Annotated in this window: 54 protein-coding genes (2 of these 54 cut by a window edge); 39 read left to right on the top strand and 15 right to left on the bottom strand. The window is 44.4% G+C overall.

Annotated features, from left to right (window positions below; all coding sequences use genetic code 11):
- A protein-coding gene (locus V6M43_RS13625; protein WP_332736130.1) for a hypothetical protein crosses the window boundary here: on the top strand, positions 1–496 show its 3' portion. Its footprint begins 155 nt before the window's first position; the window shows 496 of its 651 coding nt (coding positions 156–651); its start codon lies off the left edge, out of view; the stop codon is at positions 494–496.
- A gap of 62 nt (positions 497–558) precedes the next feature.
- The gene (locus V6M43_RS13620; RefSeq protein ID WP_332736128.1) at positions 559–1488 is read left to right on the top strand and encodes an NmrA family NAD(P)-binding protein; all 930 of its coding nucleotides are present in this window, start codon (positions 559–561) and stop codon (positions 1486–1488) included.
- Here the strand turns inward: V6M43_RS13620 and V6M43_RS13615 are convergent.
- Positions 1439–2137 carry a GNAT family N-acetyltransferase gene (locus V6M43_RS13615; RefSeq protein ID WP_332736126.1) on the bottom strand — a complete coding sequence of 233 codons (699 nt, stop codon included), beginning with the start codon at positions 2135–2137 and terminating at the stop codon, positions 1439–1441. The genes V6M43_RS13620 and V6M43_RS13615 overlap by 50 nt on opposite strands.
- A 103-nt stretch (positions 2138–2240) precedes the next feature.
- Here V6M43_RS13615 and V6M43_RS13610 point away from each other — a divergent pair, with 103 nt between their 5' ends.
- Positions 2241–3314, top strand: a complete 1074-nt coding sequence (locus V6M43_RS13610; RefSeq protein ID WP_332736124.1) for a serine hydrolase domain-containing protein — start codon at positions 2241–2243, stop codon at positions 3312–3314.
- Positions 3315–3370: 56 nt separating this feature from the next.
- Here V6M43_RS13610 and katG read toward each other — a convergent pair whose 3' ends face one another.
- Together katG and V6M43_RS13600 are read right to left on the bottom strand one after the other, a co-directional pair.
- Positions 3371–5617: a catalase/peroxidase HPI gene (gene katG / locus V6M43_RS13605; protein WP_332736122.1), complete on the bottom strand. Its 2247-nt coding sequence runs from the start codon at positions 5615–5617 to the stop codon at positions 3371–3373.
- A 113-nt stretch (positions 5618–5730) separates the two neighbouring features.
- Positions 5731–6060 carry a hypothetical protein gene (locus V6M43_RS13600; protein ID WP_332736121.1) on the bottom strand — a complete coding sequence of 110 codons (330 nt, stop codon included), beginning with the start codon at positions 6058–6060 and terminating at the stop codon, positions 5731–5733.
- 95 nt (positions 6061–6155) lie between these two features.
- Between V6M43_RS13600 and V6M43_RS13595 the strand changes: the two genes are divergently transcribed.
- Entirely contained in the window at positions 6156–6563 is a 408-nt protein-coding gene (locus V6M43_RS13595) for a DUF1801 domain-containing protein (protein WP_332736119.1), read from the top strand.
- 67 nt (positions 6564–6630) lie between these two features.
- A complete protein-coding gene (locus tag V6M43_RS13590) occupies positions 6631–7194 on the top strand; it encodes a DUF4256 domain-containing protein (RefSeq protein ID WP_332736117.1) in 564 nt (187 codons plus the stop codon).
- Positions 7195–7197: 3 nt separating this feature from the next.
- On the opposite strand, the gene V6M43_RS13585 is transcribed toward V6M43_RS13590, so the two are convergent.
- Positions 7198–7935 carry an oxygenase MpaB family protein gene (locus tag V6M43_RS13585; protein WP_332736115.1) on the bottom strand — a complete coding sequence of 246 codons (738 nt, stop codon included), beginning with the start codon at positions 7933–7935 and terminating at the stop codon, positions 7198–7200.
- A gap of 161 nt (positions 7936–8096) precedes the next feature.
- On the opposite strand from V6M43_RS13585, the gene V6M43_RS13580 reads away from it, so the two are divergent.
- The 8 genes from V6M43_RS13580 to V6M43_RS13545 all read left to right on the top strand — a co-directional run bounded on the left by V6M43_RS13580 (position 8097) and on the right by V6M43_RS13545 (position 12468).
- A complete protein-coding gene (locus tag V6M43_RS13580; RefSeq protein WP_332736113.1) occupies positions 8097–8384 on the top strand; it encodes a hypothetical protein in 288 nt (95 codons plus the stop codon).
- A 141-nt stretch (positions 8385–8525) separates the two neighbouring features.
- Positions 8526–8966 (top strand): hypothetical protein, encoded by a 441-nt coding sequence (locus tag V6M43_RS13575; RefSeq protein WP_332736111.1) that lies wholly within the window; start codon positions 8526–8528, stop codon positions 8964–8966.
- Between the two features lie 6 nt (positions 8967–8972).
- Positions 8973–9575 (top strand): methyltransferase family protein, encoded by a 603-nt coding sequence (locus V6M43_RS13570; protein ID WP_332736109.1) that lies wholly within the window; start codon positions 8973–8975, stop codon positions 9573–9575.
- 9 nt (positions 9576–9584) lie between these two features.
- Positions 9585–10373, top strand: a complete 789-nt coding sequence (locus tag V6M43_RS13565; RefSeq protein WP_332736107.1) for a class I SAM-dependent methyltransferase — start codon at positions 9585–9587, stop codon at positions 10371–10373.
- A gap of 14 nt (positions 10374–10387) precedes the next feature.
- Entirely contained in the window at positions 10388–11065 is a 678-nt protein-coding gene (locus V6M43_RS13560) for a hypothetical protein (protein ID WP_332736105.1), read from the top strand.
- A gap of 120 nt (positions 11066–11185) precedes the next feature.
- Positions 11186–11656, top strand: coding sequence for a hypothetical protein (locus tag V6M43_RS13555; protein ID WP_332736103.1), 471 nt, complete (start codon positions 11186–11188; stop codon positions 11654–11656).
- Positions 11657–11673: 17 nt separating this feature from the next.
- Positions 11674–12147: a hypothetical protein gene (locus tag V6M43_RS13550; protein WP_332736101.1), complete on the top strand. Its 474-nt coding sequence runs from the start codon at positions 11674–11676 to the stop codon at positions 12145–12147.
- Between the two features lie 48 nt (positions 12148–12195).
- Complete coding sequence (locus tag V6M43_RS13545; protein ID WP_039130483.1) at positions 12196–12468, top strand: DUF4242 domain-containing protein; 273 nt, start codon at positions 12196–12198, stop codon at positions 12466–12468.
- A gap of 5 nt (positions 12469–12473) precedes the next feature.
- Here V6M43_RS13545 and V6M43_RS13540 read toward each other — a convergent pair whose 3' ends face one another.
- On the bottom strand, positions 12474–13217 hold the full coding sequence (locus tag V6M43_RS13540) for a ParA family protein (protein WP_332736099.1): 744 nt from the start codon (positions 13215–13217) through the stop codon (positions 12474–12476).
- 14 nt (positions 13218–13231) lie between these two features.
- Positions 13232–15268 carry an excinuclease ABC subunit UvrB gene (gene uvrB, locus V6M43_RS13535; RefSeq protein ID WP_332736097.1) on the bottom strand — a complete coding sequence of 679 codons (2037 nt, stop codon included), beginning with the start codon at positions 15266–15268 and terminating at the stop codon, positions 13232–13234.
- Between the two features lie 71 nt (positions 15269–15339).
- On the opposite strand from uvrB, the gene V6M43_RS13530 reads away from it, so the two are divergent.
- Positions 15340–15681, top strand: a complete 342-nt coding sequence (locus V6M43_RS13530; RefSeq protein WP_332736095.1) for a DUF3817 domain-containing protein — start codon at positions 15340–15342, stop codon at positions 15679–15681.
- A gap of 6 nt (positions 15682–15687) precedes the next feature.
- Here the strand turns inward: V6M43_RS13530 and V6M43_RS13525 are convergent, their stop codons facing one another.
- Positions 15688–16146 (bottom strand): methylglyoxal synthase, encoded by a 459-nt coding sequence (locus V6M43_RS13525; RefSeq protein WP_039130493.1) that lies wholly within the window; start codon positions 16144–16146, stop codon positions 15688–15690.
- A gap of 102 nt (positions 16147–16248) precedes the next feature.
- Here V6M43_RS13525 and V6M43_RS13520 point away from each other — a divergent pair, with 102 nt between their 5' ends.
- From V6M43_RS13520 to V6M43_RS13505, 4 genes are all read left to right on the top strand, one after another.
- Positions 16249–16878 carry a T9SS type A sorting domain-containing protein gene (locus V6M43_RS13520; protein ID WP_332736092.1) on the top strand — a complete coding sequence of 210 codons (630 nt, stop codon included), beginning with the start codon at positions 16249–16251 and terminating at the stop codon, positions 16876–16878.
- A gap of 479 nt (positions 16879–17357) precedes the next feature.
- Entirely contained in the window at positions 17358–18569 is a 1212-nt protein-coding gene (locus V6M43_RS13515) for an ROK family protein (RefSeq protein ID WP_332736090.1), read from the top strand.
- Between the two features lie 46 nt (positions 18570–18615).
- Complete coding sequence (locus V6M43_RS13510; RefSeq protein ID WP_332736088.1) at positions 18616–21741, top strand: SusC/RagA family TonB-linked outer membrane protein; 3126 nt, start codon at positions 18616–18618, stop codon at positions 21739–21741.
- A 30-nt stretch (positions 21742–21771) separates the two neighbouring features.
- Positions 21772–23682, top strand: a complete 1911-nt coding sequence (locus V6M43_RS13505; protein ID WP_332736086.1) for a SusD/RagB family nutrient-binding outer membrane lipoprotein — start codon at positions 21772–21774, stop codon at positions 23680–23682.
- A 42-nt stretch (positions 23683–23724) separates the two neighbouring features.
- Here V6M43_RS13505 and V6M43_RS13500 read toward each other — a convergent pair whose 3' ends face one another.
- Positions 23725–24018: a hypothetical protein gene (locus tag V6M43_RS13500; protein ID WP_332736084.1), complete on the bottom strand. Its 294-nt coding sequence runs from the start codon at positions 24016–24018 to the stop codon at positions 23725–23727.
- Between the two features lie 121 nt (positions 24019–24139).
- On the opposite strand from V6M43_RS13500, the gene V6M43_RS13495 reads away from it, so the two are divergent.
- Genes V6M43_RS13495 through V6M43_RS13480 form a run of 4 tightly spaced genes read left to right on the top strand, consistent with a single transcriptional unit; the run spans position 24140 to position 26971 of the window.
- The gene (locus V6M43_RS13495; RefSeq protein WP_332736082.1) at positions 24140–24580 is read left to right on the top strand and encodes a thioredoxin family protein; all 441 of its coding nucleotides are present in this window, start codon (positions 24140–24142) and stop codon (positions 24578–24580) included.
- Entirely contained in the window at positions 24567–25523 is a 957-nt protein-coding gene (locus V6M43_RS13490; protein ID WP_332736080.1) for an FAD:protein FMN transferase, read from the top strand. The genes V6M43_RS13495 and V6M43_RS13490 overlap by 14 nt, the downstream gene beginning before the upstream one ends.
- Complete coding sequence (locus tag V6M43_RS13485; protein WP_332736078.1) at positions 25520–25741, top strand: DUF4266 domain-containing protein; 222 nt, start codon at positions 25520–25522, stop codon at positions 25739–25741. Before V6M43_RS13490 ends, V6M43_RS13485 begins: the two co-directional genes overlap by 4 nt.
- Positions 25742–25774: 33 nt before the next feature.
- Positions 25775–26971 carry a DUF3570 domain-containing protein gene (locus V6M43_RS13480; RefSeq protein WP_332736076.1) on the top strand — a complete coding sequence of 399 codons (1197 nt, stop codon included), beginning with the start codon at positions 25775–25777 and terminating at the stop codon, positions 26969–26971.
- A gap of 42 nt (positions 26972–27013) precedes the next feature.
- On the opposite strand, the gene mqnC is transcribed toward V6M43_RS13480, so the two are convergent.
- On the bottom strand, positions 27014–28138 hold the full coding sequence (gene mqnC / locus V6M43_RS13475) for a cyclic dehypoxanthinyl futalosine synthase (protein ID WP_332736075.1): 1125 nt from the start codon (positions 28136–28138) through the stop codon (positions 27014–27016).
- Positions 28139–28213: 75 nt separating this feature from the next.
- On the opposite strand from mqnC, the gene V6M43_RS13470 reads away from it, so the two are divergent.
- The 7 genes from V6M43_RS13470 to V6M43_RS13440 are packed head-to-tail and all read left to right on the top strand — an operon-like array spanning position 28214 to position 39461.
- The gene (locus V6M43_RS13470) at positions 28214–29428 is read left to right on the top strand and encodes an aspartyl protease family protein (protein ID WP_332736073.1); all 1215 of its coding nucleotides are present in this window, start codon (positions 28214–28216) and stop codon (positions 29426–29428) included.
- A 53-nt stretch (positions 29429–29481) separates the two neighbouring features.
- Positions 29482–30720: a M16 family metallopeptidase gene (locus V6M43_RS13465; protein WP_332736072.1), complete on the top strand. Its 1239-nt coding sequence runs from the start codon at positions 29482–29484 to the stop codon at positions 30718–30720.
- A 51-nt stretch (positions 30721–30771) separates the two neighbouring features.
- Complete coding sequence (locus tag V6M43_RS13460; protein ID WP_332736070.1) at positions 30772–32052, top strand: M16 family metallopeptidase; 1281 nt, start codon at positions 30772–30774, stop codon at positions 32050–32052.
- 32 nt (positions 32053–32084) lie between these two features.
- On the top strand, positions 32085–32588 hold the full coding sequence (locus V6M43_RS13455) for a DUF4251 domain-containing protein (RefSeq protein WP_332736068.1): 504 nt from the start codon (positions 32085–32087) through the stop codon (positions 32586–32588).
- A gap of 37 nt (positions 32589–32625) precedes the next feature.
- On the top strand, positions 32626–32967 hold the full coding sequence (locus tag V6M43_RS13450; protein ID WP_332736066.1) for a phage holin family protein: 342 nt from the start codon (positions 32626–32628) through the stop codon (positions 32965–32967).
- 8 nt (positions 32968–32975) lie between these two features.
- Complete coding sequence (locus V6M43_RS13445; protein WP_332736064.1) at positions 32976–34982, top strand: alpha-ketoacid dehydrogenase subunit alpha/beta; 2007 nt, start codon at positions 32976–32978, stop codon at positions 34980–34982.
- Between the two features lie 54 nt (positions 34983–35036).
- Positions 35037–39461 carry a PKD domain-containing protein gene (locus V6M43_RS13440; protein ID WP_332736062.1) on the top strand — a complete coding sequence of 1475 codons (4425 nt, stop codon included), beginning with the start codon at positions 35037–35039 and terminating at the stop codon, positions 39459–39461.
- A 17-nt stretch (positions 39462–39478) separates the two neighbouring features.
- Here the strand turns inward: V6M43_RS13440 and V6M43_RS13435 are convergent, their stop codons facing one another.
- Together V6M43_RS13435 and V6M43_RS13430 are read right to left on the bottom strand one after the other, a co-directional pair.
- On the bottom strand, positions 39479–41296 hold the full coding sequence (locus V6M43_RS13435) for an ABC transporter ATP-binding protein (protein WP_332736060.1): 1818 nt from the start codon (positions 41294–41296) through the stop codon (positions 39479–39481).
- Positions 41293–42492: a dipeptidase gene (locus V6M43_RS13430; protein WP_332736058.1), complete on the bottom strand. Its 1200-nt coding sequence runs from the start codon at positions 42490–42492 to the stop codon at positions 41293–41295. The genes V6M43_RS13435 and V6M43_RS13430 overlap by 4 nt, the downstream gene beginning before the upstream one ends.
- Before the next feature lie 232 nt (positions 42493–42724).
- Between V6M43_RS13430 and V6M43_RS13425 the strand changes: the two genes are divergently transcribed.
- Positions 42725–42934 carry a YgaP family membrane protein gene (locus tag V6M43_RS13425; protein WP_332736056.1) on the top strand — a complete coding sequence of 70 codons (210 nt, stop codon included), beginning with the start codon at positions 42725–42727 and terminating at the stop codon, positions 42932–42934.
- Here V6M43_RS13425 and V6M43_RS13420 read toward each other — a convergent pair whose 3' ends face one another.
- The 4 genes from V6M43_RS13420 to purN are packed head-to-tail and all read right to left on the bottom strand — an operon-like array spanning position 42935 to position 45259.
- On the bottom strand, positions 42935–43060 hold the full coding sequence (locus V6M43_RS13420) for a hypothetical protein (RefSeq protein WP_332736054.1): 126 nt from the start codon (positions 43058–43060) through the stop codon (positions 42935–42937).
- Positions 43057–43473, bottom strand: a complete 417-nt coding sequence (locus V6M43_RS13415) for a hypothetical protein (RefSeq protein WP_332736052.1) — start codon at positions 43471–43473, stop codon at positions 43057–43059. Before V6M43_RS13415 ends, V6M43_RS13420 begins: the two co-directional genes overlap by 4 nt.
- Positions 43474–43511: 38 nt before the next feature.
- Positions 43512–44279, bottom strand: a complete 768-nt coding sequence (locus V6M43_RS13410) for a hypothetical protein (RefSeq protein ID WP_332736051.1) — start codon at positions 44277–44279, stop codon at positions 43512–43514.
- Positions 44280–44326: 47 nt separating this feature from the next.
- Positions 44327–45259 carry a phosphoribosylglycinamide formyltransferase gene (gene purN / locus V6M43_RS13405; protein WP_332736049.1) on the bottom strand — a complete coding sequence of 311 codons (933 nt, stop codon included), beginning with the start codon at positions 45257–45259 and terminating at the stop codon, positions 44327–44329.
- 222 nt (positions 45260–45481) lie between these two features.
- Between purN and V6M43_RS13400 the strand changes: the two genes are divergently transcribed.
- From V6M43_RS13400 to cyoE, 9 genes are all read left to right on the top strand, one after another.
- The gene (locus V6M43_RS13400; RefSeq protein ID WP_332736047.1) at positions 45482–46711 is read left to right on the top strand and encodes a c-type cytochrome; all 1230 of its coding nucleotides are present in this window, start codon (positions 45482–45484) and stop codon (positions 46709–46711) included.
- A 63-nt stretch (positions 46712–46774) separates the two neighbouring features.
- On the top strand, positions 46775–49930 hold the full coding sequence (locus tag V6M43_RS13395) for a TAT-variant-translocated molybdopterin oxidoreductase (protein WP_332736045.1): 3156 nt from the start codon (positions 46775–46777) through the stop codon (positions 49928–49930).
- Positions 49931–50043: 113 nt separating this feature from the next.
- Positions 50044–51483: an NrfD/PsrC family molybdoenzyme membrane anchor subunit gene (nrfD, locus tag V6M43_RS13390; protein ID WP_039130536.1), complete on the top strand. Its 1440-nt coding sequence runs from the start codon at positions 50044–50046 to the stop codon at positions 51481–51483.
- A 42-nt stretch (positions 51484–51525) separates the two neighbouring features.
- Entirely contained in the window at positions 51526–52119 is a 594-nt protein-coding gene (locus V6M43_RS13385) for a DUF3341 domain-containing protein (protein ID WP_332736042.1), read from the top strand.
- A 21-nt stretch (positions 52120–52140) separates the two neighbouring features.
- A complete protein-coding gene (locus V6M43_RS13380; protein WP_332736040.1) occupies positions 52141–52797 on the top strand; it encodes a c-type cytochrome in 657 nt (218 codons plus the stop codon).
- Between the two features lie 43 nt (positions 52798–52840).
- Positions 52841–54058 carry a quinol:cytochrome C oxidoreductase gene (locus V6M43_RS13375; protein WP_332736038.1) on the top strand — a complete coding sequence of 406 codons (1218 nt, stop codon included), beginning with the start codon at positions 52841–52843 and terminating at the stop codon, positions 54056–54058.
- 76 nt (positions 54059–54134) lie between these two features.
- Complete coding sequence (locus V6M43_RS13370; protein ID WP_332736036.1) at positions 54135–55202, top strand: cytochrome c oxidase subunit II; 1068 nt, start codon at positions 54135–54137, stop codon at positions 55200–55202.
- A gap of 29 nt (positions 55203–55231) precedes the next feature.
- Positions 55232–57064: a cytochrome c oxidase subunit I gene (locus tag V6M43_RS13365; RefSeq protein WP_332736034.1), complete on the top strand. Its 1833-nt coding sequence runs from the start codon at positions 55232–55234 to the stop codon at positions 57062–57064.
- A gap of 94 nt (positions 57065–57158) precedes the next feature.
- Positions 57159–57671, top strand: partial view of a heme o synthase gene (cyoE, locus tag V6M43_RS13360; protein WP_332736032.1) — the 5' portion only. Its footprint extends 417 nt past the window's final position; the window shows 513 of its 930 coding nt (coding positions 1–513); its start codon is at positions 57159–57161; the stop codon falls past the right edge of the window.

The following is a 57671-nucleotide window of genomic DNA, read 5'->3' as shown; positions in this document are numbered from 1 at the left end:
CATAATGGAAATCCTTAGTATACTGATTGCCCTCTTGATGGCGGTTAGTATGGTGGGGGTTCATTATTTTGCAAATGGTGCAGATAGATATTTTAGTCTCACGGCTCTTATTCTGATTTTCATTGCCACAGGCATTACTTCCTCTGTACATTTCGTTATCCTCTCCCTAAATCAAACTGCTGCAGTAGAGCAATTGCCGGATTATTCGTTTTTCTATTCATTCAGGTGGCCATCCGTAGTATACGCGTTAGACATACTGGCATGGGACTTATTTTTTGGTCTTTCCATGTTGTTTGCGTCACAGGTGTTTAAGGATGGCAGATTAGAAAGAGCGTTGAGAACAATATTGATTATTTGTGGAGTTTTTAGCTTAGCTGGACTCATAGGTGTACCACTTCAGAATATGCAGATAAGAAATATCGGAATCATTGGGTATGCAGTGCTGGGGCCGGTTGCTTTTTTGCTGATGGGTAGGGTGATTGGTTCACGTAAATAAACAATTGACATTTATTGTTGTATGAGATAGAGAACATATACATCAAAGCCCTTAGAATATTTATGGAACAAAAATCTCCTTCTCAAACCAAGACTATAATCATTGCCGGTGCTACAGGCCAACTAGGGCAAAGGATAGCTGTTCATCTTTTACAATCAAAACATCATGTTGTAGCATTAATAAGGACGGGCAGCAATTCAAAGACTGCGTCATTTTTAGAAAAGCAGGGAGTTGTTTTACACGAGGTGGACTTTAATGATAGCTCTCAATTAACGAAAGCATGCACTGGCGCTCATTGCATTGTTTCGGCATTAAATGGTTTAGAAGATGTAATAATTGGTTTGCAAACGAATCTTCTTCATGCTGCTATTGATGCAGGTGTTACTCGTTTTATTCCTTCTGATTATTGTATTGATTATACAAAACTACCTGACGGGAGTAACCGTAACCTGGATTTGCGGAGAAAGTTCAATGAGCAATTGGACAAAACACCGATTGAGGCAACATCTATTCTGAATGGCATGTTCACCGATCTGCTTACTGGTGAGGCTCCATTAATTCTGTTTGGACTTAAGCGCGTTATATACTGGGGTGATGCCAACCAGAACCTTGATTTTACCACTTTGGAAAATACTGCTGAATACACTGCACGTGCTGCTGTTGATGAGGCAACACCACGTTACCTTCGTATTGCCGGTGATGTAGTTAATGCAGAGGGATTGAAGGATGCAGTAACAGCGGCAACGGGAAATGGATTTAAATTATTAAGGGTAGGAGGTTTGGGCGGCCTTCAGACAATGATTAAGATTACCCGAACAATTATTCCCAAAAAGGAAGAGGTCTTTCCTCCCTGGCAGGGCATGCAATACTTACACAATATGCTTTCAGGAAAGCCTAAATTTTCAGCTTTGGATAATGATCGGTACCAGGGTATTCGGTGGACTACTGTTCAGGAAGTATTGGCCTCTTTCGTAAGAAGTAAAAATTCATGACGCCATTTCTTGTAAAACCAAGTTTTTCATAAAGGTCGATAGCTCTTTTGTTATCAGCACGCACATGAAGAAAAGGTATCTTCTTCTCTTGCAGGATGCTATTGACCTGGTGTTTTATCAGTTGCTGTGCATACCCCCTACCACCATAATCGGGGTTGGTGCATACGGCACTGATTTCTATATGATCATAAATATGAAGTCTCCTGCCTGTCATAGCCACAAGCTCATCATGATGGAATATCCCATTATAGTTTCCAAAATCAATTGTTCTTTTCCCGAATGGACCGGGTTTAGTAAGTGTTGCAAGATTTACCATTTGATCCACATGTTGATGCTCAAGAGGGACGAGTTCGGAAAAGGTATCTTCAAATCCCTTTTCTGACAGATATAAAAACTGGGCACCGTGAACCGATTGAATCAATTCCCAACCTTCAGGTGTGGATATTTCATTGCGGGTTGCATACAGTATTTTCCGGTCGGCAGGTAATTGTTTATGCAGCTCTTTGAATCCATCGGCAAAGTCTTCAGGAAAACCCACAAAAGGAGAAACTTCTTTATCAAAATATTTTACCTGTCCCTCACCCAAGGCTTTGCCTGCATCACCGGAAAGCAAAGCATAGTAAACGGGGTTATCGAGGAACTCCTTCATCCCCCCAAATATACTTCTCCTTGATCATTTAAAGTTTTTGCAGATCAAGCTGTAACCCCGATGATATTATTGCGTCTTATCAACTACCAGCATCATTGTGCACATGAAGAAAATAATTACGCTTGCCATAGTTTTTTTAGTATTATCTATGGCCGGATATGCGCAAAATTTCGAATCAGCAATAGATAGCTTAATTCTAAATGTATTCAATGATAAAGACGGACCTGGAGGTGTGTTCATGGTAGCAAAAGAAGGCAAAGCTATTTATCAAAAAGCTTTCGGAAAAGCCAACATGGAGCTTGATGTTGATTTAAGTGCGGAGTATGTATTTCAGATAGGGTCTATGACAAAGCAGTTTACAGCTATTGCCATATTGATGTTAGCAGAGAAAAATAAATTGGATCTGCAGGATCCGGTTTCAAAGTACATAGCAGATTATCCATCGGGCGATAAAATAACGCTGCATCATTTGCTGACACATACTTCCGGAATCAAGGATTTTACCAAGATGAAATCCATATCCGATATTGCTCAAAAGGAAATGTCACCAAAAATGCTGGTCGATTTTTTTAAGAACGAACCCTCTGATTTTGCACCGGGGGAGAAGTTTGAATATAATAATTCCGGTTATGTGATCCTGGGCCACATTATTGAATTGGTTTCGGGGGAAACGTTTGAAGATTTTATTGAGAAAAGGATATTTGAAAAAGTGGGGATGACGCAATCGTTTTATGCAACTGACAGGCAATTGATAAAGAAAAGAGCTTTCGGGTACCACAAGAAAACCTATGGTTATGTAAATAAGACTATCATAAGTTATAGTGTTCCTTTTTCATCCGGATCATTGATGTCAACCACAGCTGATATGTTGAAGTGGCAGAATGCATTAAACAGAAATGAGCTTCTCGATTCAGCCTATTCTATAAAGGCTTTTAGTACATACAAGCTTAATAATGGTGAAGAATTCACCTATGGTTATGGATGGCATATTAAAGAAATAAAGGGGACCCCAACGAGAGAACATGGGGGTAGTATATTTGGATTTAAATCCATGGGGGTTTATATACCAGGCGAGGATATTTATGTAATAGGATTTAGCAACTGCGATTGTAATTCGCCCACCCAGCTTACAAGGGATATAGCTGCATTCGCCCTTGACACATACAAAAAGAAGTAATAGAATTAAAAATGCCGTCCCAAAATTTTGAGACGGCATTTCTTTTCTTGTAATTATTAATTTGCTGCAAGATCAAAACGATCGAGGTTCATTACTTTATTCCATACAGCAACAAAGTCGTGCACGAATTTCTCTTTGGAATCTTCGCATGCATAAACTTCTGCCAGTGCCCTCAGTTCGGAATTGGATCCGAAGATCAGGTCTACGCGTGTTGCAGTCCACTTAACTTCTCCAGTTGAACGGTTGCGGCCTTCAAACAATTGCTGGGCGTCTGAAATGGAGCTCCAGGTTGTTCCCATATCGAGCAGGTTCACAAAGAAGTCATTTGTAAGAACTTCAGGCTGGCTAGTAAGAACGCCGTGGGGAGAAAGATTGTAGTTGGTATTCAGAACACGAAGTCCGCCCAACAGCACTGTCATTTCAGGTGCTGTAAGGGTCAGTAATTGTGCTTTGTCCACCAGCAATTCTTCTGCCGAAGCTGTTTTGCGGGCGCGCAGGTAGTTGCGGAAACCATCAGCTTCCGGCTCCATGATTGAGAATGATTCCACGTCAGTTTGTTCCTGGCTGGCATCGGTGCGGCCGGGAGTGAAAGGAACAGTTACGGCATGGCCTGCATCCTGTGCAGCTTTTTCAATGGCGGCAGATCCTGCCAGCACGATGAGGTCGGCAAGGGATATGCGCTTATTTCCTGATTGCGAATTATTAAAAGACTGCTGGATTCCTTCCAGAACTTCGAGCACTTTGGTAAGCTGGGCTGGGTTATTTACTTCCCAGTATTTCTGTGGGGCGAGACGAATGCGGGCACCATTTGCACCACCGCGCTTATCTGATCCACGGAAGGTGGATGCTGAGGCCCAGGCTGTTGATACAAGTTGTGAAATGGTGAGTCCGGATGCAAGTACCTGCTGCTTAAGTGTGGCGATATCTGCATCATCAACAAGGTCAAAATTAACTGCCGGAACGGGATCCTGCCAGATCAGCACTTCTTCAGGAACTTCTGGTCCGAGGTAGCGTGCGCGTGGACCCATGTCGCGGTGAGTAAGTTTAAACCAGGCACGTGCAAAAGCGTCAGCAAAATCTTCCGGGTTTTCGAGGAAGCGTCTTGAAATTTGCTCGTACACGGGATCCACTCTTAGCGCCAGGTCGGTGGTCAGCATGAAGGGTGCATGGCGTTTGGCGGGATCATGCGCATCAGGAACTGTGCCTGCACCTGCATCGCCCTGGGGTTTCCATTGATGTGCGCCGGCGGGACTCTTAGTCAGTTCCCACTCAAAACCAAAAAGGTTCTCGAAAAAGTTATTGCTCCAACGGGTAGGGGTGGTAGTCCAGGCGCCTTCCAGTCCGCTGGTGATTGTATCGCCACCGGATCCTTTACCGAAAGTATTTTTCCATCCGAGGCTTTGCTCTTCAATGCTCGCGGCGGCTGGTTCCTTACTTACATATTTGCTGGGATCGGCAGCACCATGGGTCTTACCGAAACTATGTCCACCGGCAATAAGCGCTACAGTTTCTTCATCATTCATTGCCATGCGGCCAAATGTCTCACGGATATCGCGGGCTGCTGCAAGGGGATCAGGATTGCCATTAGGGCCCTCAGGGTTCACATATATCAATCCCATCTGAACTGCTGCCAGTGGGTTCTCCAACTCGCGGTCGCCGCTGTAACGGCTATCGCCCAGCCACTCTTTTTCAGATCCCCAGTAAACATCTTCTGCGGGTTCCCAAACATCCTGGCGGCCACCACCGAAGCCGAATGTTTTAAAGCCCATAGATTCGAGGGCGCAGTTACCGGCGAGGATCATCAGGTCGGCCCAGGAGAGTTTTTTGCCGTACTTCTTTTTGATGGGCCATAGAAGAAGGCGTGCTTTGTCGAGGTTGGCATTATCAGGCCAGCTATTGAGCGGAGCGAAGCGCTGCATGCCGGCGCCACCACCCCCGCGACCGTCGTGGATGCGATAGGTACCCGCGCTATGCCAGGCCATCCTGATAAAGAAAGGACCGTAATGGCCATAGTCCGCCGGCCACCAGTCCTGTGAATTTGTCATGAGTGCATATAGGTCATTCTTAACGGCGGCGAGGTCCAGCTCCTGGAACTCTTTTGCATAGTTGAAAGATTCACCCATTGGGTTCGACAGTGAAGAATTCTGTCGGAGAATATTCAATTTTAACTGGTTGGGCCACCAATCGCGGTTGCGGGTTCCATTACCAGCAGTTTGCCTGGGCGCTCCGGCCAGGAAGGGACATTTAGGGGTTTCATCATTCACCTGCAAGGCTGTTGTGTTTTCAGCTGCGTAACTTTCCATATATATTTATTATTAATTGTTTTCCGTGCAAAAGTACAATCCCGCAAGGGTTAAATAACATGATTCTTAATGGTTGGCATCCTGATTTTGTTCACGGAGAAGATGGAAATATTTCATTCAAATATGAAATAGAGTCCGAGGAAGATAACTACCAATGCCACAGAGGTGAATCCGTAAAGAACCAGGTTGAATAATTCGGGGATAGGATTGATAAGGGAGAGGATAGTGCTGAGCAATCCAAGGAAGCTTCCGATGCCGAGGATGATGAACCCGGTGAACTGTCTTTTTTCGCATCTCAGTTTTCTGAATTGGCGGAGGTATTGGGAGATGGTCTCTTCATCCATACCGTTTTCCTCGAGCATGGTCCTGACGGTTTCGGCGGGTAGTTTTTGTTCCACCCATTGGCGGAGGACGGTATTGTCTATGGCTGTTGAGGTTGACATGGAAGCGATCTTGTAGGAAAATTAAGTAATTCCTACCTTGCATCAAACCCTGTTATTTGAAATCTTTAATGTGGCCTTTAAACAAGTAATATAATATGGGTAAACCGGCAGAAATCAAAACCAAGCCCACTACTGTAAGTGTTAGCGGTTTCCTTGATGCAATTGCTGAAGAGCAGAAGCGGAAGGACAGCTATGTAATTCTTGATGTGATGGAGAAGGCAATGAAAGTAAAGCCCAGAATGTGGGGCAGTTCATTGATCGGTTTTGGAGAGAAAAGATATAAGAGTCCGGCTACCGGGCGGGAAGTGGACTGGTTTATCATCGGGTTTTCACCACGAAAGGCAAATTTTTCATTGCACCTTGTTATTGATGTACAACAGCATGCTGACCTGCTCGCAAAATTAGGGAAGCACAAGACCGGGGTTGGGTGCCTTTACATTAATAAGCTTGCAGATGTTGATCTGAAAGTGTTGGAAAAGATCATTGTACTGTCAGCTAAATAAATTGGTTTACAAGAATGATTTCGGCCATTGCAAAACGTTAGTATCTTTCTTTTTTAATTTTTGCAGCATGGGAAAAAGTAAAAAATTATCCGCAAAGGAAATGGACGATCTGCTAAAATTATTGAAATCTCGTTTTCAGAAAAATATGAATCGGCACGCAGGGCTTGATTGGAATAAAGTGCAGGCTAAGTTTGAGGCTCATCCCGATAAACTCTGGTCACTCAATGAAATGGAGAAAACGGGTGGTGAGCCTGATGTTGTTGGAGAGGATAAGAAGACGGGCGAGTTTATATTTTATGATTGTTCCTCCGAAACGCCGAAGGACAGGAGAAGTCTTTGTTATGATGATGAGGCGCTGGCGGCAAGAAAGGAGAACAAGCCGGAAGGCAGCGCAATGGATATGGCCGAATCAATGGGAATTGAAATTTTAACCGAGGAAGAATACCGTGCTTTGCAGAAGCTGGGAACTTTTGATGCCAAGACATCGAGCTGGATAAAAACGCCTGCGGCAATCAGGAAATTAGGCGGCGCTCTCTTTTGTGATTATCGCTATGCTACTGTATTTGTATACCATAACGGCGCTTCTTCTTATTATGCAGCAAGAGGGTTCCGCGGGTGTTTAAAAGTTTAGGCTCTAAATTTTGGGAGCCATATCCAGTTCATTGATCTGGCTTCTGTAGGCGGAAGGATATAAGAAAGATTTTAGGAAGCTATCAAGTTTAACCCGCCTGCTGATTTTGTACAAGGGAATAAGGGGTGTGAGAAGGGATAGATTACTGGTATTTAATAATTCTCTAACTCTTTCCGGAACAACTAATTTCTGTGATTCAATAAGGAGAAAATATCGTAAGGGACCGAGCTGCTTTTTGTATTGCCTGAACAGATCGGTTGTGAATTTGCTCATTTGAAGGTCATCTCTGAGTCCGGCATTTCTTAGTGGCAGCCATTCGATATAAGTTGCCGGTAAATCTTTCAATCCCATTCTGGTACCAAAGCGAAAGAATACGTTGAACACTTCCTCTTTCTCTTCCTCAGTCAGTTTTTTCTCCAGCAATTCATAAGATGTTATAGAGTAATGCATAAGCATGTAGAGGACATCCCTGTAAGCCCAGTCGGGAATAGAAAAGCCGCGTTCCTTTTCAATAGCCGCATGTATATGCGTGAGAGAATCGATGGTTTTGTGAGCATCATCCATGGGTGCAAAAACAATCTTTCTTGCGTAACTGACGGTGGAGAAAAGCCTGCCTAGCGGATCGGATGGAAGTTTGCCGGTGAAGTAAAGCCAATCCACGGCTTTGTTAAGGGCAAATTCAGCTGATGCTCCAGCAAAGATAAAAAGCACAGTATCGCTCTTACCCCAGATCTTTCTCACTACAGAATTTTTATCAACGAAGAATTGCATATGCTCACCATTGATTCCTGCCATTCAGATAAGAGGCAGAAAATAATTTATACAGATACTTTGAAATACAAAGTTAGTTAATTTACTTTGTATTTCAAAGTGCTTTTGTTAAGATCATTTAAATATTAATTATGCAAACCCAATCAATTATTGGATCCATTATTAGCTGGCTATTTGCACTGGTGGTGATTGCCCTGGGTGTACTGAACATGTTCTGGGGGAACGACTTTTACTTCGGTGTTTTTCTACTGGCGCTTTCCTTGGTCTTTATGCCACCGGTGACATCCCTGATTCAGCAGAGAACAGGATTTCGGATCCCTCTTCTGTTAAAAGTTGCTGTAGGAGCTTTTATAATATGGGCTGCTTTTGGGGTGGGGGAGTTATTTGACAAGATCGATCTTATGAAGAACGATCTCTGAGGATGACATTTTTCCGGATGCCAGAAACCGTTAGCTTTGGGAAGCTAAAAACTACTTATGAAGAGAATCTTCCCGGTTAAGTGTCTGACACATGTTAAGAGGATGTTCGAACAAGTCCCGAACATGTGTCAGACACCTATTATGGTTGCGATCATTTTCGCTTCCTGTAGCAATGAAACGGAAAGTAATAAACCGGAAGCAACCGCCAAACCTTTAGCAGGAACCTGGAAACTTCTGACAGGTACACTTATCGAGAAGGGCGATACGGTGGTTACGGATTATACCAAAGATGTTTCGTTTATCAAGATCATTAATGATAGCCATTTTGCTTTTCTCCAGCATGACCTGAAGCAGGGTAAGGATTCCAGCGCAGTTTTTGTTGCAGGTGGTGGAACCTATACACTAAAGGGAAATAGTTATGCTGAGCATCTCGAGTATTGCACTGCCAGGAATTGGGAGGGGAATGATTTCCATTTCAAGATCGAGCTTAAGAATGATACGCTGATACAAAGTGGCGTTGAAAAAATCGAAAGTGAAGGAATAGACAGAATGAATATTGAGAAGTATATAAGAGTTCAGTAATCAGCTATGGATCAGCTTATCTCCATATTCCTTCCTGTTTATTTTCTCGTATATTTCTCTGTTGCATTTGTATTGAAGAGCTGGATCGTTGCAAAGAGAATAGGCAAAAATCCCTTCGTAATTCCCAGGGATGAAAGCGCATATGGATTAATAGGATTTTATTTCAAGGTAACCCTGGTCGGTATGTTTCTCTATACCATCTTGTATGCCATCTTCCACACTAAAGATGAATTCTATTTACCGATCAGGCAGCTTGAAATAGTGGCAATACGGTATACAGGGATCGGCATATTATTTTTTGCCTTGGCCTGGACCATCATTGCGCAGGCACAGATGAAAGACTCCTGGCGGATTGGCATCGACCATGATACCGCCTCGGAGTTGGTGACAACGGGATTATTTTCCATTTCCCGCAATCCAATCTTTTTCGGAATGACCTTGAGTTTGCTGGGACTTTTCCTTGTAACACCAAATGCATTGACCCTGGGTTTTCTTTTAATGGGTCATGTGCTTATGCAGATCCAGATCAGGCTGGAAGAAGAATTTCTCACTAAAGAACATGGGCAATCGTACTCAGACTATACAAAAAAAGTAAGGCGTATGATTTAATGAAAAGCTATGGAGGAAATAGAAGTAAATAAATATTGGGAAGAGAATGCGGGTACCTGGACAAAACTCACTCGGTTGGGATATGATCTGTACCGCGACCATCTCAATACACCTGCTTTTTTTGACATACTTCCCCCTGTTGGCGGATTGAAAGGCATTGATATAGGTTGTGGGGAAGGGCATAATACGCGCTTACTGGCAGCCAAGGGAGCCAGACTTACAGCAATTGATGTTTCGGAAACATTTATAAATGAAGCGATCAAAGAAGAAGAGCGGAACCCCTTTGGAATTGAGTATAAGGTTGCCAGCGCTACCTGCTTACCTTTTGATGACAGGCAGTTTGATTTTGCGACCTCCTTTATGTGCCTGATGGATGTACCAGATGCCTCATTAGCAATCCGCGAGGCTTTCAGGGTGTTGCGACCGGGAGGTTTTTTTCAATTCTCGATATCTCATCCCTGTTTCAATACTTCCTATCGGAAGAATCTGAGAGATGCTGGTGGAAATACATATGCCATTGAAATTGGATCCTATTTTAAAAATGGTTCCCCTGTAATTGAAGAATGGATATTTGGTGCAAGTCCGGCCGATTTAAAAGCGCAATTACCCAAATTCAAAATCCCGACATTCAGCCGCACACTTTCACAATGGGTGATGGCACTACTTGACGCCGGCTTTATCATTGAATACATGCAGGAACCGTTTCCAGGCGACGAAGTAGTTGAAGCTCACCCTTACCTGCAGGACAGCCAGGTGGTTGCTTATTTTTTGCATATCCGTTGTCGAAAGCCTCATTAGTTTATTTTTAGGCTGTGATAAATGCCGCCGGTAGTTCAAAAGCAGATCATTTTATTGATCATCTCTCACCATATTTTCTGCAAGCGGGATATGTGTTGAAAAAATCTACGAAACAGTTTGTCAAGCCCTTCGATAAGGGTAATATAATTGTTAGTATACTATTTCAGCAAACCCCGGATGGATTAGAAGCATCCCTGATGTGGGGAATTGCATTTTCTGCGTTAGAAAAGCAGTTTGTAACACTCAAAAACTTTAAGAATAAGGTTGATACCGGGTATAGTGTGGGCATTGGCCTGAATTATCTTCCAGCTGTCAGAGACAGTGGGAAAGTGTTCCTTTTTATATTGCCTGATAGTGAAACGGGTGATTCAAATGAATCGCAGATAAGAAAAATGGCTGAGGAGATGATTGAAGCCTTCAAAGCATATGGTATTCCATTTCTTGAAAAATACAAGGACATGGAAGAAGTGGAAGCTGAACTAAACAACCTGCCAGTGGCTTATAGTCCCCTCACCAATTGGGATGATAAGCATATATTCTTCGGCCTGTTGCTTGCACGATATTATTCGCCGGAAGATTATTCACTCATTGAGCATTCTTATATTGAATATATCAACACCCTTAAGGCTGAAGAAAGAAGCGAACGAAAAGCATTTTTGATTAAGGTGAGGCGTTTCCTGGCTGAGCTCTGATCACCTTAGAAACCTTTATATAGAGAGTTTTTTGGCTAATCCTTGTGTTCCAAAATGGGCCTATTTGCTTAAATTAGAAAAAAGGCCGGCTTGCAAAATTTACGATCATATTTGATATGGATGGTTTGGATATTTCTAATGCCGTTAACCTCCTGCGGGCAATCAGGTACAGGCAATAATAATTCAAATATTGGTCAATATGTTGGCAGCACCCCATGCGACTCATTGATTAAGTCGATGATAGGGATTTCTGCATCAGTTCCCTGTGAGTTCATGAAATGGAAACTGGAAATCCTGGAAAACGGGCAGGGTAGTTTTTATCTGCGTATAAAGTATGGAATGACAGAACCCAATACCAATGGATTTCAATATGGGGGAACAGAAAAGAAGATCACTGGAAAATTCAGTATTGAAAAAGGTAAGGCCTCTGATGCGGGTTCGAGGATATATTATTTCAGATCACCTGAACTTGCTGCCCCGCTGGTGCTGGTAGAACTCAATAAGGACGTTCTTCATTTTGCTGATAAAAGCAATACACTACTTATTGGTAATGGTGGTTGGGGATATGTTTTGAACAGGCAACTTCAATAAACTTATTTAGTGGCATCATGAAGACATTCATATTTTTCATTTGGACAATTCTGGGCAATGCATTTATGCATCCAGCAATAGCACAGGGGGATACTGGCAATTTTAAAGTATTGATTGGTGTTTTTGATGGCAGAACGCCTTGCAAGTATTTCGCAAATTTATTGCAGGAGAAAGTGTCTACGGATTGTATAAAGATCAAGTGGCGGTTGAAACTTTATTCGGAACCATCTGCAACAAATGGTGGTAGTTATGAACTGGTGGGATTTGCAAGGCAGCGTAATGATCCTCGTAAAGGTAAATGGCGAATAGTAAAAGGATCTGCCACCAATCCGGGGGCCATCATTTATGCGCTCGAATCAGGCAGGGAGCCTACCATATATCTCCAAAAGCTTGATGATAATATTTTTTACTTCCTCGATAAAGACAGGAATATGCTTATAGGAAATGAAGATTTCAGTTATACGCTGAACCGCATGAATAAGTCGGATTAAAGAAATAAAACATGCGAATAATTGATTAAATTAGGCAAAATAAACCCCATGCCTAAATATGTAATTGAAAGGGAAATACCCGGTGCCGGTAAACTTTCCCCGGAACAATTGAAATCAATTTCCCAAACATCCTGCGGAGTATTAAGTAACCTCGGTCCACAGATCCAGTGGGTGCATAGTTATGTTACCACTGATAAGATCTATTGCATTTACAATGCACCTAATGAAGAGATGGTGAGGGAGCATGCAAAACAGGGAGGATTTCCTGCAAATTCTGTGAGCCAGGTTTTCTCCATTATTGACCCAACCACAGCTGAGTAATGTCCTCAGGCAACAACGCCTTCTTTCAATTCTTCCCAAAGGTCTGAATAACATTTGGCTGCATAGGAGGAAGGGGAGAAGGCGTGTAATGGTGCCTGGTAGCTGCCCATTTTTTCAACATCTGAGAGATAGGGAATATAGTTGCTGAAGAATTTTTTGTCGCGCACAAGTTCTTCCATGATCTCGTTATGCATATTCTTTCGAATGTCTACCATGGTAAAGCAGCACATCAGCTTGCTTTCATCGAGTGATTTTTCCTTGAAATATTCTTTTACTAATTCATAGGTCCGCACAGACAAAGTTGTTGGGATAGTTGGCATCAGGATTATCTCGGCAGCGTGGAAAATGTTCTCGGATAATACGGAAAATCCTGGAGGACAATCAATGAATACAAAATCGTATTCCTTTTCGAGTTGCGAGAGTATGCTTTTAAATCGGCGTTTTGAGCTGCGCATTTCTTCCATGATAATTTCGAGATTACGGGCTGTGAGGTCGGCCGGAATGATCTCAATATTTTCATAGTCGGTCGTCATGATCAGGTCTCCCAGGTCGAGCTGTTCATTAAACAGTTTCTGTGTGCCGCTTTTTACTTTCGGTTGTACATTGTAGTAAAAGGAGGTAGAGCCTTGCGGGTCGAGGTCCCATAGCAAAACCTTATAGCCATCTTGTGCTGCGAGATAAGATAAGTTAACGCAGGTTGCGGTCTTACCCACACCGCCTTTCAGGTTGTAGAGTGCAATGGAGATCATATTTGAAATATATATTATTTCCTCATTTCTTCCAACTCCTTCTGCATCCGGAACATTTCATCACGAAGCCTTGCCGCCTCCATGAAATCAAGATCGCGTGCTGCTTTTTCCATGGTCTTCTTCGTTTTGGCAATAGCTTTTTCCCACTGTGGAATGGTTTTATACTGCTCCTGCTCTTCCGCAACAGCCACCAACTCACCATCAGGCGCAAGCGCATAAGGATTCTTCACATCGTACCCCTTGATATCAAGCACTGAGGTCTGCGCCATAACCTGTTCAATTGATTTGATCACAGTTCGTGGGGTGATGCCATGTTCCAGGTTATAGCTCACCTGTTTTTCCCGACGACGGGTCGTTTCATCGATTGTCTTCTGCATGCTTTCCGTCATGGTATCGGCATAAAAGATGACTAGTCCATCTACGTTACGCGCAGCGCGACCTGCCGTTTGCGTTAGGGATCTTTCGTTTCGCAGGAAGCCTTCTTTATCGGCGTCGAGGATAGCAACGAGTGAAACTTCCGGAAGATCAAGGCCTTCCCTTAAGAGGTTAACACCCACCAGCACATCGATCTCTCCGAGCCTTAACTGGCGAAGGATCTCAACACGGTCAAGGGTATCCACTTCGCTGTGGATATATTTTGATTTTATATTAAGGCGATGAAGGTATTTATCCATTTCTTCTGCCATCCGCTTGGTGAGGGTTGTCACCAGTACACGGTCACCTTTTTTGATACGGAGATCGATTTCATTGAGCAGATCATCGATCTGGTTGATGCTTGGGCGGATCTCGATGGGCGGATCCAGCAAACCGGTTGGTCGTACTACCTGCTCCACTACAACGCCACCTGTCTTTTCGAGTTCATAATCACCGGGAGTAGCCGAAACATAGATTGTCTGGTTGAGCAGTGATTCGAACTCGTGAAAATTCAGCGGCCTGTTGTCAAGTGCTGATGGCAGGCGGAATCCGAATTCAACCAGGTTGAGCTTACGGCTTCTGTCTCCTCCATACATTCCACTCACCTGGGGAATGGTCTGGTGGCTTTCATCTATCACGCAGAGGAAGTCTTTGGGGAAATAGTCAAGCAGGCAGAAAGGTCTTGTTCCCGGGTGGCGCCGGTCGAAGAATCTTGAATAGTTCTCCACGCCATTGCAATATCCCAGTTCCCGGATCATTTCCAGGTCATAATTAACGCGCTCGCTTATACGCTGCGCTTCTATGAATTTACCCTGCGATTTAAAATAGTCCACCTGTGCTGTCATTTCATCCTGGATCTCGTAAAGCACCTGCTGCATCTGGTCTTTTGGTGCCAGGTATAGATTGGCGGGGAAGATGGCAGCGTTCTCGAGTCTGCCAATTCGTTTGCCTGTCTGTATCTCAAAGCTCTCGATGGTTTCAATATCATCGCCAAAGAATGCGATGCGGTACCCAATATCGAGGTAGGGTAAATTGATATCAATTGTATCCCCTTTAACCCTAAATGTACCCCTTGTAAAATCCGTCAGCGTTCGGGTGTAGAGTGAATTGACAAGGCTATGAAGAAAACCCTGGCGGGAAATCGTTTGTCCCTCATGAATGCGGACGATACCGTTCTCAAATTCGGTTGGGTTTCCCATACCATATATACAACTCACTGATGCCACAACGATGATATCACGGCGGCCGCTGAGCAATTGTGAAGTAGCCTGCAGGCGAAGTTTATCCAGTTCTTCGTTAATAGCAAGATCCTTTTCAATATAAGTATCAGACACCGGCATATAGGCTTCGGGCTGGTAGTAGTCGTAGTAAGAAACAAAGTATCCGACGGCATTATCGGGGAAGAATTGTTTGAACTCACCATATAGCTGGGCAACAAGGGTTTTGTTATGCGTGAGCACGAGCGTGGGACGCTGAACATTTTGGATGACATTGGCGATGGTATAGGTCTTACCACTGCCGGTGACGCCAAGAAGGGTTTGGTGTTCTTCCCCTTCAATTAGTCCCTCAGTAAGTTTTCGGATAGCATCGGGCTGGTCGCCCGCAGGTTCATATGGTGCGTGGAGGCGGAAAGGCATTTTACAAAGATAGGGGAGGGAGAAGGGAATCGGAATTGGGCTGCCTATCTTTGCGCTCACAAATTTTACCGATGGCTAAAAGCAGTACACTGGAAATGTTCAGGAAGGTGGGCATTGCGGAGGGGATCTCCTTTTTATTATTGTTGGGCATTGCCATGCCAATGAAATACATGATGGGCATTCCCAAAGCCGTGACCTATACTGGCTGGATCCATGGGGTGTTGTTTGTTTGGTATTGCTACCTGGCCTTCATGTCGGGACAGGAAAACAAGTGGTCCTTCAAGATCAGCTTCCTGAGTTTCCTGGCGGCGCTGCTTCCATTTGGTCCCTTTGTATTTGATAAGGTGTTTTTGCGCAAGACTAAAAGTGGCGAAATTAAAACAGAAGACGGGATCAGAATGACAGAGGAATAATGGGGATCATTTTTCAATCTGGCGTGTGAGGTAACCGGAATAATCTGGAATCACAGCTTCATAATCAGTTTGCATCAGGGGCGAGCTGAGGACAAAATCAGCGGTGGCGGGGTCACATGCTACTACGCAGTTCCAGGCTATGGCTACCCGAAGCAGTGCTTTTACATCACTGTCGTGGGGTTGGGCCTCCATAGGATCCCAGAAAAATATAAGGATATCGATATCTCCCGCGGCGATCATCGCGCCGATCTGCTGATCGCCACCCAGCGGCCCGCTTAGTAATTTCTTTACCGGGCGATCGAGGCTGTCTTCCAGCAATCTGCCGGTTGTACCAGTTGCCATCAGTTCATGCCGGGCCAGTATGACCTTATTGAATTCCGCCCAATCCATCATTTCCTTTTTCTTTTTGTCATGAGCCACCATGGCGATCCTCTTGCGGCTTGTGAACTTCCTGTTTTGCATCATTGAGCAGCTAATTATGGGTTTGCGATAAAGATCTTGTTAAAAAGGCATTCGGCACAATAATTGTTCACATTTTTTCCACATCTTCACAGGCCAGAACAGAATATGCGATTACTAACCCATTTTCTCCTGGTGGCTTTGCTATGCCCTGGTGGCTGGCTGGCTGCCCAAACCAGTATTGGTACGCCATCACCGGCGTTGCTTTCAGCGGCGGCGGGACAATTGGTGGTGCGACTGGATGAGCCTATTGCTGCGGGTTCGGGGAAAGTTCAATTACAATGGACCATTAATCATCCTGATAAAGGCGGTTTTTATAGCATCGAGAGGATGTCTCCCACTATGAACAAATTTGAAGTTTTGGCGGTGTTGAAGAGTGAGACGGGCTATGGACGTTTTATTGATGAGCAGCCGCATCGGGGTCGAAATACCTACCGGATAAAGTGGTTGATGGAGTCTGGTTTGCATCAGTATTCAAAAGCTGTGACGGCAATGTTTGCAGGAGATATGACCTGCAGGTTTTACCCAAACCCTGTTGATAATATGCTGATAGTGCGTTCAGAGCAGCCGCTTGATCTCCTGATAACGGATGCGGGAGGTAAGGTAAGGATCAATACACAATTACAGGCTGGGTTACAAACAGTGGACATGTCCAATATTGAAAAGGGCATGTATATTATTACCCTTACACAAAAAGAAAGTGGACGGGTGATGACAGAAAAGCTGGTAAAAAATTAAGTGTATAGCGTGGTTTTACGCAATTTTCAAAAAAACTTGCGTATATAAGTGAAAACCTCTATTATTGTATTGGTTTTTCATAGGATATTGGATTTTAAAAACGGGGTTGAATTTCTATTCTGACCCCTTTTTTTATGCCCATAACCCAAGCTGGTTAAAGGTTTGAGCTATCCTGCCACTACTCTTTTTTATCTCCATACTCAGTTATCTGCAAATATCCTGGCTTGAAAGAGCAATTGTATACTTAAAGACATTCCAGCTTTTTTCACGCATTTTATCCCCCTTAATTAAGGGTCTCCCATTTAACAAAATCCGGATCCTCTATCGTAAATATACCAGACTTCCCTCATTGTTTCAACATTATTGCCCTACTTCTTATCTATAACTTGAAAAGTTCATGAAATTTTAACATTATTTCGCCAACTAATTAAAATATTTAAAAAGTTTGTGTAACATTGATGTAGAATTCAAACGATTGCATGGCCAGTAAAACCGATCATTACAAGAAAAAGATCCTCAAGGAGCTTTGTTTTGGCAGCGTATTGTCGGGAACGGAAATCAGTACCCGAATTGAAAGGAGTTTGCCCTTGACGTTGAGGATATTGACAGAGCTGGTAGAAGAGGGCATTGTAGAAGAGAAAGGATATGCACCTTCAACCGGCGGACGCAGGCCGCTTATGTATTCGCTGGTGGCGGGTAAGATGTATGTAGTTTCCGTTGCCATGGACCAATTGATCACGAAGATTGGTTTGGTTGATTTACAGAATGCACAGATAGTTAAGGCTGATAAATTTCCGATAGACCTGAAGCAGAACGCCGATTCCCTTGCAGAACTCACCCGCTATATAAAATCCTATTGCGACGCATCCGGAATATCCTATGATAAAATAATTGGTGTAGGAATTGGTATGCCTGGTTTTGTTGATGTAAGAAAGGGCATTAATTATTCCTATCTCGATAATAATGGAAAGAGTATTGTTAGTCATTTAGAAGAGGAATTAGGTTTACCGGTATTCATCGACAATGATTCAAGTTTGATTGCCCTTGCAGAATTTAAGTTGGGGGCAGCACGCGGAAAGAATAATGCGATGGTCATTAATACTAACTGGGGGGTGGGATTAGGCATGATCATCAATGGTGAATTATTCCGTGGATATAATGGCTTTGCGGGTGAATTCAGCCATATGCCTTTGTTTAATAATAATAAGCTCTGCAGTTGCGGAAAAAGTGGATGCCTCGAAACAGAGGCCTCCTTACTTGAGGTTATAGAAAAAATGAAACTGGGACTGAAGAATGGCAGGGTGTCCATCCTGAAGAAAATTCCGGATGATTATGAAGAGGCATGCAGTGTCATCATTGGCGCGGCAGTAAAAGGTGACCAGTTTGCTGTAGAACTATTATCAGAGATAGCGTATAATATAGGAAGAGGGATTGCCATCTTAATTCACATACTTAATCCGGAGTTGATAGTATTAAGTGGAAGGGGTGCATCGGCAGGGCATCTCTGGCTGGCACCGGTTCAGCAGGCAGTGAACCGCTATTGTATTCCAAGGCTTGCAGCATATACAACAATTACAGTATCCAATTTCAATACCGAGGCAGAGCTTATTGGCGCTGCCGCATTAGTAGTTGAGAATTTTGAGAAAGACCCGACTGAAAACATACTGGCCGATCATGTAATGAACCAGTAATAAAAATGCGACCACTTACTAATTATAAAATCAAAATGATCTGCAAATGAAAAGAACGACTCAACGGTTGTTGCTGTTCCTGATGTTGAGTTTTTGCGCGGCCGTAACAATGGCGCAGCAAAAAACTGTCAGCGGGACAGTCCGAGACAACCAGGGAGCCCCTGTAGCAGGCGCTTCCATTCTTGAAAAGGGAACCTCAAATGGTACCTCAACCGATGATAATGGTAATTTCACGATCGCCATATCGAGGGCTAATGCTGTTCTGTTGATCAGCTCCGTAAATTTCAGTAACAAGGAAATTGCTATCGGGGCTGAAAGTGTTTATAACGTTGTGCTGGAAGCCGGTAGTGGCAACCTGAACGAGGTTGTAGTAACAGCACTTGGTATTAAGCGTCAGAAAAAATCTCTTGGTTATGCGGTGCAGGAGATCAAGGGATCTACGCTTGCAGATACCAAGGAAACAAACCTTGCCAATGCTTTATCCGGTAAGGTAGCCGGTTTGCAGGTTGTGCGTTCAAGCAATGGTGCCGGTGGATCTTCCAAGATCGTTCTTAGAGGTAATACTTCTCTTACCGGAACAAACCAGCCATTGATCGTTGTTGATGGTATTCCCATTGACAACTTTACTGGTACTACTGAGAATGGATACTGGAGCGCTGGTTATGATCGTGGTAATGGTCTGGGTGATATCAGTGCAGATGATATTGAAAGCATGTCTGTTTTGAAAGGACCATCAGCCGCGGCGCTTTATGGTTCACGCGCTGGTAATGGTGTTATTCTTATTACAACCAAGTCTGGTAAGAAACAGAATGGTCTGGGAATTATGTTCTCTACCACTCAGGGTATTGAAAGCATATTCATTCGACCAGAAATGCAGGACACTTATGGACAGGGTCTGGATGGCATTTTTGATCCTACAAGCACACTGAGCTGGGGACCTAAAGCAGAAGGACAGACAGTTACAAAATGGGATGGCTCACAGGCACCTCTCACCATTGGTCATGATAACGTTGATAATTTCCTTAGAAACGGAACAACGCAGAATTATAACCTTTCTTTCCAGCAGCAATTTGGTTCTACTTCAGTTTATTCCTCTATCAGCCGTTGGGATGATAAGAGTATCATTCCAAATAATAAACTCGAAAGAACCAATCTTACCACACGTGCTGTAAGCAGGTTTGGAAAAGATAATCGCTGGACTACAGATATGAAGATTGCCTACAACAATACCACTGGTATAAACAGGCCGATCAATGGTCGTGATGTGAGCAATATCTTTACGCTCTACACACTTCCTCGCAGCCTGGATATCCGTGATTTCAGTGCAGCAAAAGATGAGTTTGGTAAGATGATCTGGTACCCTGGCGCACCAGGATGGCAGAATAACCCATACTGGAACTCAGCGTATAATCTGAACCAGGATGCACGTGACCGATTCCTCCTCAACGGGTCTGTAAAATATGCATTCACTGACTGGCTGGATATGGAAGTTAAGGGTGGTGCAGATATTTATACTACAAGTACTCAATCAAAAGTGTATGCAGGTAGTAACAGGGCAAACGCTTATTCAGAAGGCAAACAGACCTTTAAAGAAACTAACTACAGCTTCCTTGTTAATGCAAGAAAGGATGATGTGTTTGGTAAGTTTGGTGGCGTTGTAACGCTGGGTGGTAACCTGATGGACAGACAATCAAATTCCATCAACGTAAACGTGGGATCACTTGCGGTACCTGATGTGTTCTCACTTGGAAATGGCAGTAGTGCTCCCGGTGTGGGACAAAGTGTTTATCATAAAAAGATCAACTCATTGTATGGTTCTGTTGGTGTGAATTATGATGGTTATCTATACCTGGATGCGACATTCCGGAATGACTGGTCTTCTGCTATGATCAAGGCAAACCGTTCATATTTCTACCCATCATTCAGTCTTTCCTATGTGCTTACCGACATGATGGAAAAGATGGGATCAAATATTCCAAGCTGGTTGAGCTATGTTAAGCTTCGCGGATCTTATGCGGAAGTGGGTAATGACCTTGAGCCATATAGCCTGTACAACGGATATGTAATCGGGCAGAGTCCTCTCTCCCATACTACTGCATGGAGAAACGGAACACTCAGGGATCCTAATGTAGTGAGTGAATTGATCAAATCACTGGAATTCGGTGCTGAAGCAAGGTTCTTTAACAACCGCCTGGGTTTGGATTTCTCCTGGTATAAGTCGAATGCCACCAACCAGTTGATCGCGATCCCAATGGATCCATTGAGTGGTTATAATAATATGATGGTGAATGCCGGTGATATCCAGAATAAGGGTATTGAATTAATGGCCGACTTCAGGATCCTTACCAATAGCAAGTCGCTCATGTGGACCATCATGGCCAACTATTCCAAGAATGAAAACAAGATCATTGATATTGCAGGAGATAAAGGGGTGAACACCTATACACTCGGGGCATTTGATGATCTGTTTATCAGGGCAGAAGCAGGTGGATTATATGGTGATATTTATGGTACCCGTTTGCTGAGGGTAAAAGATGAGGCCAGTCCATTTTTTGGACAGCCGATCTTAACTGCTGCTGGTCTTCCACAGCGTGATCCTCAGATCGTTAAATTGGGTAACCAGCAGGCGAAAGGGCTGTTGGGCGTTACAAACACGTTCAGCTACAAGAATTTTGGATTCAGCTTCCTGATTGATGCTCGTATTGGTGGTGAGATATTTTCTGCTTCCAATGTTAGTCTCCAGTCAAGTGGTGTTGCAGCAGTTACTGCTCCCGGCGGACAAAGAGAAGATTTTGTTGCTGATGGTGTGATCCTCGATGCTAACGGTGCACCTTCAAAAAACTCTGTGAGTGTTTCACAGCAACTTTATTGGAGAACGCTTGCAACACTGAACAATTTAGGTGTTGGAGAGGCGTATCTTTATGATGCTACCAATGTGCGCCTTAGAAACGTACAGTTGAGTTATAGTCTGCCCAAGAGTTTGCTGGGTAAGTCGCCTTTGCAATCTGCAAAAATCCAGGCTTCCTGCAACAACGTGTGGATGATCACGAGTCATTTGAATGGTATCGATCCGGAATCTGTTTTTGCTACCGGAACCAATGCTGTTGGTTTTGAAAGCGGAGCATTCCCAACGATGCGCTCATTCCTGTTCACTTTAGCACTCGGGTTTTAATATTTGACAATAATTATTCAAAAAATTGATATGAAAAGAATTATTAAATATACCGGAGGCCTCCTGCTTGGTGCTACCCTTTTCAGCGGGTGCAGCAAGTTTGAAGAGGTCAATACGGATCCGCAACTGGTTACGGAAGACCAGGTACAGGTGGAATACTTTATCAACAACTCCCTTATTGGGGCCCAGCAGGATCCGCATATTGCTGAACGAATTTTCGTGTTATACTGGAAAACAGCCGGAAGGCAGCAATTTGGTGGTGGAATTTCGTCTGGTGGTTACAATGATGGCTGGTCCAGTGATTACTATGGTGGAGGATATCTTGGTGGTTGGTTGAATGCCATCAACTCAGGTGTACAGGTTGCGGAAAAGCAAATCGCAGATGGTAATATTAAACCATACTCGAACAACCTTTTACAGATTTCCAGAATATGGAGAGCTTACCTGATGAGTGAACTTACCGATAACTTCGGTCCTATTCCCATCAATGCCTTCCAGGGTGTAAACCCTGAATTCTCAGATGTGAAAACAGTTTATTATTTCATGCTGGAAGAATTGAAGGATGCCTCTGCAAAGCTTGACCTGGAAGCTGCCAAGCCCGAAACCAAATTTGATCAGGCTTACGGCTTTGATTATGCGAAATGGCAAAAGTATGCTAACTCCATGCGCCTTCGTCTTGCTATGCGCCTTTCAGAAGCTGATCCGGCGAAAGCAAAAGCAGAGTTTGAAGCAGCAGCAGCTTTACCATTGCTTACAGCTGATGGAGAAACTTTCCAGGTTGCAGAAATGCCGAATAGCTGGAACTCACTTACAGGTGTTATGACAAGGGAGTGGAATTCTTTTATGCTTTCCGCTACTATGAATAATCTTGTGAAAGGCTTAGGTGGTGTAAAAACTGCAGACCAGGTTCCGGCAGCTATGCATGCTAATATTAAACCTGCTGATTATGTAGGTTTAAAATTCCAGGATCATTTCACGATGATGACCAATGATCCTACCGCAGGATATTGGCTGGATGGTTTACCTAACGCTATTGATCCACGTGCATATAAAGCCTATATCATTCCGGGTGATTTCAATAACCCAGAATTCAACGGCTATCCTTCCTGGGATAATACAGCTGAAACAACTGTTCGTAACCTGGTTGATGCAGCTGGTGCAGTTGTGAAGACACTGGATGCTAAATATACCTGGAATGCTCCTGTTAATGGTGACTGGGGTGTGAAAGGTTCCAAGAACCAGGTAAGGGCATATACTGGTACTATTCCACGCCATGCCAATAAGTTCAGAAACAGCACTAACAAGCGCATCTTCTTTGCTCCATGGGAAACCTATTTCCTGCTGGCTGAAGCGGCTGTAAGAAACTGGACAGTTCCAATGAGCGGCCAGGAAGCTTATGAAGCCGGTATAGATGCAAGTTTTGCCTATTGGGGTGTATCCAGTTTTGCTTCCACTTATAAAGCATCTACTGATTACAACAATGCTGGTACTTCTGTAAGCTGGGCACATACTGTTGAGCCCCCTGCTACCCATACCATGAAATTTACAGATGGATATACAAATACGCCTGGTACAGTTGAGATCAAGTATCCTGTAAACAATCTGTATAAGAATGGTACTGTGAGGAATGACCTGCTGACAAAGATCATAACACAGAAGTTCATTGCCCAGACGCCATGGTTGCCGTTGGAAACATGGAGTGATCACCGTCGTTTAGGATTGCCATTCTTTGAGAACCCGGCAATAGAGAATCCGTTGGTGAATATGCCTGATCTTACGGCTGCTAATTATATGACATCCAACAAGCGTTTCTTCCCGCAACGTCTTAAGTATCCTTCCAGCCTTCCGGCAAGCAATGCTGCCGGCTACGCACAGGCAGTAGGATTCCTGGGCGGACCCGACGAAGTGCTCACACCATTGTGGTGGGCTAAACAACCTTAATAAAAAAGAAACCCGGCGATTTGCCGGGTTTTTTTATTTGTATTATTTCGCCACAGTTACCATCCCCGACTGTGGCTTTTTCCTGCCCAGTCGTTGTGCGATGTAACCCAGTGTGAAAGTCGGGATGAAATCAGTGAAAGGAAGGATCTCTTCTGCAAAGGAGAAAAATCCACCAAGTGCACCTCTCCATCCCCCAAAGAGTTTATAATAGATCAGTCCGGATATGGGCGCCCATACCAGGTCACCAAACTCGCCCAGGAAGGGCATCGCGTAGGTGAAATATCCAACTGCATCCAGCAGCAGGCATAGCGCCAGCGAAGGTTGGGTAAGTTTCATTGTTGGCATCGTGTTAAATATGCGGGATTTTAAATTTTATTGGCCGCTCCGGATATAGACGTGATAATTATCACATCGGTTGTACCTATAATTCCTCCAATTTTATACCAAATTGTATCCGATGAGACTGATCATGTTATTAGCTGTAATGGTAGGCCTTTATTCCTTTACAGATTGGGGTAATGATATGCAGAAGGCGCAGGTGAAGGCGAAGCAGGAAAATAAACTGATCCTGCTGAATTTTTCCGGCTCAGACTGGTGTGCTCCCTGCATCCGTTTGAAGAAACAGGTTTTTGCGGATGAAACGTTTAAAAAATTTGCAGATGAAAAGCTGGTCCTTGTGAATGCAGATTTTCCAAGGGGAAAGAAGTTCCAGTTGCCAAAGGACCGGCAGGAGCATAATAATAAACTTGCCGAGAAGTACAATCCTGAAGGTGACTTTCCACTTACCTTGTTATTGTCTGCGGATGGCAAGGTCCTGAAAAAATGGGAGGGACTTCCTGAAGGTGATGCGGCATCTTTTGTTGCACAATTAAATCAGGCTTGCCTTGCAGCTAACTGATACTTTCCAGGCAATTGACAGGAACCTCTACAGGCGTTCCCTGAAACTCATGGGGAACAGGTTTGATATTAGTGTTGAAGCCGGAAATATGGCTGACGCGGAAGAGATGATAGAACTGGCTGTTTCAGAGATACGTCGGATTGAACAGCTACTAACAACTTTCAATGAGAAAAGTCTGACCAACCAGATAAATGAAATGGCGGGCATAGCACCGGTAAAAGTAAATGAAGAATTTTTTCAACTGGTGAAAAGAGCTCAACGAATTTCCGCTCTTACGCAGGGAGCATTTGATTTAAGCTATGGATCAATCGACAAACGTTTATGGAATTTTGATACCAGCCTTAAGGAGCTTCCAGATCGGGATACTGCAAAAGAAATGGTGCGCCTGATAAATTACCATAACATAATCCTGGATGAAGTTGGGGGAACAATATTTCTTAAAGAAAAAGGTATGCGTATAGGCTTCGGCGGTATTGGGAAAGGTTATGCTGCTGACAGGGCTAAGCAGGTGCTAACCGGGGCTGGTGTGAAAAATGGTATCGTTAATGCATCCGGTGATCTCACTACCTGGGGAAACCAACCAAATGGAAATCCATGGACCATTGGTATCGCAGATCCTGACAGTGCCGGTAAGCCATTCTCCTATATTAACATCACGGACATGTCGGTAGCAACTTCAGGCAACTATGAAAAGTTTATAACTATTGGGGGTAAACGCTATTCTCATACCATAGATCCCCGAACAGGATATCCGGTAACCGGAATAAAAAGTGTTACCATAATCAGTCCGATTGCCGAGCTGGCGGATGCAATGGCCACTCCCGTGATGGTGATGGGTATCAAGGTTGGACTTGATCTTATTAACCAGATGAATCAGATGGCTTGTATCATCATTGATGAGCAGCAAAAAGTATACACCTCAAAGAACATAACTGTTATATGAAACCGAAAATCATTTTTACACTTTCCATGGCTATTATCCTTTCATTGTTCACGAGTTGTTCAGCAGTAAAGGAATACCAGAAGAGCAGGCTTAATGACGCTGAAATGATACTGGCAAATCGTAAGATCGAGCGAACGGAACTCAGCTTCCAGTCTTACCGTGAAGGTGCATCCGGAGCCAATGCCGGCAAGTCGGGTGGTGGCTGTGGCTGTAATTAATTATTCCTGGTATCAAGTTCAAGCAAAACATTTATGAAGAAAATCTGTCTTACCGTTATTGGATTATATCTTGGTTTGCTGGCTGCATTTTCGCAACAGGGTCCTGCAAATGATTCATCGTACCGTTCCCGCAAACTAAAAATTGATGAAATCAATCTGGTATCCAGTTATTACCACCAGGATGGTGAAAGGGATGCGGTAACCGGCGGCATTGGTTCACAGAAGCTTACTGATATCTCCAATACCTTAGATATAAAACTAATCCGCTACGACAGAAAAGATCGTAAGCAGGTGTGGACAGGCGAAGTTGGAATTGATAACTATACTTCGGCATCATCCGATAAGATAGATCCAAAAACGATATCCTCTGCCTCATATGCCGACAACAGGGTATATCCATCTTTTTCATTCAGCAGGGAGAATGAAAAGAAGGGTACAGAATTTGGCGTGGGTGTTTCTGCTTCCTCGGAATATGATTATTTCTCAATTGGTGTGAATGCACATGTGACAAAGAAGACCAGGAACAGAATGGGTGAATTCAATGCTAAAGGTCAGGCCTATATGGACCGCGTCAGCCTGATCTATCCCGTTGAGTTAAGGGGAAGCGAGGATCCCAATGCCCAAAAGGGAGGTTCGGCTGCCCGTAATAGTTATAGTGTTGCATTGTCGTGGTCGCAGATCGTGAACCAGCGCCTGCAACTGGCTTTTCTTCTTGATCTGGTTCAACAGGATGGCTTTCTCTCCCTGCCATTCAACCGCGTGTATACAGAAGATGGGGCTGTGCATGTAGAGCATTTGCCGTCGAGTCGATTTAAGGTGCCGATAGGTGCAAGGGCTAATTACTTTTTCGGTGATAAATTTATTATTCGAAGCTATTACCGGTATTATTTTGATGACTGGGGACTTAAGGCACATACGGCCAATATTGAAACGGCTATCAAGCTCAACAACTTCTTTTCTTTGAGTCCGTTTTACCGTTATTACCGTCAGACGGAGGTGGATTATTACAAGCCTTACCGGGAGCATAAAGTGGGATCGGAGTTCTTCACCAGTAACCCTGACCTGTCTGCATTCAATAGTCATTTCTATGGTGCCGGGATAAGGCTTTCACCTCCGGGGGGCTTATTCGGTTGGCAGCACTTCAATATGCTGGAGCTGAGATATGGCCATTATACCAGAAGCAATACGTTGCAGGCGAATATAGTTTCGTTACATCTGCGATACAGGTAGCAGACAGGTAAGAGGTAAGATGTAACAGGTAAGAGGTGAGATTTAGTAGTTAATGATTTGTTCTTCGATCATTTCGGGGAGTTCCCTGAATTCATATTGCTGGTTACGGAGCTGAGGTTCAAATCCGGCTTCGCGGATAGCTTCCTGAATGCTCTTATAGGTGAAGCGGTGGGGCGCCCCTGCTGCACTTACTACATTCTCCTCGATCATGATGCTTCCGAAATCATTGGCACCTGCGTGTAAGCATAACTGTGCCACATCTTTACCAACAGTAAGCCAGCTTGCCTGGATATTTTTCACATTTGGAAGCATGATGCGACTGATCGCTATCATCCGGATATATTCTTCTGCAGTGGTAAGATTCTGCACTCCACGGATACGTGCAAGTAGTGTGTCAACATCCTGGAAGGTCCATGGTATGAAGGCCACGAAACCTTTTACGTGCGCAGGTTTGCGTGATTGCACCTCGCGGAGTTTAACCAGGTGTTCCATCCGTTCTTCAATTGTTTCCACATGTCCGAACATCATGGTGGCTGAAGTAGTGAGATCGATCTTATGTGCTTCATGCATGATATCAAGCCATTCCTGCGCGCCACATTTTCCTTTGCTGATAAGCCTGCGAACCCTATCAATAAGGATTTCCGCACCCGGGCCAGGGAGTGAGTCCATCCCAGCTTCTTTCAAAGCAGTAAGCACTTCAGCATGCGATTTTTTAGAGATCTTGGCTATATGCGCCACCTCGGGTGGTCCCAGCGTGTGAAGTTTCAGGTCGGGGAAAAGTTCTTTCAACTGGCGGAAGAGGTTCACATAATAATCGAGTCCAAGGTCAGGGTGGTGTCCTCCCTGCAGCAACAACTGTTCGCCCCCATACCGGAAGGTTTCTGCGATCTTGGTTTTATAGGTCTCGATATCAGTAATATAAGCTTCAGGATGCCCGGGAACCCTGTAGAAATTGCAGAATTTACAATTGGCGATACAAACATTGGTGGTGTTCATATTGCGGTCAATGATCCACGTCACCTTACCATGGGGCACTTGTATTTTTCTAAGTTCATCCCCAACGTGCATCAGATCTGTCAATGGAGCATGGTGAAAGAGGTGAACCCCTTCTTCAACAGAAAGAAATTCAAAATTGAGTGCTTTACGGTAGAGCTCGGACAATTCCATGGTGCTTGTGTGATTGAGGCACAAATTTATGACCAGTGGCGCACAAAACGTGGTTTAAGATTGTAAATTCATATAGTGCGTTATTTACTTGCCATATTTTGCCACCTGATCTTAATCTGTACCGGAGGCCAGCCAGCGGCTGCGCAGGAGTATTTTTCACAGCCACCATCCAGATTAATTACCAGCTTTCCTTTCCGTCAGTATAGCGGGGGGGTTGTAATGCTGCGTGCAAAGCTTGACAATTATCCCGACTCGTTGAATTTTATCCTTGACACCGGCAGTGGGGGCATTTCCCTTGATTCCACCACTGTGCAGGAGTTGAAGATCCCGACAGTGGCCAGCGACCGCACGATCAGGGGAATAGCCGGATTAAAAACTGTCCGTTTTGCCAACAACCATACGCTGTATTTTCCCGGGTTGCAGGTAGACAGCCTTAATTTTCATATTAATGATTATGATATCCTTACAAGCGTATATGGAGAACGGATCGATGGAATTATTGGATATAGTTTCCTCTCCAGATATATTGTAAAAGTTGACTATGACACCACTCGCTTGTTTATTTATACCAAGGGATATATGAAATATCCGAAAGGCGGTCACCTGATAAAACCAACGCTGGCTACTATACCGGTGGTGACCAATCGCCTGAAGGAGGAAAGGGATGTTACTTCAAGGTTTTTTTTTGATACAGGAGCGGGGCTCTGCCTGCTTTTCACGGAAGACTTTGTGAATGACAGCAGTCTTTTCAGCAAGAAAAAGAGGGTGCTGAACACACAGGCGGAAGGGCTCGGGGGTAAGACCACGATGAAATTAACAACCCTCAAGGAGTTCAGGATCGGACCTTACAGGTTTAGAAAAATCCCCACTTTTATCTTCGAAGACGAGTTCAATGTCACCTCCTATCCCTACCTCGGAGGTTTGATCGGTAATGACCTGTTGCGTAGGTTTAATGTGATCCTCAATTATGAAAGACGGGATATCTACCTGATGCCCAACAAGCATTTCCGCGAGCCCTTTGATTACGCGTATACCGGACTGGGCTTCTATTATATTGATGGACAGGTGACAGTGACAGATATTATGAAAGGATCTCCTGCTGAGGCAGCAGGTTTTATGGAAGGGGATATCATTATTGCCATTGAGAATAATATGTCGAGGAATATCCAGGTATATCGTAATATGTTACAGCAGCCGGGTGTTCGCCTTAAATTCCTGGTGGTTCGCAAGAAGGATGGCGATCTTGAAGAACTCTTTATGCGGGTTGGTAATATTTTGAAGAAGAAGTGAGCCAGTTCCCCTGTAAATTTGCAGTCGCGCTTCAAACAGCGCATCATTAGAATATGATCCAGTTTTCAAGATTTGTATTGCCTAACGGATTAAAGGTATTGGTGCATGAAGACCCATCTACTCCAATGGCAGTACTGAACGTTTTATATGATGTTGGTTCAAGGGATGAGGATCCTTCCAAAACCGGTTTTGCGCATCTATTCGAACACCTGATGTTTGGCGGCAGTATTAATGTTGCCGAGTATGATGATGAGTTGCAGAAGGCAGGTGGCGAGAACAATGCATATACCACCAATGATCTCACCAATTATTATTGCCAGTTGCCGGCAGCAAATATTGAAACTGCTTTCTGGCTGGAGAGTGATCGCATGCTTAGCCTGGCCTTCAGTAAGAAGAGCCTGGATGTGCAACGCAAGGTAGTGTGTGAAGAGTTCAAGGAGCACTATATAAATAAGCCTTATGGTGATGTGTGGTTCAAGATGCGCGAGATGGCCTATGAACAGCATCCGTATAAATGGATGACGATCGGGAAAGAATTAAAACATATAGAGCAGGCAAGTCTGGATGATGTGAAAAAGTTTTTCTTCAAGCACTATACCCCTGCTAACGCGATACTTGTTGTTGCGGGTAATATTGTAACCGAGCAGATTTATGAGCTGGCGGTGAAATGGTTTGGGGATATACCCGCCGGCCAGCGTTATCTGCGCAATGTTCCGGTTGAGCCCGAGCAGCGCGAGGCGCGTCGAATGGATATAACAGCAGAAGTGCCTGTGGATGCATTTTTAAAGACCTGGCATATGCCTTCAAGAATGGATCCAAGGTATTACCCGGTAGACCTGATCACGGATATTCTGGGAAGCGGGGCATCATCACGATTGTACCAGTCGCTTGTTAAAGAGCAGCAGCTTTTCACTAATGTAGACTGTTATCATTTCGGGTCATCGGATGCGGGATTGCTTTGCATTGATGGCAAGCTTGTAAAAGGGGTAGCACCCGAGAAAGCAGAGGCGGCCGTGATGGAACAACTGCAGAAACTGCAGCAGGAGGGAGTTACGGTTGCTGAACTGGAGAAGGTCAAGAACAAGACAGAAAGTACGATGGCGTTCGAAGATATGACGGTAATGAACCGGGCCGCGAGCCTTGCCTATTATGAATTATTGGGAGATGCCAACCTGATGAACACAGAGTTAGAGCAATACTTTTCGGTAACAGCCGATGACATCCTTCAGGAGAGCAGAAAAATATTTGAAGAAACAAACAGCCATACACTGTATTACAGGGCGAAAGGATGATGTGGAGGGATGGAGGGATGGAGAGAGAATTCAGAAGTTTAAAACAAGAAAATGATCAATCGCAAAATAGCACCGCCGATAAAAGATGCCGTAGAATTTGATCTCCGGTTAAAGCCTTATGATAAATATGTGCTACGGAATGGTGTGGAAGTATATGCAGTGAATGCAGGTGCAGAAGAAGTGATACAGGTGGAGTGGGTATTCTGGGCCGGCAACTGGTATGAGGAACAGAACCTTGTTGCTCCTGCCACCAACTTTCTCCTTAAGAACGGAACAAGTAAGAAAACTGCATTTGAGATCAATGAGCATTTTGATTATTATGGTGCTGCGCTTAGTCGGGCCTGTTATAATGAAACGGCTACTATCAACCTGCATAGTTTAACCCGGCATCTCGACAAGTTATTACCTGTTGTAAGGGAGCTCGTAACAGATGCTGTTTTTCCCCAGGAAGAACTTGCCTTATACCAGCAAAACAACCGCCAGCGGCTAGAAGTGAATCTGAAGAAGAATGATTTCGTAGCCAATCGACTGATTGATGAATATCTCTTTGGATTTGATCATCCATATGGAAGGTATAGTCGATTTGAAGACCTTGCAGCATTGGACCGTAATTCGTTACAGGCATTCTATGACAAGTATTATAAGAATGGGAAATGCATCATTTTTGTGGCGGGTCGACTTCCACCAAATATTTTTGAGCAGCTTGATGCTAGTTTCGGAGATCTTCCCCTGCATAATAATGAAACGCTGAAACGTATACATATCACCAAGCCTGCCGAAGAAAAAAAGTATCGCATCATCAATGACCCCAACGGCGTGCAGGGTGCAATCCGATTGGCAAGGGATTTCCCCAATCGTCATCATCCGGATTTCTTTGGAGTACAGGTGTTGAATGCTTTGTTTGGAGGTTTTTTTGGTGCAAGGCTGATGAATAATATCCGGGAGGACAAAGGTTATACATATGGCATCTACAGTTATCTGCAAAACCATATCCAGCAGGGAGCATGGATGGTTTCAACTGAAGCTGGCCGGGATGTATCAGAAGCAACCATCACAGAAGTATATAAAGAGATGGAATTGTTGCGAAATGAACTGGTTGAGGAAGATGAACTGATGCTGGTTCGCAATTACCTTATGGGTACTATACTAGGTGACCTTGATGGCCCATTCCATATTATTGGAAGATGGAAGAATATTATTCTTAATGACCTTGATGAAAGTTTTTTCTATAAAACCATTGAGACCATCAAAACCATTCCTGCTACTGAGCTGCAGATATTAGCCAATAAATATCTTGATCCCAAGGATTTTTATGAGCTGGTGGTGGTTTAGGGTGTAACTTGTTATTATCTAAACATCATTATATGAAGCAAATACATCTGTTGATTTTCCTGCTTGCGATGATGGTCTTTTCTATTGCATGCTCTTCAGGCAAGCAGGCGGCCAGTGCGTTGTCAGAAGCAGAGGTGAAGGAAATGCTTGAAGCACAGAACTTTCGGTTCAATGCACGCTATGTACAACCTGCGGGAGGCCGTTCCAGGATCATAACGGGCACTTACACGCTTGATGTTACAAAAGATAAGGTAGAAGCAGATCTTCCCTATTTCGGCCGTGCCTACCAGGCACCGATAGGTAGTGGTGATGTGGGAATGAAATTCAAAACAACAGAATTCAATTATACAACGGAAGCAGGAAAACGGGGAAGCAGTAAAATAATCATTAAGCCAAAAGACGCCAGTGCCAATGATATCCAGGATATATACCTGACTGTTTTTCCAAATGGATCAGCTGATCTGCGCATTGTTTCCATTAGCCGGCAGGCTATTTCATATATAGGAGAACTGTCCTCCATTCCTATTGTGAAATGAATGTTATTTAAGCCTTAACTTAGGCAAAACAACCACCATGAATTTTCTGATTCGCCTGCTGATTACAGCCATCGTAGCATTCGGATTATCTTACTTGTTGCCTGGCATACAAATGGATTCGTTTGTTACCGCAATTATACTTGCCATTGTTCTCGCTATTCTCAACACATTGATAAAACCCTTGCTGGTATTACTTACGCTTCCTATCACCATTATAACGCTGGGTATATTTCTGCTTGTTATCAATGCACTGATCATTCTCCTGGCCGATAAACTGGTTGACGGATTTCATACCGATGGCTTCTGGACAGCCCTGCTCTTTAGCATTGTTCTTTCTGTAACAACGTCACTTATTACTTCCGTGAGTACCAAAGACTGATCATTATCATGATTTTTGATAGAAAGGATCTCAGCAACGATACACTTGTAAGCTTTTATAAAAGCATTCTGCTTCCCCGGATGATCGAAGAGAAAATGCTTTTATTGCTTCGACAGGGTAAGATCAGCAAATGGTTCAGTGGCATTGGGCAGGAAGCTATTTCTGTTGGAGCCACACTTGCCCTCCAGCCTGATGAATGGATAATGCCGCTGCATAGAAACCTTGGCGTTTTCACTACCCGCAATATGCCATTGGGTAAACTCTTCATGCAATGGCAGGGAAACAAAGAGGGTTATAGCAAAGGCAGGGAGCGGAGTTTTCATTTTGGCAGCAGGGCGCATCATATCTGTGGAATGATCTCCCATCTTGGCCCACAATTGGCCATCGCTGATGGCGTTGCACTTTCCTATAAGTTAAAAGAGCAGGCGAAGGTGAGTCTCGCTTTTACAGGGGACGGGGGAACAAGTGAAGGTGATTTCCATGAGGCATTGAACGTAGCTGCTGTATGGGACCTGCCGGTAATTTTTATAATTGAGAATAATGGTTATGGATTAAGTACGCCGGTGAATGAGCAATATAAGTGTGAGAGCCTGGTAAGTCGCGCAAAAGGTTATGGTATGGAAGGAGTTCGAATTGATGGTAATAACCTGTTGGAAGTATATGATACCATCTCCGGCATTCGTGATTATTGTATCCGTGAACAGAAACCTTACCTGGTTGAGTGTATGACATTCCGTATGCGTGGGCATGAGGAAGCAAGTGGAACAAAATATGTTCCGCCTCATTTGTTTGAAGAATGGGCATCGCGTGACCCTGTGAAGAAGTTTGAAGAGTGGATGATATTGCAGAATATCCTCACCTATTCAGCCATCGAATCCATGAAAGCCGAAATCAAAGATTCTATTGATAAGGAGCTGGCAACAGCAGCATCTTCACCGGTTTTGATTCCTGATGAGGCAGAAGAATTGAGGGATGTTTATTCGGATGAAAAGATTGATAATGACGAGCAAGAAGCCATAGTTAGTCATATCGCCGGAGAAGAGAAGGATTCAAAGGACCTGCGTTTTATTGATGCCATAAAAGAAGGATTGTATTTATCCATGAAACGCCATGAGAATCTGGTGCTGATGGGGCAGGATATTGCTGAATATGGTGGTGCATTCAAAATCACTGATGGTTTTGTACATGAATTTGGTAAGGCCAGAGTAAGAAATACACCCCTTTGTGAAAGCGCCATCCTCGGTACTGCATTGGGATTATCACTGGAAGGCTTTAAGAGTATGGTGGAGATGCAGTTTGCCGATTTCGTGAGTGTAGGATTAAACCAGATCGTCAATAATTTTGCAAAGTTACATTATCGCTGGGGGCAGCATGCCGATGTGGTAGTCAGGATGCCAACAGGTGCGGGAGTGGGTGCAGGTCCCTTTCATAGTCAGAGCAACGAAGCCTGGTTCATTCATACACCCGGATTAAAGGTGGTATATCCTTCCACCCCTGAAGACGCTAAAGGTTTGATGATCGCCGCTATTAATGACCCCAATCCCGTAATGTTCTTTGAACATAAAGTATTGTACAGGAGTATCAGCGGACCAGTACCTGCCGGATATTACGAAACACCAATTGGAAAAGCAAGGCTTGTACAGGAAGGATCCGATCTAAGCATCATCACATATGGTGCTGGTGTTCATTGGGCCATGGAATATGCACTGCAGCATCCTGCAGTAAGTTTTGATATACTTGATCTGCGCACATTATTGCCACTGGATTATAATGCCATTTCCGATTCGGTTGGTCGTACAGGTAAGGTGGTCATTTTACATGAAGACACACTTACAGGTGGCATTGGAGGCGAGATCAGTGCCTGGATAAGTGAGCATTGTTTTGAACAACTGGATGCACCCGTTATGCGCTGCGCCTCACTGGATACGCCAGTGCCTTTCAACCTGGAGCTGGAAAAAATATTCCTTGCAAAATCGCGGTTGGGTAAGGTGGTGGAAAAGTTGCTGAATTATTGATAATTCAACGTTTAGCTATTATTTTAGCGCTGCCTCTGAACCTAAAGCCGCCAGATGACCCGTTTTTATAATCTTATCCTTTTGCTGCTGTGCAGCACCAGCTCGCTATTTGCACAACTAAGGGCTGATTTTCAACCTTCACAAGCTGGCGGATGTAGTCCGCTGATGATGCAATTCACCAATACCAGCTCAGGGGCTGGTCCATCCGCAACATATGAATGGGACTTTGGCAATGGCAACCGGTCTGCCCTCCGCGATGCAGGTTCTCTTTACATTGATATTAAATCTTATACGGTAACCCTAACAGTTAGGGATGGTAATAATAGCTCCACTGTAACAAAAGAAATTGTAGTATATCCATCACCGGTAGCAGATTTTAAAGTTGAGAATTATAAGGTCTGCATACCCGACCAGGCCATATTCACCAGCACATCCACCACCGCCTTCGGAAATATCAGTAGTTATTACTGGGATTATGGAGATGGGCAAACAGAGCAGGGTTATACAGCCAGCCAGGGTCATGCTTATGGCTTTCCACAGGAGCCATCAGTGTCGCTAACTGTTACCAATAATTTTGGTTGCCATGCCACTGTTAAGAAAGACAAAGTGGTTAAAGTACTCCCTGCCATTCAGATGGTTTTCTCCGCTGATCAGCAGGTGCTTTGTAAGGTATCCGATCCTGTAAAATTCAGCAACAGCAGTACTGGCCCTGGCAGTTTAAGTTATGCATGGGAATTTGGGGATGGTAATAAATCCACTCTTAAAGAGCCTTCACATGTATTCAATAAAAAAGGCATCTATACCGTTTCGCTCAAAGCGACCAGTTCAGAAGGGTGTACAGTAACACAAACACTAACTGATTATCTTAACGTAGCATCTTATTCGTCCGACTTTGATCTACCTGCTGAAATTTGCCAGGATAACTCACTTGAGATTGTTGCACGCGGAACACCAAATCCCAGTTCCAGCAATTGGTATATGAACGGACAGCTTATCAGCAGCTGGGGGCCCAACATCTGGCAGTACTTCCCTGACGTAGAAAAGCGAACATATAAGCTGGTAAACTTTTTTGGTAATTGTCCGGATACAGTAGAGAAATCATTAATCGTAAAACCTCGTCCGCGGGTGGATGGATTTCTTAACGAGTTACAGAATTTTTGTGGAGCACCTGCAACAGTAAAGTTTAAGGATACTACCAGCACTGCTGTTTCCTGGGGATGGGATTTCACCAACAATTATACGGAGGACATTACTGATACGAAGCAGGAAACCAGCAAAACCTTTGACTATGATGGATGGCACTATACAAGGCTAAAAGTCACCAATAAGGAAGGTTGCTCCAGCTATGCAGAAAAATTTTCTGTTGTAGAGCGGCCATCTGTAGAGGTATCTGTGGTCTCATCTACATCTACGGGCGAACCATTAAGTTCCTGTGAGCCGTTCAAAATTAAATTCAATGCTACAGGTACTTATGAGATCGCGAGTTATAAATGGAACTTTGGTGATGGAGGAAGTTCAACTGAAGCAGAACCAGAGTATGCCTTTAACAAGAAGGGAAATTATATTGTAAGCCTGGAATACGTCTTTAAGAATGGCTGTAAAGGTAGTACTACCTATCCATCAGCGGTTCGGTACCTGGGACCTGCAGAGGCAGACTTTAAGGTTTTAACCCCCGGACAGATAGTTTGCGGACAAACCCCGGTCCAGATCCAATCGCAGAGCTCACCCGGCTCTTTTAATGAAGGCTATAATTGGATTATAAATGATATTTATATCGGGTACTCCTCAAATTTCTACTACCAGTTTAGTGATACAGGAAAGTATACGGTTAAACTTATTGCGTATAACGGAGGTTGCAGTGACACAATGACTAAAATTGATTACCTGGATGTGAGGCTTCCCTTTCCCCGAATTCAACAGGTTCAGAATTCCTGTGAAGATGACCATGGGCTTGTAACGTTTACTCAGGATACCAAAGGTGGGTTGAGCTGGGAGTGGGATTTTGGTGATGGAACAAAACAATCCATGTCGTCCAACACAGCACAAACTACACATAGGTATAAGAAAACAGGTACCTATAAAGTAATGCTCTCTTCTACTAATGGCAGTTGTACTGTTAAAGACTCAACCACGGTAATTGTTATGCTGAAACAAAAGCCTCAATTATCTTCAACTATAACACAGGTTTGTCCCGATGGGATTGTCCCATTTACTATTTCAGGCATAGAGAAAAATCCATATTTCACACATAGGTATGGATATATTACACGTTTTGAATTTGAAGATGGTAGTCCTTTTAATGGAGCTATACTTGATAATTATGATTATTCCTATCTTACCAGCATGCCGTATAATAACCGCCTTAGCGGGTTTCCGGAGGGCAAGGAAAATTTGCGGGTGATAATCAGTCAGGAATATTTCAACTGTCCGGATACAAGTAATTTTATCAATCTGCGGGTATTAGGAACTACGCCAGTCTTTACTGTTGAATCGGATAAAAAATGTTATACAGAGCCAGTGATCTTTAAAGACGCCACCATCACTTCGGGAACCCAGGTTACGAGCTGGGAATGGGATTTTGGTGATGGTTCAAAAGAAGTGAAAACAAGCGGCGGTACCATATCACATCTTTACAACGAACCAGGTACTTATTATGCACGGCTAACGGTGAAGGATGGTAGCGGTTGCGCATCGTCCTCCCAATATTATTCAAAGGAGGTAATCGTTAAAGGTCCTAAGGCAAGCTTCAATGCTTCTGCCTCTGATGTACATCTTAACTCAACGATATGGTTTTATAATAGCACCAATGCTTCCCACACCGGCAATGTGAGTTATAGCTGGGATCTGGGAGATGGAACCAGATCCAATGATTTTTATCCTGTACATACTTATACAAAAGCGGGAAATTATAAGGTGGTATTGGTTGCAAAGGATCTTGAAACGGGTTGTACTTCCAGTTGGACGCAGACCATCACCGTGCGTGATTTTAATTATGGCTTCACAATGAATACTGGATTTGTAACTGGCAGTGGATGTCCACCTGTTGTAGCGCAATTCTATAATACATCCCTGAATTATACCAGGATGGTTTGGGATTTTGGTGATGGTTCAACGCTGCAGGATGTTGTCCATCCCCGGCATGTTTATGAGAAACCCGGTAAGTATTTTATTGTATTGAATGTATATGGGCACAATGGCCTGGAAGGTACCTTCCGCGATTCTATCACGATTGGCGTTCCCATGCCCGCATTTGAAGCAGCGGCCAAAGAATTATGTCCGGGACAACCAATGCAATTGCGATCCACTGCGGGCAACTATGCCAACTATGCATGGGATTTTGGCGATGGCAGTATCAGTAGAACATCGGCCGACTCGGGTACTCATCCCTACATGACTCCAGGATCTTATACACCTCGTTTATTGGTGACTGATAGTAACGGATGCAAAGCTGCTGTTACTTTAAAGGATCCCATTATAATAAGACCATTACCCCAGGTAACATTAACACCTGTAAATCCCCAGCTATGTGCCGGTAGTTCGGTGCAGCTGCAGGCAACGGGCGGAGTATCTTATAACTGGTCACCGGCTTCAGGTTTATCAAATGCATCTATTGCGAATCCTGTTGCAAACCCCGGGGTTACTACAACATATACCTTAATAGTGAAGGATGCTATTGGCTGCAGTGCAGAAGCAAGGCAAACAATTACGGTTGTGCAGCCAAGCACCATGCAGGTATCAGCTGACAAGGTGATCTGTGCCGGGGAATCAGTGAGTCTAGTAGCAGGTGGTATGAATAATTATCAATGGATCGGCACTGTTACCGGTCTGAGCAATACCGTTATCGCTAATCCGGTTGCGAATCCTGCCACAAGTACAACGTATACAGTTGTAGGTACTGATAAAGAAAAATGTTTTTCTGATACAGCTTTGATCAATGTCAAGGTGAATCCATTGCCCACTGTTGATGCTGGCGAAGGGGGAGTGGTGCTGGCAGGAAATCCTGTTACATTATTACCTACCGGGTCTTCTGATATTGTATCATGGGATTGGTCACCTGCTCGTGACCTCAATTGTACCAATTGCCAATCACCCACCAGTACGCCCAGGCAGGAAACCACCTATACTGTCACTGTTCGTAATGCAGCGGGTTGTATGGCTTCTGATACTATCACCCTGAAACTTCGATGCGCAGCAGAAGGTGCTGCTATCCCGAATGCGTTTACCCCTAACGGTGATGGCAGGAATGATCTGTTCGTAATTCAGGGGGTGTCATTTGTAAAGCATCTTGTGATATATAATCGCTGGGGTGCAAAAGTATTTGAGAGAAGTAATTTCATTCCTTCGGACCGTGCATCCTGCTGGGATGGTAACGTTAATGGCAAACCAGCCCCTGGTGAAACCTATGTGTATGCCGTGGAATTGGAATGTGAACCCGGTAAATCATTCCCAAGAAAAGGAGCGCTGGTACTGATAAGATAATAACCTGTTAAAGCCGATCATCCTTCCAGCGATTCGCCCGGAACCGGAATATCTGTCTCCGTTTCAATTACAGACGGTTCGGCAATTGGTAAAGGCGCACGTTCCCCGATCTGCTGACGCCACATGGCATAATATAATCCCTTTTGTTCCAGCAATTCTGAATGCCGTCCCTGTTCAGTGATCCGGCCTTTTTCAAGTACAAAGATTGTATCGGCATGCATGATGGTGGATAGCCGGTGTGCAATAAGGATTGTCATCTGCTTTTTCTCCGCAGATATTTCGCGGATGGTTGCTGTGATCTCCTCTTCGGTTATGGAATCGAGTGCAGAGGTGGCCTCATCAAAGATGAGCAGGCGTGGTTCTCTAAGCAATGCGCGCGCAATGGCAAGCCTTTGTTTCTCCCCGCCGGAAACTCTTTTGCCCCCTTCACCCAGTACCGAACTGAGCCCCCTTTCTGTATTGGTGATGAGGTTAGTGCAGGAAGCTTTATCCATGGCAGCTAGTATCTGCTCATCAGTTGCATCAGGTTTTACAAAGAGCATATTGTCGCGGATGGTTCCTGAAAACATTTGTGTTTCCTGCGTAACGAATCCGAGTTGACGCCTAACCCTGTTATAGCGTATATTCCTCACCGATATATCATCAATCCTGATATCTCCTTCAACCGGTGAGTATAATCCCACCAGCAATTTAACAAGTGTTGATTTCCCCGAGCCGGAGGGACCTACGAATGCAATGGTTTCACCCAATTTGATGGAGAAGGAAATATTTTCCACCGCATTCTGTGAAGCGTTTTTGTGTCGGAAGGTTACGTTTTCGAAGCGGAGGCTTTCCATGGCCTCAACATCGATGGGTTCTTCCGGCCTGTATTCCGGCTCCTTCATCATCAGGTTATTGAACACCTGGAGCGAAGCTTCTGCTTCACGGTATTGTAGTATAATATTGCCCAGGTCCTGCAAGGGCCCGATTATACCGGTGGAGATAAACTGCATTGATATCAGTTCACCTGTTGTCAGAACATTCCGAAAGATCAGCCATAGGAGTATAAAGAGAATGGACTGTTTAAGCAGATTCAGTGTGGTGCCTTGCAGGAAAGATAAAGTCCGCACTTTCCTCGTCTTTTCCATTTCCAGATCAAAGATTCGCTGTGTCTTTTCACGGAGGCGACGGATCTCTGAATAGGTGAGTCCAAGGCTTTTCACCAGCTCAATATTGCGGAGCGATTCTGTGATGCTTCCACTCATCATATTGGTCTGTTTCACCACTGCCCGCTGGATGGTTTTAATTTTTCGGCTAAGCAGGCTCGTGAGCCCTCCTAATAATACCACACCTATAAGAAAAACCGGAATAAGAGCCCAGTGTTTTGTAATGGCATACCAGATCAGGAAGGCAATACCTACAAAAGAAGAGAACAGGATGTTGATGAAGGAATTAATGAAACGTTCTGTGTCATTGCGCACCTTCTGAAGTTTGGAAAGTGTTTCGCCACTGCTCTGGTCTTCGAAGCCCTGGTAAGGTAATCTGAGTGTTTGGCGAAGGCCATCATTGAAGATCTGCATCCCGAACTTCTGCACTACCAGTCTTACCACATAATCCTTGAAGGTAGAAGCTATCCTGGCGAGCAGCGCCACCCCTACAGCAATCACCAGCAGCCAGGTAACACCACTGATCCTTTCCTTTTCAGGAAGATTAGCGGGATTGAGGGCATAGGTATCGATCACTTTACCAAAGATGATAGGATCATAAAGCGATAGGATCTGGGCTATAGCCGCAAGGCCCAGGGCCAAAAATACCCACCCCCTGTAAGGCTTGAGATATGTCCATAATATTTTCATGATGCGGGACCAGCTTTTCTAAACAGGCGGATAAAGTTGCCACCTAATATTTTTCGGATGTCTTTTTTTGAATAACCTCTTACCAGAAGGGCAGAAGTTATCAATGGCATGTCCTCCACACCATCAAGATCCTGAGGTGCAGAATCTATGCCATCAAAATCAGAACCTAATCCCACATGGTCTACACCCACCAGTTTTACAATATGATCCAGATGCTCCATCAGTACATTCATGGAAGGACGCAGCTCTTCTGCTTCAACGGGGAATAGTTTGCTGATCTCCTCATCAACCTGGTAAGACGGAAGGTTAAGGGCTTTAAGTGAATCCAATTGTTTTTTATGCCTTTGCTGGAATGCATCCTTGTTCCTGTTATAGTTGCTGTCTAAAAAACCGCTGTAAAAATTCAGATGAATTACGCCTCCGTTCCGGGCGATTGCTTTGATCTGCTCATCAGTGAGATTACGGGGAACAGGACAAAGCGCATGTACGCAACTGTGAGATACAATAACCGGCCTTGTGGTTGTTTCAAGAGCATCATAAAATGTTCTGATGCCAACATGACTGAGGTCCACCATCATACCAAGTTCATTCATTCGCCGAACCACCTGACGGCCAAAATCCGTTAAACCTTTTTGTGTGATTGTTGTGGGTTTACCAGCATCCAGATTGGTTTCATCCCACGCAGAGCTGGCCCATGAAGTTGAATTGTTCCAGGTGAGGGTGAGGTAGCGGGCTCCCCTGTTAAAGAGACTATCGAGGTATTGCAGGTTATCTTCTATCATATGGCCGCCTTCCACTCCTTTCATTACGCCGAGTTTTTTTGCCCTAACTGCTTCCCGGAGTTCCCTACTATTATTAACTGCAATCAGTTTTGAAGGGTTACGGGCAACGATAGCATCCAGGGAATCAATTTCCCGGAGGGCCATTTTGAAAGCAGTACCCTTGCCAAATCTTTCATCACAAAAGATGGAGAAGATCTGGATGTCAACACCACCCTTGTGAAAACGCGCTATATCACTATGGGTTTTACCTGAAAGATCATCTTCAATATTAAGTCCCTTTAGAGTGGCTGAACTAAGAACATCATTATGGGTATCTACAACAATACTTTTTTCATGAAAATTCTTCTGGCCAATTACATGAAATGTACAGAAAGTAAAAACTGCTGTTATCCAATATTTTGCTGTTGTGATCATATGGCTGATTGTACTCCAATTTACCTAATTCAACTGATGGAGAACAACATGAGTGGAGCATAGTTCATATAGATCAATGACGGAGATCAGTTTTTTTGGTATGGATTAGGAGTACATTCACAAACAATATAACCGGACATGTGGAAAAAGCTTTTGGCTGTATGCCTGGCCTGTTTAGGAATTGCACTTGCAATTGCCCTGCTCATCCGATTATTTAACTAAATCAAGCAGCATGAAAAAGAACATGGGAAACACGGATCGCATCATCCGCCTGGTGTTGGCAGGAGTATTTGCATACCTGTATTTTGCAGGCATCGTCACCGGCACTTGGGGTATAGTATTGCTGGTGCTTGGGGTGGTATTTGTGCTCACAAGCCTGGTTGGATTTTGCCCCCTTTACACCCTGGTTGGCATGAATACCTGCGGTACACGTAAGGTATAGTCACTCACTGCCTTTGTCGCCCACAAACCATTGTTCCTTGTTACGGAAAAGAACATTGAAAGTGGTTAGTGAGCCGTAGATGCGGGTGATATATTGTTGCAGGTTCACCTTGTCTTCATCGCTCAATATTTTGTGGCGTTGATCTGCTGTTCCATGACCCTAAGCCGGTCGCGGAGCATAACGATCTTGTGAAAGAAAACATCAATAGGAATATCTTTTGGCTTGAGTGAGTTGTCACCGGGCTGAAGTACCATTGTGCCTCCTTTCCATCTGTCACCAAGTGGAACCATTTCGCCAACGCCATTCCACAACCGAAGTATTTTAAGAAGGGATCGCTCCACTTCTGAGTGGGTCTCTATTTCCTCCGACACATTTTCCGGAATTATCTCTTCAAGATGTGGATCATTCTTATCTACTTCTTTAATACCATGATGAATAAAGGAGATGAGATAGGTCGCATAGCGGATGCCTACAATAACACCTGGGCCTTGCTGGGTATGCTGCAACCGTGTTCCGATGCCAAGAGTCAATTGGTCCATAGTAGAAAGGATGGTTTATTAATGAAGGTCGGAAATGTCTACCATTCTTCGCGGCGGCCATAAATTTTTCCGCCCATGGCTTTGATTCTTTTGTACTGCTCCCCCGCCTTTTTCATGTACTCTAGCAATTCGTATTCAGAGGCTTCTGTTACAAAATCGTAAGGAGGTGAATAATACCTGGTAAAGGTGTCTATATCAGTCCCCATCAATCCTGTCACTTTTCGGATCTTGGCTCTTGAGAAGCGGTACTCCACATATTTATCCTGTTCCTCCCGCAACAACCTCTGCTGGAAGGAGGCTATGCTGCGTGTGCGGCGGAATCGAAACACATTTATCAATTGTTCAAGATCCAGTCCCACCCCGAAATTGCCAGAGGCAGGAGCGGAGGAACTTAGCCCCAGTCCGGGTTTCTTGAAATCGAAAACCTTGGCATAGTCCTGCCGGTTTTGCATGGAATCCTGTCTGTAGTCGCGTGGCATTACCCTGATCTCCTTAAGCGTGGTAACATTTACATGAAGAGCTATGTCAAACTGGTGAACAGCAGGGATCGTGTTGACAGCATATTTAGGCGTAGGCTTACCAAGGTAGGAGAAGTAAAGAGAATCATCTTCGGCTACCACTATAGAATATCGCCCCAGTGAATCAGTGGTGGTACCCCTTCCCTTTGTACTTAGAACACTTACGGAGCGCAGGGGGAAGGTCCTGTTCATTTCAAACACGGTACCGCTCACCCGAACCTGTGCCTGCATGGGACTGAAAGCCGCCATCAGAATGATAAACAGGGTTATGCGGAAGAAGGGTCTCATGATTGGGTTTACAACAGTACGACCAATTAGCGGTACTCCAAACAGCGTTAATGATTTTTAACGAGTTGTGAAAGAATTGCCTCTTCTACCACCCGTGGGAAATGCGCATGTTCAAGGGCATGGATTTTTTCAGCAAGGGTTTCGGGGGTCTCGCCATCTTCTACCCTGCAGGTGGCCTGGAAAATAGTGGCTCCATGGTCGTATTGTTCATCAACGTAGTGGATAGTAATCCCTGATTCTTGCTCACCTGCTGCTATCACGGCTTCATGTACAAATTTTCCATACATGCCCTTGCCACCATATTTAGGAAGCAGGGCGGGGTGGATATTGATCATGCGCGATGGGTAGGCAGCTACAAGTGCCGGCGGTATCTTCCAGAGAAATCCAGCCAGAATAATAAAGTCGATCCCAATCTCCTTTAACAAAGGAATATAGGAATGACCGCGAAAGAACTCTTCCTTTTCAATCAGGAAAGTGGGAACGCCAAAGTCTTTCGCTACGTCAAGTACTCCCGCCGCAGGTTTGTTACTTACAACGAGCGCCACTTTTATGCCGGGATGTTTGCTGAAGTGTTCCAGGATCTTTCGTGCATTGGTACCTGTGCCTGAAGCAAAAATAGCCAGGTTAACGGGGGAAGATTTTTCAGTTGATGATGGAGCCTGGGTGGAGGGGGAATTTAAGTTTGGAGAAACAGGCAGGTTTTTTTGCTTCCCGGTAAATCGGGCGGCTATACGGGCCAGGTAGTTTCTGAAAAAAATAAACTGCCCCATGGGTATACTTACCAGAATAACCATTAGTGGCCAGATAAGCGTCATCACTATAATATATATAATGACCCACACTATCCCATCAACTGGTATGAGGTTCATTATTCTTCGGCCTATCATACCGGTTAGGGTGCCACCCAGGGCAAAGGTCAGGAGGATGATGAATAGCTGGACAGGGCCCACCTTCCACTTCTCTTGAAATTTTTGAAACATGCCGCAAACTAAGTAGAAATGTTTGAACAAAACTGTTTACGGATGATAGTAAATGACTATCTGTATAATTGCACAATTCGCTGAAATGCAAGCCCTATGCGGCTAAAAAAAAAAGAGGGATGTTGATATATTGTCAATAACGTGTCATATTTTTGCCACCGAATCGCAGCATTTTAACATTACCAACGACATTTCCAGCTTATGATAGCCTATAGATCGATTGTGAAGAAAATAATTCTCTCTGTACTTCTTCTCACTGTTGTTTGTTTTGATAAGCAAGTTTTGGCCCAGGATGGTAAAGCGCTGTTTCAGCAGAACTGTGCTTCCTGTCACGCGGTTGCAAAAGACCTGACCGGCCCTAAACTGGCTGGTATTGAAGAACGTGTTCCCGATAAGAAGTTGCTTTATGCCTGGATCAGAAACAATCAGGCGGTACTGGCAACCGGTAATAAATACTTCACTGACCTCTATAACCAGTGGAACAAAACAGCGATGAACCTCTTCCCCAACCTCACCGATGAAGAGATCGCTGCAATGATTACCTATGTAAACACGGAAGCTGCAAAGGCTACCGCAAAGCCTGTTGCAGGTGATGGCAGTGCCGCAACGCAGGCCCAGCAATCGGATAACAGCCTTCTTTTCGGAATCCTCACACTGATCCTGGCAATCATTGTATTGGTATTGATGCAGGTGAATTCAAACCTGAAGCGGCTTAGTGATGAGAAGGATGGAATACCATCTTATGAGCCAGTTCCTTTCTACAGGAATAAAGCATACATCGCCCTGTTTGCAGTAATTCTGTTTATTGTAGGCGGTTATTATACCATTCAGGGTGCTATTGGACTGGGCAGGTCAAAAGACTACCAGCCCGAGCAGCCAATTTATTACTCGCATAAAGTGCATGCCGGTACAAACCAGATCAATTGCTTATACTGCCATGGTGGAGCACAGCAAGGCAAGCATGCCAATATCCCATCCCTCAATACTTGTATGAACTGTCATATGGCAATCAACGAGTATGCAGGAGAGAAACTCTATCGCGAGGATGGAACTGAAGTGAATGGTACAGAAGAGATTAAAAAATTGTATTCTTACACTGGTTGGGATCCTGACCAGAAAAAATATGTAAACGAGCCCAAACCAATTGAATGGGTAAAGATTCACAACCTTCCTGATCATGTTTATTTTAACCACGCCCAGCACGTAACAGCAGGGAAAGTGGCCTGCCAGACATGTCATGGTGAGGTTCAGGAAATGGGCGAAGTTTATCAGTTCACAGACCTTAGTATGGGTTGGTGTGTTAACTGTCACCGCGAAACCAAAGTGCAGTTCACCGACAACAAATTCTACAGCATTTACGAGAAGTTCCACAATGATCTTAAGAACGGAAGCATGGACAGTGTTACTGTTGAGAGCATTGGCGGTACAGAATGTCAGAAATGTCATTATTAAGAGCATTGCAATAAACCATTTTTCATCACCAAAAAATCAGAGCCCCTTCAGGGGTTTGGGTATATGGAGCAAAAAAAGTACTGGCAAAGTTTCGGTGAGTTAAATAACTCAGAAGCCCATCAAAAGAGCGCACAGGACGAATTCAGGGAAGAATTACCCTTTGAGAGTTTTGATGCTGAAGGCTTAGGAGATGCTAAGACTCCCCGTCGCGACTTCCTTAAATACGTGGGTTTCAGCACTGCCGCTGCAGCATTGGCAGCCAGTTGTGAAATGCCTGTAAAGAAAGCGATCCCTTTTGTGAATCGTCCTGTGGACATCACTCCGGGTATCCCTAATTACTATGCAACCACCTATGTTTCAGGAGGTGATGCTATTCCTGTTGTGGCCAAAGTGAGAGATGGTCGTCCAATCAAGATCGAAGGCAATGAATTGAGCAGCTGGACCAAAGGGGGTACATCAGCGCAGGTACAGGCATCTGTACTTGATTTGTATGATACGGCGCGTCTGCGTTTTCCCATGGCCAATGGCAAAGAAGTAAGTACTCTTGATGCTTTTGATAAAATGGTAGGGGAGGCAATGGCTTCTCTGGGGGCTGCTCCAGTAGTATTGCTTACAAGTACAGTGAATTCTCCCTCTTCAAAACAGGTCGTAACTGAATTTCTCGCTAAGTATCCGGGTGGTCGTCATGTACAATATGATGCAATTTCCTACAGCGGTATGCTGCTGGCTAACGAAGCTTCATATGGAAGACGAGCTATCCCTTCTTATAATTTCGATACGGCAAAAGTGATTGTGAGCCTGGGGGCTGACTTCCTGGGAACCTGGCTCAATCCTGTTGAATTTGCACGTGCCTATACAAAGGGTCGCAAGATCGATGAGAAGAATATCTCCATGAGCAAGCATTACCAGTTTGAAGGTATGCTTAGCATGACAGGCGCCAATGCCGATGAGCGCTTCACTCATCGCCCTTCCGAAACAGGTGCCGTTGCTGCTTCCATCCTGGCTTTACTTAATGGTGGAGCTGTTTCAGGCGTAACTGGTGATAAGCTGAAGCAGGGCATTGCAAAGGTTGCAAAAGATCTTGCAGCTAATCGCGGGCAAGCCCTGGTTGTAAGCGGTAGTAATGATGTGAATGTTCAGGTAATTGTAAATGCCATCAATGAGGCCATCGGCGCAAACGGCACAACTATCAACTGGGGAGCTCCCATGCAGAATAAGGCAGGCATCGATTCTGAGATGGCTACACTGGTAAACGAAATGAATGCCGGTACCGTGGGTGCTGTTCTTATTTATGATGTGAACCCTGCGTACGATTATTATGATGCGGCTAAATTCATCAGTGGATTAAAGAAAGTTCGTGTTTCTGTTTCCTTCAATGAGAAGATGGATGAAACAACTGAACTCTGTAAATATATTCTTCCATCCAACCATTACCTCGAAAGCTGGGGTGATGCGGAACCCAAGGCTGGTTATATCAGTCTTATGCAGCCAACCATCTCTCCTCTTTTCAAAACAAGGCAGTGGCAGGATAGCCTGCTGAAGTGGTCTGGAAATGCAACCACCTATGCCGATTACCATAAAAATTTCTGGACCACGAAGCTTGGCAGCAATGAGACCTACCTGAAAGCTATGCAGGATGGCGTAATTGAACCAGCAACAGCTCCCGCTGGTGCAGGAGGATTCAATGGCGGTGGTGTTGCAGCTGCAGTAACAAGTATTGCAAGTGCAAAAAAGGGCGGTAAAGTAGAAGTAGTGATTTACCAGAAAGCATCCATCGGTGATGGCCGTCACGCTAATAACCCATGGCTGCAGGAAATGCCCGACCCCATTACCCGTGCAACATGGGACAACTACGTAATGATGAGCCCGGTTAAAGGGAAGGAACTATTTGAAATAGACCTCACCAACAATACGCAGGCCGACCAGTATGAAGCCTTCCCTGAAAAACCCGTGCTCAAGGTTAAAGTTGGTAATAATGCAGAAGTTGAATTGCCTGTACTCCTGATACCTGGTATGCATCCCGATACCATTGCTATCGCAGTAGGTTATGGCCGCAGTGAGAAAATTGGAAGGGCAGCCACAGGTGTAGGTAAAAATGTATTCCAGTTTGCCTCTTTCAATGGAACAACTGTTCTTAATTACGCAGATGCTACTATCGAGAAAACTGCTGCAAAATATAAAGTGGCAACCACGCAGACGCACTCTTCCTATGAAGGCCGTCATGAAGTGGTGAAGGAAATTACACTTGATGAATTCAAGAAAAATCCAACCAAAATCCTCGATGGACGTGCCAAGGAACTTGAGCCATGGGGTGGACTTGAGAATTATGAGAAAGATGGTACCCTATATCCTGTTTTTGATAAGCCGGGTATCAAGTGGGGTATGAATATCGATATGAACAGCTGCTATGGCTGTGGTGCATGCGTAGTGGCCTGTACTGCTGAGAACAACGTTTCTGTTGTTGGAAAGCCGGAGGTGTTGCGGGCACATGATATGCACTGGCTGCGGATCGACCGTTATTTTGCAGGTAATATCAATGATGCGGAAAGTATCCAGACCGTTTTCCAGCCGATGCTTTGCCAGCACTGCGACAATGCTCCATGTGAGAACGTTTGTCCGGTTGCTGCCACCAACCACAGTTCAGAAGGATTGAACCAAATGACCTATAACCGTTGTATCGGAACAAGGTATTGCGCAAACAACTGTCCATATAAAGTTCGCCGATTCAACTGGGCTGATTACACAGGTGCTGATAGCTTTGGCGATAACATGGATGGCGCCATCGGTTCTAACACCGTCATCAATATGATGAATGATGATCTTACACGTATGGTCCTGAACCCTGATGTAACTGTAAGAAGTCGTGGTGTGATCGAGAAATGTTCTTTCTGTGTTCAGCGTTTGCAGGAAGGTAAACTGGAAGCAAAGAAAGCCGGTCGTCCACTTGAAGACAGGGATGTAAAAACTGCTTGTCAGCAGGCATGTTCCGCTGATGCAATTGTTTTCGGAAACGTCAACAACAAGAATAGTGCAGTTTCAAAGGAGCGTGCTGATAATAAGAATCGCTTATTCTATGTTCTGGAGCAGATCCACGTTTTGCCGAATGTAAGCTACCTTGCAAAAGTGCGCAACACTGATACACTTAGTGTTCATGCAGAACATGCAGCAGAAACGCATGAGGCGCCTGCGGCAGGAAGCAAACCAGAGGCAGCGCACTAATAGTATTAGTCAGAGGTTGAAGGGCAAAAGGCGATCAACCTTATATATAAAGAAGAAGTTTTAAAACCAACAAGCAGAAAGGGTAAAACCTTGAAGCTAAACGCTTATACGATATGGCATCATTAAGATACGAATCGCAGGTAAGGGAACCACTGGTGACAGGTACTAAGACCTATCATGATGTTACACAAGACATCGTTCGCCCCATAGAGATGAAACCATCTTTTCTATGGAAGGTTGGCTTCACCATTTCTGTACTCTTGTTATTATTCGGGGTGTATTCTGTTTACCGTGAAGTTGTTTATGGTATCGGGGAGTGGAACCTGAATAAGACAATTGGCTGGGGTTGGGATATCACCAACTTCGTATGGTGGGTTGGTATTGGTCACGCAGGAACGCTGATCTCCGCGATCCTCCTCCTGTTCCGCCAGGGATGGCGTACTGGTGTGAACCGTGCAGCTGAAGCGATGACAATTTTTGCGGTTATGTGCGCCGGTCAGTTTCCTATCTTCCACATGGGTCGTGTCTGGATGGCCTTCTTTGTACTGCCTTATCCCAATACCCGCGGACCATTATGGGTAAACTTCAGTTCTCCTCTATTGTGGGACGTATTTGCGATCTCAACTTATTTCACTGTATCTCTCCTTTTCTGGTACTCAGGTCTGTTGCCCGATATCGCAACAGTACGTGACCGTGCCCGTGAGAAATGGAGAAAACATATGTACGGAGTTCTTTCCTTTGGCTGGACAGGTTCTACCAAGCACTGGCAACGTCATGAGGCATTGTCGCTGGTACTAGCCGGATTAAGTACACCTCTTGTACTTTCTGTTCACACTATCGTATCCTTTGACTTTGCCACCTCTGTAATCCCGGGATGGCATACCACCATCTTCCCGCCATACTTCGTGGCAGGGGCGATCTTCTCTGGATTTGCGATGGTACAAACGCTACTTATAATAACACGCAAAGTGCTGAACCTGGAAGATTATATCACCATGGAACACATTGAAGTGATGAACAAGGTGATCGTACTTACAGGATCAATTGTAGGTGTTGCCTATATAACCGAACTCTTCATTTCGTGGTATGGTCAGAATGTTTATGAGATGGCTGCCTTCCAGAACCGCTGGGATCTCAGTACACCTTATGGTTGGAGTTACTGGCTCATGATGGGTTGTAACGTTCTTGCACCACAGTTCTTCTGGTTCAGAAAACTAAGAAGGAACCTGCTCTTCACATTCTTTATGAGTATCATTGTTAACGTGGGTATGTGGTTTGAGCGTTTTGTGATCATCGTTACTTCTGTATACAGGGATTATATTCCAAGTAGCTGGAGTACCTATTATGCACCAACTATCTGGGAGGTTGGCTTCTACCTCGGAACCTTCGGATTGTTCTTTACCTGTTTCTTCCTCTTCGCTAAATATTTTCCTGTAATCGCTATTGCAGAGATCAAGCATATATTGAAAAAGAATGGTGAGAGCTTTAAGGAAAATATGGTTGAAGAAGAGAGGGCAACACCAGAGAAATTTGCGCATGAGCATGCTCACTAATAGAAGGTAAGTTCAAAGACATTAACAACGAATTTTTACAAGATGGCAATAAAGAAATTTGTAGTAGGCAGTTTCGATGACGAAGCGGTTCTGTTTCCTGCGGTGAAGAAAGTTCGCAAGGCAGGATATAAGATCCATGACGTATATACGCCTTTCCCTATCCATGGCCTCGATCAGGTGATGGGCCTCCGGGATACCAGCCTGCATACAGCGGGATTCATCTATGGCATTACAGGAACAGCAACAGCCCTGTCTTTCATGGGATGGGTATTCACGCGAGACTGGCCATTGAATATTGGCGGTAAACCCAATTTCCCTCTGCCGGCATTCATTCCCATTACTTTCGAATTGACCGTTTTGTTTTCTGCGGTGGGCATGGTGCTTACATTTTGTTATCTCTGCCAACTGGCTCCCTTCGTGAAGAAGCACCATTTCCATGAAAGGGCTACTGATGATCTTTTTGTAATGGTACTAGAGTGCACCAGCCGCACCAATGAAGATGATGCAAAAGCATTCCTGGCTTCAGTAGGAGCAAAGGAAATTAATGTGCAGGTTGCCGAGGCCGACTGGTGGTTGGGTCGCTATGACAAGGATGAGAAGTTGTTTGAGAATAAAGCGGAAAAAAGTTTAGCATAACAAAGAAAGTACTTACCAGAGATGAATAAGATATCAATCATAGCTGTTTGTTTAGGGGCACTGGTCTTTTCTGCATGCAGCGATATAAAGCGCACACCAGGCAAGGCTTATATGCCTGATATGCAATATAGCAGGGCAGTGGAAACCTATTCTGATCCCCGTGAATTACAGGCCGAAGGCATTAATTATAATGCAAGGCCCGTAGCAGGTACAATTAGCAGAAGTGCGGATGTTATCTATCAGCACTTAGCTGATACCACCGGCGGATATATTACATCTTCCTCCCTTCGTAACCCGCTTCCCTATCTCGATACATTGCAGACTGTTGAGGCTGAAAGGCTTTACCTTATCAACTGTGGTATTTGCCATGGTACCAAGCTCGACGGTAATGGTCCATTGTACAAGGGCGGTGATGGTCCATATGCAGCCAAGCCGGCAACACTCGTTGGCGACCCACTTTATGAAGCAATGTCAGAAGGCACCATGTTTTATTCCATTACCTATGGAAAGAACCTGATGGGATCTTATGCAACACACCTTACACCTAAACAGCGTTGGGAAGTGGTTCATTATATCAAGGCAAAACAACGTGAAGCAAAAGGAGAAGCAACACCGGCAACCGCGCCGGCAGATGCAACTGCCCCGGCAACAGATTCAACAGCTACAGCAGCTAAATAACTGATACTGACAACCGATTTGACCAAACGATAAATTATTGAGAATGTCTTTCAGAGAACAGTTTGAAATACCCGCGAAGTACAAGATGTGGTCGATGATCCTCATGGCGGTTGGATTGGTTTCCATCCTCATAGGCTACTTCCTTTATGGTGCGGGTGATGAGCACCAGAATGCACGTTTCTGGGGAGTGTTACTTTACAACAGTGTTTACTTCCTTTTGGTTGTAAACGCCGCGATGTTTTTCATCTGCGCAACAACGCTCGCTATGGGTGGATGGCAATTATCTTTCCGCCGCGTCAGTGAGGCAATATCGGTTGCCGTTATTCCAATCGGAATCATTTCTTTTGTTATCCTGATCGCACTGGTACTGGGTCACCAGCATCATATTTACCATTGGCTAACACCAGGCGATGATAAACTCATACTTGGTAAAAAAGCCTTCCTTAACCCTACATTTTTTATTGTCTGGACTATTCTCACCATTGCCGGTTGGATCCTGCTTGGTGCAAGAATGAGAAAGATCAGCGCTGAACTTGATGAGCGCGGCCCTCTCAATAAAGAAGAAGGTAAACGCTATGTATATAAAACTACTGTATGGGGATCACTCTACCTGGTGTGGTTTGCATTAACAGTGGCATCAACTGTTCCATGGTTATGGTTCATGAGTATCGACGCACACTGGTACAGCACCATGTATAGCTGGTATACTTTCGCTTCATCATTTGTTGCAGGTATTGCCCTGATGACCCTCTTCGTTATTTACCTCAAGAACCATGGATACCTCGAACTGGTAAACCAGGAGCACCTCCATGACCTCGGTAAATTCATGTTTGCATTTTCTATCTTCTGGACATACCTCTGGTTCAGCCAGTTCATGCTGATCTGGTACGCTAACATTCCGGAAGAGACAGTATATTTCAAACACAGGGTGCAGGGTCCGTACAGGGGTATTTTCTTCCTTAACCTGATCATCAACTTCCTGGCACCATTGCTGATTCTGATGAGAAGAAGTTCTAAACGCAACTATACGCTTTTGGTATTCATGTCGGTATTGATCCTCTTTGGTCACTGGATCGATTTTTACCAGATGGTGATCGGTAGTATTTCAAAAGATCATGTGGAGCTTAACCTCTTTGATTTTGGTGTGGCAGCGGGCTTCATAGGCCTGATCATGTGGAGTACGGGTAATGCTCTTACCAAACGTTCACTGGTGGTAAAAAATCACCCTTTCCTCAAGGAGAGCATAATTCACCATACCTGATTAAGAGGGTTAACTTTAAACAAAAGCTGATAGTACAAGCATTCATTCAAAACTTTGTATAAACACGGTATAAAACATGTCAACTTTATTAATCATAGCGATCCTGTTGTTGGGTTTTATCGTGGTCTTCCAGATCGCAAAAGCCAGCGAGTATGTATCCGTGCTGAAGGGGGAGAAGAAAACCTTTGAGCAGAATAATAAAATCAATGGATTCCTGTTGCTGGCCTTTCTCATCCTTGGATTGATAGGGGTGTATTGGTGTAATGAACTTTTCAAAGGCAAGATCCTTGGAGAAGCTGCTTCAGACCATGGAGAGAAGATCGATACGATGCTCTATATCACTATAGCCATTACAGGCGTAGTTTTCATCATAACGCAAATCCTTCTTTTCTGGTTCTCTTATAAGTACCAGTACTCAGAAAAGAGAAAACCTTATTACTTCCCCCACGATAACAAACTGGAGATCATCTGGACTGTTGTTCCGGCAATCGCCTTAACAGTGCTGGTTGGATTTGGTCTTTTCTATTGGTTCAAGATCACCGGTGATGCTCCGAAAGAGGCCAACGTGATCGAAATAACAGGAAAGCAGTTTGGCTGGATCTACCGTTACCCGGGAAAAGACAAAGTATTCGGTAAGAAATACTATAAGAATATCAACGAAGGTCAACTCAACCAGCTTGGTCTGCTTTGGGAGGACAAGGCTGCACAGGATGATATCGTTACCAACGAAGCTATGTATATGATTGTTGGAAGGCCGGTGAAACTGGTGATCAATAGTCGCGATGTAGTGCATGATGTTGGTCTGGTACATTTCCGTATGAAGATGGACGCTGTACCAGGCACACCTACTACCATGTGGTTCACGCCGAAGTATACAACTGCACAGATGAAAGAGAAGACAGGTAATCCTGATTTTGAATATGAGATTTCCTGTGACCAGATGTGTGGTAAGGGTCACTATTCAATGAAGGGTATCGTTAAAGTGGTGGAGCCTGCAGAATACCTGCTCTGGCTGGCCAAGCAGAAGCCTAACTATGTTATGTCAAACCCTCCTGCTGAAACGGCACCCGCCACGCCGGCAGCACCTGCGGCTGACAGCACGGTAACGGCCGCCACAGAAATAAAGAAAACATTATCTAATTAAGATCGTACCGATTTCATAAACTGATTAACATGAGCCAAGAAGTGAATTTGCACGGACAATCAGAGGTGATCACGACCCATGAGGTTCATCATGATGAGCACCATGGCCACCATCACAAGGAAACTTTCATCACCAAATACATCTTCAGCCAGGATCATAAAATGATCGCTAAACAGTTCCTGGTAACTGGTATCATCTGGGCCATTATTGGTGGATTATTCTCCGTGTTGTTCCGCCTTCAGCTGGGTTATCCCAACGAAACCTTCCCTTTCCTGGAAACAATCCTGGGTAAGTGGGCTGCTGGTGGTAAAATACAACCCGAGTTCTATTATGCCCTCATCACCATGCACGGTACCGTGCTTGTATTCTTTGTACTGACAGCAGGCCTCAGTGGAACATTTTCCAACTTCCTCATTCCACTTCAGGTAGGTGCAAGAGATATGGCATCCCCCTTCATGAATATGCTGAGTTACTGGTTCTTCTTTGCCGCCAGTGTGCTGATGGTGTCATCCCTTTTTGTTCAGACAGGTCCGGCTAGTGGAGGATGGACTTCCTATCCACCGCTCAGCGCCCTGGGAGATGCTTCCGAAGGCTCCAAGATCGGTATGGACCTCTGGCTTATCAGTATGGCGCTTTTCGTTGTAAACTCATTACTCGGAAGCCTTAACTATATTTCTACCATCCTGAATATGCGTACCAAGGGTATGAGCATGACCCGCGTTCCGCTTACCATCTGGGCGCTGTTCTTTACCGCCGTACTGGGTGTATTATCTTTCCCTGTACTGCTTTCAGGATTTATACTATTGTTGTTTGACCGCCATGCCGGAACCAGCTTCTACCTTTCTGATATCTTCCTGGCATCAACCCAGAAAGCGCTACCAAATGAAGGAGGAAGTGCAATCCTTTACCAGCACTTGTTCTGGTTCCTTGGTCACCCTGAAGTATATATCATCATCCTTCCAACGATGGGACTGGTTTCAGATGTTATGTCGGCCAATGCCCGTAAACCAATTTTCGGTTATATGGCGATGGTAGCTTCCATGTTCGCCATCTGTGTACTCGCCTTCCTTGTTTGGGCACACCATATGTTTGTAACCGGACTAAACCCATTCCTTGGTTCCGTTTTCGTTTTGCTGACACTGCTTATTGCCGTGCCATCAGCCATCAAGGTGTTCAACTGGCTTACAACATTATGGCGCGGTAACCTGCGGTTTACGCCAGGTATGCTTTTCGCCATCGGTTTTGTAAGCATGTTCATTTCAGGTGGACTTACCGGTATCTTCCTGGGTAACTCAACACTGGATATTCACCTCCACGATACCTATTTTGTTATTGCACACTTCCATATTGTAATGGGTGTATCAGCATTCTTTGGAATGTTTGCCGGATTATACCATTGGTTCCCCAAGATGTTCGGACGTTATATGAACAATACCCTGGCCTATATCCATTTCTGGATCACGCTGGTGGGTGCATACCTGATTTTCTGGCCGATGCACTACCAGGGCTTTGCCGGTGTTCCGCGTCGTTACCTCGATTTCAGTGGCTGGGCATCATTCAACCAGTTTGAAGGATTGAACCGTTTCATATCCATAGTAACGATAGTAGTATTCGCCATTCAGTTGCTTTTCGTTTTCAACTTCTTCTATTCTATGTTCAAGGGAAGAAGGGTAACTACCCAGAATCCATGGCAGGCAACAACTTTGGAATGGACCACCCCCATCAATCCGGGTCACGGTAACTGGGAAGGTGAGATTCCTGAAGTTCATCGCTGGGCCTATGATTATGGTAAGGATGGTCGTGATTTCATCCCCCAAACTGAGCCAGTCTCAAAGACTGAAAGCCCTGAGGGTGCTCACTAAAAGGGTCAAATAAAAAATTAGAACAACATAAAATGCCCTGATGTTTTATCGGGGCCTTTTTTTAGAGCAGGGATAGTTTGTTTAATAAAGATTGATGCAGCAGCCAGATCCGGTGAAACGAGTTGAGAAGTACAGTATTAGTACACGGTTGCGTGATTATATGCTGCTGGTGAAGTTCTCTTTGACAATATTGGTGGTGTTTTCAGCAGTGATCAGTTACCTGCTGGCCCCAAAAGTGGTGGAGTTTGACTGGTCCATGATAGGTATACTATTCCTGGCAGGTTTCTTTGTAACAGGAAGTGCCAATACCATTAACCAGGTGGTTGAGAAAGATACCGATGCCCTGATGAAGCGTACTGCTAAAAGGCCTATTGCATCTGGCAGGATGTCGGAAACAGAAGGATGGATCTTTGCAGTATTGAGTGGAGTTGTTGGGGTTGGTTTGCTCTGGTATTATTTCAACGGGTTATCGGCCGGCCTGGCAGCTTTCAGCCTTTTCCTCTACGCCTTTATCTATACCCCTTTAAAGAAGGTGAATTCGATATCGGTGCTGGTGGGGGCCTTTCCGGGAGCATTGCCCTGCCTCATAGGTTTTGCAGCAGGGAAT

This window comes from Flavihumibacter sp., assembly GCF_036676075.1.
GTDB lineage: Bacteria > Bacteroidota > Bacteroidia > Chitinophagales > Chitinophagaceae > Flavihumibacter.
This window is presented reverse-complemented; position numbering and strand designations above follow the sequence as displayed.

Coding starts and splice junctions, on each gene's coding strand:
- V6M43_RS13620 (WP_332736128.1), top strand. CDS start 559: ATGGAACAAAAATCTCCTTCTCAAACCAAGACTATAATCATTGCCGGT.
- V6M43_RS13615 (WP_332736126.1), bottom strand. CDS start 2,137: ATGAAGGAGTTCCTCGATAACCCCGTTTACTATGCTTTGCTTTCCGGT.
- V6M43_RS13610 (WP_332736124.1), top strand. CDS start 2,241: ATGAAGAAAATAATTACGCTTGCCATAGTTTTTTTAGTATTATCTATG.
- katG (WP_332736122.1), bottom strand. CDS start 5,617: ATGGAAAGTTACGCAGCTGAAAACACAACAGCCTTGCAGGTGAATGAT.
- V6M43_RS13600 (WP_332736121.1), bottom strand. CDS start 6,060: ATGTCAACCTCAACAGCCATAGACAATACCGTCCTCCGCCAATGGGTG.
- V6M43_RS13595 (WP_332736119.1), top strand. CDS start 6,156: ATGGGTAAACCGGCAGAAATCAAAACCAAGCCCACTACTGTAAGTGTT.
- V6M43_RS13590 (WP_332736117.1), top strand. CDS start 6,631: ATGGGAAAAAGTAAAAAATTATCCGCAAAGGAAATGGACGATCTGCTA.
- V6M43_RS13580 (WP_332736113.1), top strand. CDS start 8,097: ATGCAAACCCAATCAATTATTGGATCCATTATTAGCTGGCTATTTGCA.
- V6M43_RS13575 (WP_332736111.1), top strand. CDS start 8,526: ATGGTTGCGATCATTTTCGCTTCCTGTAGCAATGAAACGGAAAGTAAT.
- V6M43_RS13570 (WP_332736109.1), top strand. CDS start 8,973: ATGGATCAGCTTATCTCCATATTCCTTCCTGTTTATTTTCTCGTATAT.
- V6M43_RS13565 (WP_332736107.1), top strand. CDS start 9,585: ATGGAGGAAATAGAAGTAAATAAATATTGGGAAGAGAATGCGGGTACC.
- V6M43_RS13555 (WP_332736103.1), top strand. CDS start 11,186: ATGGTTTGGATATTTCTAATGCCGTTAACCTCCTGCGGGCAATCAGGT.
- V6M43_RS13550 (WP_332736101.1), top strand. CDS start 11,674: ATGAAGACATTCATATTTTTCATTTGGACAATTCTGGGCAATGCATTT.
- V6M43_RS13545 (WP_039130483.1), top strand. CDS start 12,196: ATGCCTAAATATGTAATTGAAAGGGAAATACCCGGTGCCGGTAAACTT.
- V6M43_RS13540 (WP_332736099.1), bottom strand. CDS start 13,217: ATGATCTCCATTGCACTCTACAACCTGAAAGGCGGTGTGGGTAAGACC.
- uvrB (WP_332736097.1), bottom strand. CDS start 15,268: ATGCCTTTCCGCCTCCACGCACCATATGAACCTGCGGGCGACCAGCCC.
- V6M43_RS13530 (WP_332736095.1), top strand. CDS start 15,340: ATGGCTAAAAGCAGTACACTGGAAATGTTCAGGAAGGTGGGCATTGCG.
- V6M43_RS13525 (WP_039130493.1), bottom strand. CDS start 16,146: ATGATGCAAAACAGGAAGTTCACAAGCCGCAAGAGGATCGCCATGGTG.
- V6M43_RS13520 (WP_332736092.1), top strand. CDS start 16,249: ATGCGATTACTAACCCATTTTCTCCTGGTGGCTTTGCTATGCCCTGGT.
- V6M43_RS13515 (WP_332736090.1), top strand. CDS start 17,358: ATGGCCAGTAAAACCGATCATTACAAGAAAAAGATCCTCAAGGAGCTT.
- V6M43_RS13510 (WP_332736088.1), top strand. CDS start 18,616: ATGAAAAGAACGACTCAACGGTTGTTGCTGTTCCTGATGTTGAGTTTT.
- V6M43_RS13505 (WP_332736086.1), top strand. CDS start 21,772: ATGAAAAGAATTATTAAATATACCGGAGGCCTCCTGCTTGGTGCTACC.
- V6M43_RS13500 (WP_332736084.1), bottom strand. CDS start 24,018: ATGAAACTTACCCAACCTTCGCTGGCGCTATGCCTGCTGCTGGATGCA.
- V6M43_RS13495 (WP_332736082.1), top strand. CDS start 24,140: ATGAGACTGATCATGTTATTAGCTGTAATGGTAGGCCTTTATTCCTTT.
- V6M43_RS13485 (WP_332736078.1), top strand. CDS start 25,520: ATGAAACCGAAAATCATTTTTACACTTTCCATGGCTATTATCCTTTCA.
- V6M43_RS13480 (WP_332736076.1), top strand. CDS start 25,775: ATGAAGAAAATCTGTCTTACCGTTATTGGATTATATCTTGGTTTGCTG.
- mqnC (WP_332736075.1), bottom strand. CDS start 28,138: ATGGAATTGTCCGAGCTCTACCGTAAAGCACTCAATTTTGAATTTCTT.
- V6M43_RS13465 (WP_332736072.1), top strand. CDS start 29,482: ATGATCCAGTTTTCAAGATTTGTATTGCCTAACGGATTAAAGGTATTG.
- V6M43_RS13460 (WP_332736070.1), top strand. CDS start 30,772: ATGATCAATCGCAAAATAGCACCGCCGATAAAAGATGCCGTAGAATTT.
- V6M43_RS13455 (WP_332736068.1), top strand. CDS start 32,085: ATGAAGCAAATACATCTGTTGATTTTCCTGCTTGCGATGATGGTCTTT.
- V6M43_RS13450 (WP_332736066.1), top strand. CDS start 32,626: ATGAATTTTCTGATTCGCCTGCTGATTACAGCCATCGTAGCATTCGGA.
- V6M43_RS13445 (WP_332736064.1), top strand. CDS start 32,976: ATGATTTTTGATAGAAAGGATCTCAGCAACGATACACTTGTAAGCTTT.
- V6M43_RS13440 (WP_332736062.1), top strand. CDS start 35,037: ATGACCCGTTTTTATAATCTTATCCTTTTGCTGCTGTGCAGCACCAGC.
- V6M43_RS13435 (WP_332736060.1), bottom strand. CDS start 41,296: ATGAAAATATTATGGACATATCTCAAGCCTTACAGGGGGTGGGTATTT.
- V6M43_RS13430 (WP_332736058.1), bottom strand. CDS start 42,492: ATGATCACAACAGCAAAATATTGGATAACAGCAGTTTTTACTTTCTGT.
- V6M43_RS13425 (WP_332736056.1), top strand. CDS start 42,725: ATGAAAAAGAACATGGGAAACACGGATCGCATCATCCGCCTGGTGTTG.
- V6M43_RS13415 (WP_332736052.1), bottom strand. CDS start 43,473: ATGGACCAATTGACTCTTGGCATCGGAACACGGTTGCAGCATACCCAG.
- V6M43_RS13410 (WP_332736051.1), bottom strand. CDS start 44,279: ATGAGACCCTTCTTCCGCATAACCCTGTTTATCATTCTGATGGCGGCT.
- purN (WP_332736049.1), bottom strand. CDS start 45,259: ATGTTTCAAAAATTTCAAGAGAAGTGGAAGGTGGGCCCTGTCCAGCTA.
- V6M43_RS13395 (WP_332736045.1), top strand. CDS start 46,775: ATGGAGCAAAAAAAGTACTGGCAAAGTTTCGGTGAGTTAAATAACTCA.
- nrfD (WP_039130536.1), top strand. CDS start 50,044: ATGGCATCATTAAGATACGAATCGCAGGTAAGGGAACCACTGGTGACA.
- V6M43_RS13385 (WP_332736042.1), top strand. CDS start 51,526: ATGGCAATAAAGAAATTTGTAGTAGGCAGTTTCGATGACGAAGCGGTT.
- V6M43_RS13380 (WP_332736040.1), top strand. CDS start 52,141: ATGAATAAGATATCAATCATAGCTGTTTGTTTAGGGGCACTGGTCTTT.
- V6M43_RS13375 (WP_332736038.1), top strand. CDS start 52,841: ATGTCTTTCAGAGAACAGTTTGAAATACCCGCGAAGTACAAGATGTGG.
- V6M43_RS13370 (WP_332736036.1), top strand. CDS start 54,135: ATGTCAACTTTATTAATCATAGCGATCCTGTTGTTGGGTTTTATCGTG.
- V6M43_RS13365 (WP_332736034.1), top strand. CDS start 55,232: ATGAGCCAAGAAGTGAATTTGCACGGACAATCAGAGGTGATCACGACC.